Source organism: Streptomyces sp. NPDC006544, assembly GCF_040611715.1.
GTDB lineage: Bacteria > Actinomycetota > Actinomycetes > Streptomycetales > Streptomycetaceae > Streptomyces.
On record NZ_JBEXOV010000021.1, the window covers coordinates 1 to 57213 of the forward strand.

Consider the following 57213-nt stretch of genomic DNA (forward strand, 5'->3'; position numbering starts at 1 on the left):
GGCGTGGACGCCGTCTTCGACCACGTCGGAGGCCGCAGCGTCGTCGATTCCTGGCACCTGCTCGCGCCGGTCCGTCGGACCCGGGGGACGCACCGTCAGTCGCCGCCTCCCCCGCAGCCTCCGCCGCAACCGTGCCCTCCGCCTCCGCCGCCGCAGGACGAGTCGCCTCCCCCGCAGCCTCCCCCGCCGCCGTCACTCCACGAGCCCCTGCGCCGCCGCTTGCGGGACGACCCCCCGCCCTTGGTCCTCGCCCCCAGCACGATCAGCACGACGAGGCCGAATCCCACGATCACCAGGAATTCCATGTCCCCTGCCCCCGTTCCCCGTACGGTTCCGGTCCGGTCCGGTCCGGACCGGTCCGTGCCAAGGAGATCCCCCGTCCGTTCCCCGGAGCAACCCCACTTGAGGAACTCCAGAGCTTCGGTCGCCGACGCCGGCCGGGGGCCTCACCCACCACGCCCGGCGGCCTGCCCGGTAGGGGGCAAGGCCGTCTTCCCACAGACCCGCGTGTGCGAGGAGGATGGGACGGAGCGACGCCGACGAAGGAGAAGCTCATGAAGGCACGTACCGTGCGTTCCCTGCTCGTGGCCGGGACGGTCGTACTGGCCACGTTCGGCGCGCCGGCGTCGGCTCAGGCCCTGCCCGCGTGTCCGAGCAACGCCATCTGTCTGTGGCGGTATCAGGACGGTACCGGTGACGCGTACGTGTGGCGCGGCGGATACGTGAACCTCCCCGCCGCGTTCGTGGACCACGTCGGCTCGTTCCGGGCCAACAGGACCGGCGCCTTCATCGACTGGGCGACCGGCAAGGACTGCCGTCCGGTCCGGGTCGGCGACTACGCCTCCAACTACCAGGGGCGCTTCGGCGGGAAGATGGACGCGGTGGGCGACAACTGCTGACCGGCCGCGCTGCCGCCGGGAATTCCCCGCCAGGACGCTCCCCCACGGCGCACGGACGGAACACGAACGGGCGCCCGCTCACAGGAGCGGGCGCCCTGGGCCCTGGTCCCCCGGGTCTGGTGCGCGGGTCCCGGGTGCCGGGTCCCAAGTCGCCAGAAGACGCGCTAGTTGAGCGGTTCCAGCGTCATGAAGGCCTCTTGCGGGTTGCGGTGGAAGTCGGCGCCGCTGAGGCCTTCATGACGCCGGCCGGGATTCCACCCGTCTCGATGCCGTGACCGGGCGAGAGCGCTCGGAGCGGCGTGCCGTCGGGCCGGTTCTGGATCAGTCCGCCCCAGCCGGCAGAACGCAACTGGCCGTCCCGAGCTGTTGCGGAAAGCGGGGCAACGCCGCCCTGTACGGCATCGGGCAGGATGCACCCGTGGACAAGACGTGGGAACTGGTGACGAGGGCGGCCGCGCTGGCCGGACGCGACGGTCGGCGGATCCTCGGCATCGCCGGGCCACCGGGGGCCGGAAAGTCGACCCTGGCCGCCCGGCTCGCCGACGCGCTCGGGCCGCGCACCGCCGTGGTCGTCCCGATGGACGGCTTCCATCTCGCGCGGACCGAACTGGCCCGGCTGGGGCTGGCCGACCGCAAGGGCGCTCCGGACACCTTCGACGCCGCCGGATACGTCTCCCTGCTGCGCCGGCTTCGCGCACCCGGCGAAGCGACCGTGTACGCGCCCGCCTTCGACCGTTCCCTCGACGAACCGATCGCGGGCAGCGTTCCCGTCGCCCCGGCCGTGCCGCTGGTGATCACCGAGGGGAACTACCTGCTGCACGACGCGGGAGAGTGGGCGGCGGTACGGCCGCTGCTGGACGAGGCCTGGTACCTCGCCCCGGACGAGGCGCTGCGCGTCGCGCGCCTGGTCGACCGGCACGTACGCCACGGCAAGGACCCGGCGTACGCGCGTGCGTGGGTGGCGCGCTCGGACGAGGCCAACGCACGGCTCGTCGCCCCGGGCCGCGACAGGGCGGATCTCGTGATCGACACGGGCTGACCGCGCGCGGGACCGCCCCGGCGGGGCCGGGGCGGTATGACGTCTCCGGTCAGTACACCAGCTTGTAGCTCACGTCCTTGGGGACCGGGTGCGGCGCGGTGTCGGTGTAGAGCAGCCGGATCGTCGTGAAGCGCTGGACGTCGGGGTGCTCGGGCCAGGCCTGCGGGTGGCTCAAGGTCACCGTGACCGGGTAGGCGCGGAACCGGCCGGCCGCGCAGTACGGCACGCAGTCGTTCACCATGTCGGTTCCGGTGGCCGTGGCGGTCTTCGCGCCCCACGTGTTCCAGCGGAGTCCGACGAGCCGGTTGTTCCCGTCCCCGCAAGCCAGGATGTACTCCGCGGGGCGCATCTGCGCCTGGGAGGAGCAGTCGACGACCACGACCGGATCCGCGCTCGGGGCCGATGGCGTTGCGCCGGTCCGCCCGGTGTGCGCGGACGCCGGGATCACGGCGGCCGTCACGGCCACCGCCGTGCACAGAAGGGTGGTCAGTCGCGCCCGCGCCTTGCACTGCGATGTGCGTGCGGGGCGGCCAGCTGATGAAACGTCCACGAAGAACCCTCCTCGCCGCTCTGCCCGCGGCCGGCACAGCCGCCTCACCCAGCTTCCCCCATGTGTGTGGTCCTCGCACCCGCTGGGAACGGGAGCGAGGACCGGGGGGCGAGGGCGGGGGCCGGGGGGCGTACGCCGTTGCGCTCAGCGACAGGACTGACCGGCAGGCGCGGCCGCCGCGATCTCCGGGACCACCGGGACCACCGGGACCACCGGGACCACCGGAGTCACTTGCGCAGCAGGGCGCAGACGAAGTCCTCCTGGACGTCCCGGACCTGCGCGAGGAGGTCGGGGTTGCTGGTGAGAGCCGTCTGCGTGGTGATGGAGAAGGTCAGCGAGCGCCGGCCGTCCGCCGTGGCCGCCGCCAGCTGCGTGTAGCCCGGCGTGTTGCCCGTGTGGCCGTACACCACTCCGCAGCGCGTGGTGTAGCGGTAGATCCCCAGGCCCGCCTCGCTGCGACCGGGTCCCGGGGGCTGGGACAGGGCGCCGGGGATGAAGGTGAACTGCTGCCGCCTGGTGCGGTCCGAGACGAGCGCGCCGCCCGCGTATCCCCGGATGAACGCGGTCAGGTCCTTCGGCGTCGAGACGATGCCCCCGGCGGCCCAGGCTCCCGAGGCGCCCACGGCTTCACTGACGTCGACGGGCTCGGAGGGCGGATCGACCTGGTAGCCGTGGAGGAAGGGCACGGGCAGCCGGTATCCCTGGGGCAGGCTCGTGGCGTCCATGCCCAACGGCCCGTAGACGAGCTCGCGCAGCAGCGCCTCGTACCGGTGCCCGGTGGCGGCCTCGGCCATGAGCGCGACGGCGATGTTGTCGGAGTTGGAGTACTGGTAGCGGCTGCCCGGCCGGAACTCCAGGTCCTCGTCGGCGACGAACTCCAGCAGGCGCCGGGAATCGAAACGGTGGCGGGGGTCCTCGGAGATGATGTCGACGAACCCCGGGGAGGCGGAGTAGTCGGGCAGCCCGCTCGTGTGGTGGAGCAGTTGGCGCAACGTCACGTGGTGCCACGCGGCCGGCTGACCTGGCAGCACCTCGCCGATCGTGTCGTCCAGGTGAAGCCGGCCGCGGTCGACGAGCCGCAGGGCCACCGCTCCGCTGAAGGCCTTGGCGACACTGGCGATCCGCATGTGGTCGCTCACCTTCGGCGGACGGCCGCTCTCCACGTCGGCCACGCCCGCCCGGTAGACGTCCGTGCGGTCGCCGTCGCGCAGCACGGCGATGACCCCCGGGGGCCCGTCCGGCCTGGCCACCAGCTCCCGCAGCTCCTGGCGGAGGGAGGCGCCGGGCGGCGGAACGAAGTCCGCTCCGGCCTGTGCGGGCTGCACCGTGGCGCCGAGCACGGCGCCGCACGCCGCGGTGGCGGCCGCGAGGCGCAGCGACGAGCGGATCCGGCCGGTGCGGCCGTACGGGCTTCGGAACACGGTGGTACCTCCCGGGGAGACGGAGCGCGGTGGCCCACGATGGCAGGAGCCCCGCCGATGCCCACGGCGACACGGCCGCGCGCCGGTCGGCCGTGGCCCGTCCGGCCCCGGTCGCCGCAGGCGTTCCCGGGCGCGTGGAGGCTACGCAAAGGTGACCCCGGAGGCCTTGACGGCACAGTTGTGAGCGTTAACACTCGTGTCACACCAGGCCGGAGCAATGCGGTCCGGCCGTGCACCCCGGGCGGCCGGCGCCAGCCCCCGCCGCCCGGGAACCGTCCCTGGGAACCCGCCCTGGGCCCCGCCCGGCCGCCCGGGCGGGGCCCCTCATCGCGCCGTGCCCCGGCGCCCCACTGGAGGAAACGTGCGAAGGATCTCGACAGGCATGGTCGTGGCAGTGCTGGGGCTGACCCTCGCGGCCTGCGGGCAGAGCGCCAACGGCGTCGGGGACGACGCGGTCGCAGGCGACGCCAAGGGGGGCCTGGTCGGGATAGCCATGCCGACCAAGTCCTCCGAGCGCTGGATCAACGACGGCGCCAACATGGTCAAGCAGTTCCAGGCCAAGGGTTACAAGACGGACCTGCAGTTCGGCGACAACGTTGTCGAGAATCAGGTCGCCCAGGTCGAGAACATGATCACCAAGGGCGCCAAGCTGCTGGTGATCGCTCCCATCGACGGCTCCTCGCTCAGCGACGTGCTGCAGAAGGCGGCCGACGCGAAGATCCGGGTCATCTCCTACGACCGCCTGATCCGCGGCACCGGGAACGTCGACTACTACGCCACCTTCGACAACTACAAGGTCGGCGTCCTGCAGGCCACGTACATCGCCGACCGGCTCGGCCTCCAGGACGGCAAGGGCCCCTTCAACATCGAGCTCTTCGCCGGTTCACCGGACGACAACAACGCCGGGTTCTTCTACCAGGGCGCCATGAGCGTACTGAAGCCCCACATCGACGCCGGGCGGCTCGTCGTCAAGAGCGGCCAGACGGAATTCGCCCAGGCGGCCACCCTGCGCTGGGACGGCGGCGTGGCCCAGTCCCGGATGGACAACCTGCTCAGCAAGGCCTACTCGTCCGCCACCCTCGACGCGGTGCTCTCGCCCTACGACGGCATCTCGATCGGCGTCGTGTCGTCCCTCAAGGGAGTCGGCTACGGCAGCGCGGGCAAGCCGCTGCCCCTCGTCACCGGTCAGGACGCCGAGCTCGCCTCCGTGAAGTCCATCATCGCGGGCGAGCAGACGCAGACCGTGTACAAGGACACGCGCGAACTCGCCAAGGTGGCCGTGCAGATGGGCGACGCCGTACTCACCGGCCGGCAGCCCGAGGTCAACGACACCAAGCAGTACGACAACGGCGTGAAGATCGTGCCCGCCTACCTGCTGCAGCCGGTCAGCGTCGACAAGGAGAACTACCAGAAGCTGCTCGTCGACTCCGGGCAGTACACCGCCGACCAGCTGAAGTAGCCACCACCGGGCCCACCCACCGGGGCCGAAGAACCGGTGATGCGGCGCCGCCCGACCGGCCCGCCGCATCACCCCAGTCGAACGGACTCACCACCATGGCCGGACCCGTCCTCGAGATGCGTTCGATCAGCAAGTCCTTCCCGGGCGTCAAGGCACTGTCGGACGTCAACCTGACCGTCGCCGCCGGCGAGGTCCACGCCATCTGCGGCGAGAACGGGGCGGGCAAGTCCACCCTGATGAAGGTGCTCAGCGGCGTGCACCCGCACGGTTCCTACGATGGCGAGATCCGGTTCCAGGGCGAACCGTGCGCCTTCGGCGACATCCGGGCCAGCGAGCGCCGTGGCATCGTGATCATCCATCAGGAACTGGCGCTCATCCCCTACTTGTCGATCGCCGAGAACATCTTCCTCGGCAACGAGCACGCCACGCGCGGATTCATCAGCTGGCACCGGACGCTCACCCACGCACAGGCCCTGCTCGAACGCGTAGGGCTGCCCGACCCCCCGCAGACCCGGGTCGCGGACATAGGTGTGGGCAAGCAGCAGCTCGTCGAGATCGCCAAGGCCCTCGCCAAGGAGGTCAAGCTGCTGATCCTGGACGAGCCGACGGCCGCGCTCAACGACGAGGACAGCCGCAAACTGCTGGACCTCATCCTCGAGCTCAAGGCCCAGGGCATCGCCTGCATCATCATCTCCCACAAGCTGAACGAGATCGCCCGCGTCGCCGACGCCGTCACCATCCTGCGCGACGGCCGCACCATCGAGACCGTCTCCGTGAAGGCCGAGGGGATCTCCGAGGACCGCATCATCCGCGGGATGGTCGGCCGCGACCTGGAGCACCGCTATCCCGAGCGCACCCCGGACATCGGCGAGGTCGCGCTGACGATCGAGGACTGGACCGTCCTGCACCCCATCGACGTGCACCGCAAGGTGGTCGACGGAGCCTCGCTCACGGTCCGGCGCGGCGAGATCGTCGGCATGGCGGGCCTGATGGGTGCGGGCCGGACCGAGCTGGCGATGAGCGTCTTCGGCCGTTCCTACGGACGCCGCACCAGCGGCCGGGTGCTGCTCGACGGCAAGGAGATCCGTACGCGTACGGTCCCCGAGGCGATCGCCCACGGGCTCGCCTACGTCACGGAGGACCGCAAGCACTACGGACTCGACCTCGCCGACGACATCCGCCGCAACATCTCGCTGGCCGCGCTCGGCAAGGTCTCCCGCCGGGGCTGGGTGAACCACCACGAGGAGACCCGCGTCGCGGAGAGGTTCCGCGGCACCATGAACATCAAGGCGCCCTCGGTGTTCGCGGAGACCGGCAAGCTCAGCGGCGGAAACCAGCAGAAGGTCGTCCTCAGCAAGTGGATCTTCTCCGAGCCCGAGGTGCTCATCCTCGACGAACCCACCCGCGGCATCGACATCGGCGCGAAGGCCGAGATCTACGCGGTGATCGCCGAGCTCGCGTCCCAGGGCAAGGCCGTCCTGGTGATCTCCTCCGAACTGCCGGAGCTGCTCGGCCTGTGCGACCGCATCTACACCATGGCCGAAGGCCGCGTCACCGGTGAGACGCACCGGGCGGACGCGACCCAGGAATCCCTCATGCGCCTCATGACCGTGGGCGCGGCAACCCAGAACGAGCAGGTGTGAGCATGACCCAGATCCAGAGCCCCGTGAGCCGGGCCGGGGGCGGCGCCCCCGGCGGGGAGAAGGGCGACCGTGGGCCCGACGGCCCGCGCGGTCTCGTCGTACAGCTCCTGCGCGGCAACATCCGGCAGTACGGCATGCTGGTCGCCCTGGCGCTGATCATCGTGCTGTTCCAGATCTGGACCGACGGAACCCTGCTCAAGCCGCTCAACGTCACGAACCTGATTCAGCAGAACGGCTACATCCTCATCCTGGCCATCGGGATGATGATCGTCATCATCGCCGGCCACATCGACCTGTCGGTGGGGTCCCTGGCGGCCTTCGTCGGAGCCGCGGCCGCGGTGATGATGGTGCACCACGACGTCCCCTGGCCCGTGACCGCCGTCGCCGCGCTCCTCATCGGGGCCGCCGCCGGAGCCTGGCAGGGCTTCTGGATCGCCTACGTGGGCATCCCGTCGTTCATCGTGACCCTGGCGGGGATGCTGCTCTTCCGCGGCGGGACGCAGATCCTGCTCCAGGGCCAGTCGGTGGCCCCCTTCCCACAGGGCTTCCGTCAGATCAGCGGCGGCTTCCTGCCTGAGGCGGGCCCGCACACGAACTACCACAACCTCACCCTGCTGCTCGGCTTCGGCGTGCTCGCGCTGGCCGTCGTGCAGGAGGTCCGCGGCCGCCGCCAGGCCGCCTCCTACGGGCTGCGGCTGCTGCCCATGGGCTTCTTCCTCGCCAAGCTGGCGGCGATCACCACCGCGGTGACGGTCTTCACCCTGCTGCTCGCGAGCTACCACGGCTTCCCGATCGTGCTGCTCATCCTCGGCGTGCTGCTGGTCGCCTTCGGCTACGTGATGCGCAACTCCGTCCTGGGCCGCCACACGTACGCCATCGGCGGCAACGAGCCCGCCGCCCGGCTGTCGGGCGTCAAGAGCAAGCGGATCGTCTTCCTCGCCTTCGTCAACATGGGCGTCCTGGCGGCGCTGGCCGGCCTGGTCTTCGCCGCGCGCCTCAACGCGGGTACGCCCCAGGCGGGCATCAACTTCGAGTTGGAGGCGATCGCGGCGGCCTTCATCGGCGGCGCCTCGGCGTCCGGCGGGGTCGGCACCGTACTCGGCGCGATCATCGGCGGCCTCGTCCTGGGCGTGCTGAACAACGGCATGTCGCTCGTCGGCATAGGCACCGACTACCAGCAGGTCATCAAGGGCCTCGTGCTGCTGGCCGCGGTCGGCTTCGACGTGTGGAACAAGCGCAAGGCCGGCTCCTGAAGAACGCTCGCGGCGGCGGTGCGCGGCGCCCCGGCCGCCGCGCACACGCCGCGCGCGAGGTGTTCAATGAGATCGAGAGCGCCGTCGATCCCTGCCGGAGTGAGAAATCAGTGAGCGACAACGGCCCGGGAGAACCCGTCGCAGCAGCGGGCTTCCCCACGGCTGTTCTGGTGCTCGACGCCGGCGGCAGGATCCTGACCGGAACGCGGCAGGCGGCGGCCCTCCTGGGCGTTCCTGAGCTCGGCCGTGCCGGAACCGGTCAGCTCGGCGGGGAAGGGCTCTTCGAGGACGTCGGCCTGTGGGCCCGCCTCGTCTCCGGTGCCGTCGGTGGTCCCCGGCGCGGCGCCCGTGCGCGTCTGCGGCGGCCGGACGGCGGGCAGCTGGTGGCCGACGTCGACATCATCGCCCTCATGGAGGGCTCGTCGGCGCGGTTCCTGCTGCGCCTGCGGCCGGCGGATCCGGCCGATCGCGCACCGGTCACCGTCGCCGCAGACGTACGCCGCCCGCCACCGGCGCCGCCGGAGGACCAGCGCGCCGCGGAACGGCAGGCGCTGGTCAACGCGGCCACCGCGGGGATCGGCAGCTCCCTGGACATGGTGCGCGACGCCGAACAGCTGATGGACGTCCTCGTCCCCGCCTTCGCCGACCTCGCGGCCGTCGATCTCACCGAGCCCGTCCTGCTCGGCGACGAGCCGCAAGAGCTCGTCACCGAAGCGCCCATGCGGCGCGTCGCCGTGCGGGCCGCCGACGGGCGGTGGCCGCCCGAGAGCCACCCCGTGGGGGACACCATCCGGCTCGGCGACGTCGAGAGCGCCCACCTGCGCGAGGGCTCGGCGTTCTTCCTCCCCGACCTGACCGCTCTGCGCGCGGTGCTCGCCGGAGAGGAGGAGCGCGTACGGCTGATCCTTCCGTCCCGGGCCGCCTCCCTCATGCTGGTCCCCCTGAGCGCACGCGGCGCGGTGCTCGGCGCCCTGGTCCTGTGGCGTACGGCGGAGCGCCGCGCCTTCGACCAGGAGGACGCCGACCTCGCCGAGGTGATCGGCTCCCGGGCCTCGCTCAGCATGGACAACGCCCGGCGCTACACCCGTGAGCGCCGTACCACGGACGCCCTGCAGCGCAGCCTCCTGCCCAGGCCGGTCATGGACGTCACCGGCGCCGAGACCTCCGGTGTCCACGTACCCGCCGCCGCGTCCTCGGCCGGTGGGGGCAGTTGGTTCGACGTCATCCGGCTCCCCTCGGCTCGCCTCGCGTTCGTCATGGGCACGGTCGAGGGCCGTGGCCTCGACGCCACGGCCGCGATGGGGCGACTGCGATCGGCGGTGCAGACCCTGGCCGATCTCGACCTCGCTCCGGACGAGCTCCTGGCCCACCTCGACGACCTCGTCGTGCGTTTCATCGGGGACGACGACCGCCAGGAACCGGCGACGGACGCACCCAGCGCGCTGACCGGCGCCACGTGTCTCTACGCCACGTACGATCCGGTGTCCCGTACCTGCGTGCTCGCCGGCGCCGGCCACGCTCCGCCCGTGCTGGTCGCCGAGGAAGGCGCCGAGGCCGGCACGGTGTCCTACCGCCCGGGTCCCGTCCTGGGCACCGGCGGGCAGCCGTTCGCATCGGCGGAACTGCGCCTGGGGCCCGGCGACGTGCTCGTCTTCTGCGGCGGCGCGCTCGCCAAGGGAACCGACCGCTCCGAACGGCAGCGGGCGGTGATCGGGGAAGGGGCCCGGGAGGGCGTCGAGCGCGGGCTGCCGGTCACCGAGATCGCGCGCGGCATCCTGGACACCCTGGTGGGAGAGCCTTCGCACGAGGACCTCACGCTGCTCGTGGTGCGGGTCAGGGAGGTCCCGCCGGAGGCCACCGCCGCGTGGGAACTGGCCGCCGACCCCTCCCTCGTCGCACGGGCCCGCACGCTCGTCGCGGACCAGCTGACCGCGTGGGGGCTGGACGACCTCGTCTTCACGACGGAACTGATCGTCAGCGAGCTGGTCACGAACTCCATCCGGTACGCGGGCGGTCCGGTCGGCGTGCGGCTGATCAAGGACCGGGTACTGATCTGCGAGGTCTCCGACCCGAGCCAGATCCAGCCGCACCTGCGCCGGGCACAGCTCACCGACGAGGGCGGGCGCGGCCTGTTCCTCGTCGCGCAGCTCACCCGCCGCTGGGGCGGCCGGTACACGGCGGCCGGCAAGACCATCTGGACGGAACAGCCCCTGGACGGCGGGGGCTGACGGCCCACGACCGCGCCCACCACCACGGCGGGCGCGGTGCCGACGGGCGCGGTGCCGACGGGCCTCAGGCGTCGGCGGACCTCAGGCGTCGGCGGGCCTCGGGTGTCGGCGGGCCTCAGGTGTCGGGGGCCTCGGGTGTCGGGGGCCTCGGGTGTCGGGCGTCAGAAGCCCTGCGCCAGCCGGTGGTAGGCCTGGTTCCAGCGGATCTCCTGCGTGAACCGGCGGATGCCCGTGTCGCCGTCGATGACCAGCAGCTCCGTGCCGAGCATGTCGGCGAGGTCGTCCAGTTCCCCGGTGCCCACGGCGCTGGACAGCACGGTGTGGTGCGGCGCCCCGGCGATCAGCCAGGCTTCGGTGGAGGTCCGCAGGTCGGGCCGGGGCCGCCACACGGCGCGGGCCACGGGCAGGTTCGGCAGCGGCTCGGCGGGCCCGACCACGTCGATCTCGTTGGCGACCAGGCGGAAGCGGTCCCCCAGGTCGGCGAGCCCGACGACCACCGCGGGGCCGGTGTGCGCGTCGAAGACCAGGCGGACGGGATCCTCCCGGCCGCCGATCCCCAGCGGGTGGATCTCGCAGGAAGCGACCGCGGCGGCGATGGTCGGGCAGACCTCCAGCATGTGCGCGCCGAGGATCAGTTCCCTGCCCGGTTCCAGGTGGTAGGTGTAGTCCTCCATGAAGGACACCCCGCCCGGCAGCCCCTCGGACATCACCTTGAGCGTGCGCAGCAGGACCGAGGTCTTCCAGTCGCCCTCGCCTCCGAACCCGTACCCGTCGGCCATCAGCCGCTGCACGGCCAGTCCCGGCAGCTGCCGCAGTCCCCCGAGATCCTCGAAGTTCGTGGTGAAGGCGCGGAAGCCGCCCGCCGTCAGGAAGGCCCGCATGCCCAGCTCGATGCGCGCGGCGTAGCGGAGCGAGGCGTGGCGGTCCCCGTCGGCCCGCAGCTCGGGCGCCACCCGGTAGGTGTCCTCGTACTCCTTGACGAGCTCGGTGACATCCGCGTCCGAGGTGCCGTCGACGGCCTCGACGAGGTCGTTGACGCCGTAGGTGTTGACGGAGACGCCGAAGCGCAGCTGCGCCTCCACTTTGTCGCCCTCGGTGACGGCGACGTCCCGCATGTTGTCGCCGAAGCGGGCCAGCCTGAGGCCGCGCAGCTCGGCTCGTCCCGCGGCGGCGCGGGTCCAGGCGGCGATGCGGGCGGCCACGGTCGGGTCGCTGACGTGACCGGCGACGGTCTTGCGGGTGACGCCGATGCGGGACTGTATGTAGCCGAACTCCCTGTCTCCGTGGGCCGCTTGGTTGAGGTTCATGAAGTCCATGTCTATGGACGACCACGGCAGGGAAACGTTGGCCTGGGTGTGGAGGTGGAGGAGGGGCTTGCGCAGCGCGTCGAGGCCCGCGATCCACATCTTGGCCGGGGAGAACGTGTGCATCCAGGCGATGAGCCCGATGCAGGTGTCGTCGGAGTTCGCCTCCAGGCAGAGGCGGCGGATCGCCCCGGCGTCGGTGAGGACGGGCTTCCAGACGATCCGGACGGGGACGCCGGGGTCGCCCTGGAGGACCTCGGCGATCTGCTGGGACTGGCGGGCCACCTGGCGCAGGGTCTCGTCCCCGTAGAGGGACTGGCTGCCCGTCAGGAACCATACTTCGCGTTCTTCGAGTGATGTCACGGAGAGCTCCTCGCCGGTCAGCGCTGCTGGCCGTACACGTTCTGGTAGCGGTGGTTGAGCGCGTCGATGTCGCTCTGCGCGAGGGGCAGCGGCTCCCCGAGCTGTCGTGAGATGTGGACCGTGCGGGCGGCGTCCTCGCACATCACGGCGGCCTTGACCGCCGCCTCGGCGTCCTTGCCGACGGTGAAGACCCCGTGGCTCTTCATCAGGACGGCGGGTGACCGGTGTCCGCGCAGCGTCTCGACGATGCCCCTGCCTATGGAGTCGTCCCCGATCAGCGCGAAGGGGCCGACCGGGATCTCGGCCCCGAACTCGTCGGCCATGGCGGTCAGTACGCAGGGGACGGCCTCGCCGCGCGCCGCCCAGGCGCAGGCGTAGGTGGAATGGGTGTGCACCACCCCCGACACCTGCGGCATGTGCCGGTAGACGTAGGCGTGGGCGGCGGTGTCGGAGGAGGGGGCGTAGTCGCCTTCGACCACTTTCCCGTCCAGGTCGCAGACGATCATGCGCTCGGGGGTCAGGTCCTCGTAGGGGACGCCGCTGGGTTTGATCACCATCAGGTCCTCGCCCGGGACGCGGGCGGAGACGTTTCCGGCCGTCCAGACGACCAGGCCGTAGCGGACCAGTTCCTGGTGCAGGTCGCTGACCTCGCGGCGCAGCTGCTCGATCGGTGACGTCATGAGCGTTCAGGGCCTCTCGGTCGGGGAGGTCGAGGCAGTCGGGGAGGTCGGGGCGGTCGAGGCGGTCAGGGCCGCGTTGCGCAGGGCACGCAGCCGGTGCAGCTGCTTGTCGGGGCCGGTGCCGAAGTGGTCGTGAAGGGCGCGGTACTCCGCGTAGAGCGCGTCGTAGGCGTCGGCCCGCGCCGCGTCCGGCAGGTAGGCGGCCCGCTGGACCCGGCCCATGGCCGCGGAGGCGGTGCGGACGTCGGGGTGCGCGCCGGCGGCAACGGCGGCGTGGATGGCGGCGCCGAGGGCCGGGCCCTGGGCGGAGGCCGCGAGGGACACCGGCCTGCGCAGCACGTCGGCGTAGATCTGCATCAGCAGGGCGTTCTTCTTCAGGCCGCCGGTGACGATGAACTCGTGCACCGGGACCCCGCCCTGCTCCAGGGCGTCGACGATGGTGCGGGTGCCGAAGGCGGTGGCTTCCAGCAGGGCGCGGTAGATCTCCTCGGTCCGGGTCGCCAGGGTGAGGCCGACGATGACGCCGGAGAGGTGGTGGTCGACCAGGGTGGAGCGGTTGCCGTTCATCCAGTCGAGGGCGACCAGTCCGTGTCCGCCGACGGGCTGGTCGGCGCACTTGCGGGTCAGCAGTTGGTGCAGGTCCTCACCCCGGGCCTCGGCCTCGGCCTGGTAGCCGGCCGGGACGCCCTGGGCGAGCCACCAGGCGAAGATGTCGCCGACCGCGCTCTGTCCCGCCTCGTAGCCGTAGGCGCCTTCGACGATCCCGCCGTCCACGACGCCGCAGATCCCGGGCACGTCGGCGAGCACGGCGCCGTTCACCACGTGGCAGGTGGAGGTTCCCATGACCGCGAGCAGCCGGCCGTTCTCGACGGCCTGGGCCGCGGCGGCCGCGACGTGGGCGTCGACGTTGCCGACGGCGACCGCGATGCCCTCCGGCAGGCCCGTCCACGCGGCGGCACCGGCGGTCAGCGAGCCGGCCCGGGACCCCAGCGGGGAGAGCGGATGTTCCAGGCGGGTGCGGGCGAAGTCGCCGAAGTCCGGGTGCAGGGCGGCGAGGTACTCCTCGCTCGGGTACGTGCCGTCCTGGTGGATGCCCTTGTAGCCGGCGGTGCACGTGTTGCGGGTCTCGGAGCCGGTCAGCTGCCAGACGATCCAGTCGGCCGCCTCGATCCATCGCCCGGTCGCCGCGTACGTGTCCGGGTCCTCCTCCAGCACTTGCAGCGCCTTGGCGAACTGCCATTCGGCGGAGATCCTGCCGCCGTACCGGGCGATCCACGGCTCGGCGCGCAGGTGGGCGAGGCGGTTGATCCGGTCGGCCTGGTCCTGCGCGGCATGGTGCTTCCAGAGCTTGGGCCAGGCGTGGGGGCGGTGACCCAGCCCGGCCTCGCAGAGCGGCCTCCCGTCGCGGCGTACCGGCAGGACCGTGCAGGCGGTGAAGTCGGTCGCGATCCCGATGACGCGCGCAGGCTCGACGCCGGCGCGCGCGACGGCCTCCGGGACGGCGGTGCGGAGCACCTCGCGCCAGTCGTCCGGGTGCTGGAGCGCCCAGTCGGGCGGCAAGGGGGTCCCGCCGGCGGGCAGGTACCGGTCGATGACGCCGTGACGGTACGCGTGGACGGCGCTGGCGACCTCCTCGCCGTCGTTGCACGCGAACCACCACGGCGCGGCCGGACAGCGAGCCGAAGTCGACACCGACGACGTAGCGCACGGCGTCCTGGTCGACCGGGGAGCGGGACGAGGTCACGTTCACATCCTTCTGACGGGCCCTGCGCCCGGACTCACCGCCGGGCGACGGGAGCGACGGCCGGGCACGGTCGCCGCCGTGGGACTGATTGTTAACGCTCACAATCGGCCGGGGCAAGGGCTCGGGTCCACAGCGTTACCCAATCTTGACGTGGGGAGCCCGGGGTGCCGGAAGCAAGCAGGACGCCTCTGACCAGCGGCGATACGCGGAGACCGGGCGGTCCGTACCGGAGGCGGGCGGCGTCGCGGGAATCACAGCGGGAGCCGCGCGGAACGCGCTGCCCGGAGCGACCGGAGCGGCCCGAGCGCCCCGAGCGCCCCAAGCGCCCCGAGCGCCCCGAGCGCCCCGAGCGCCCGCAATGCTCGGCTCGGACCCGTGCGGGCTCAGCCGGCGGCCGCCGAGGACGCGGCCCGGGCCCGCACTCCGGGCTACCGCGGCGCGCGGCCCGAGCTGCGGCGCAGCACGATCTCCGTCGGCACCAGGACGTGCCTGCCCGGGGACTCCGGCGACCCCGCATGCTTCCCGTCGGCCGCACCACCCGTACGGCCGCTCCGGGTCACTTCGTCGACCAGCAGCTCCACCGCACGCCGGCCCAGTTCAGCGAAGTCCTGACGGACCGTCGTCAACGGCGGGGCGAAGTACCCGGCTTCGGATATGTCGTCGAAGCCGACCACGCTGATGTCCCCCGGGATGGCCCGGCCCGCTTCGTGGAGCGCGCGCAGCAGCCCCAGCGCCAGGTGGTCGTTGGCGCAGAACACCGCGGTGACGGCGAGGTCCGCGGCCAGCCGGAGGCCCGCCTGATAGCCGGCGCGGGCACTCCAGTCCCCCGGCTGGGCCTCGGGCACCGGGGCCCCGGCGTCCTCCAACGCCTTGCGCCACCCGGCCTGCCGGGTCGCGGTCTCGAGCCAGCCGGGCGGGCCGGCGATGTGGTGGACCGTGGTGTGCCCGAGGTCCAGCAGGTGGCGCGTGACGGCGTGGGCACCCGCCTCGTTGTCGACCGAGACCGTGGGCACGGGCGATCCGCCGCCGGCCCCCACCGCGACGACGGGCACCGCCGTGGACAGTTCGGCGACCGCGCTCACCGCCGGAGTCTGCGGCGCGATCACCACGATGCCTTCGACGCCCTGGTCCCGAAGCCGGTCCACGGCCTCCTGTACCGAGCGCGGGTCCAGTGACCGCAGGCTCGCCACGCTGACGAAGTACCCCGCGCCGCGCGCGGCCTGCTCGATGCCGTCCAGCATGGAGGCCGGTCCGTACAGGGCGCTGCCGAAACTGATCACGCCGAGCGTCTGGGACCGGCGGGTGACCAGGGCCCGCGCCGCCACGTTGGGGCGGTAGTCCAGCTCGCGAATGGCCGCGAGCACCCGCTCCCGCGTGCCGGGGCGCACGTGCGGCGCGCCGTTGAGGACCCGCGACACCGTCTGATGCGACACTCCGGCGACGCGCGCGACATCAGCCATCACAGGCTGGCGAGGCTCAGATTCTTCCGTACTTCCCGTTCCCACGGAGAGCCCTCTCGTCGACGAAGCCCGCGGCTGCTGACCCTGGGCGTGTGCGCGCACCGACACCACCGTGGCGCCCGCACCGGAGCACCACGAGCCCGAGTGTAATTGTTCGCGATCACAGGGCGCGGGCCCCGGTGGCGCGGCGAGATGGCCGCGATGGGCGCCCGCGCCGGCCCGGCGGCCCACCGCGGTGGCAGAACGCGGCTCAACCCTGCGGGGTGATGCGGAGGTTCCGCAGTTCGATCGTGGCGCCGTACCAGACCCGGACGAAAGCGCCCCCGTGCTCTTCGGCCTGTTGCGGCAGCGTGCCTTGTGCGACGGCTTGTCCGTCGGCGGTCAGGGCGTAGTGGGAGCCGCGCACGCTGACCGCGAGCCGGTGCCATCCGTTGTCGGTCGCCGCCAGGTACGTGGGTCCGGAATCCTTGGGGTAGTCCACATCCCGGTAGCCGTTGGGGTCGTACTGGATGCCGTGTCCTGTGACGGTGCCGTTCGCCACGACCGTGGTGCGTGCTGCCAGCCCCCAGCCTGATCCTGAGGCCAGTCTGCCGGCGCCCGAGGCCAGCCTGCCCTCCGCGGTCACCGTGTAGTCGGGTCCGGGAACCTGCGCGAAGTAGATGCCGCCCCAGTACAGGCCCCCGAAGCGGATGCAGACACCTCCGGGGTCCACGCCCGGACTGATGACGGTGCCGTTCAGTTCCGTCCAGCCGGCCGGCAGGTCGGCCGTGCCCTGTCCGGGGCACGGATTGGCGGACAGCGTGCTCGGGGCGGTGGCTCCTGCGGTTTCGCTCGGCGTGGCGGCGATGTGCGGGGAGCTCTGCTGCGCACCGGTGTGCCGGCTACCGGTGTTCAGCGTGACGAACGTGATGCCACCCGCGATGATCAGCAGCGCCAGCCCCGCCCCGGCCACCAGGAGTCTTACCCGTCGGCTCCGCTTCCCCGTGTCCTTCACCACCGCCGCTTCCGAACCCCCGGGCCGGGCCGGCGGCACCACCTGAGTGGGCGTGTACCGCATCCCGGTGGTGTGCCGCTCACCGGCCGCGACCCCCTCGAGCATGCGAAGCGTCTGATCAGCTGTCGGTCGGTCGTCCGGGTCCTTGCGCAGCAGTGCCTCGATCACCGGCGCGAGCGGGCCCGCGTTCCGTGGCTCGGGCAGCGGCTCGGCCACCACCGCCTGCAAGGTGCTCAGGGTCGAGGAACGACCGAACGGCGCCCTGCCCTCGACGGCGGCGTACAGCGTTGCGCCCAGCGCCCAGAGGTCGGATGCGGGACCGGGACGATGGCCCGAGGCCTGCTCCGGGGAGATGAAGTCGGGCGAACCGACGATGTCGCCCGTGCGGGTGAGGCCACTGCCGCCGTCGAAGAGCGCGATGCCGAAGTCGGTGAGCACCACGCGCCCGCCGCGCTCCAGCAGCACGTTGGCCGGCTTGACGTCACGGTGCAGCACTCCGAGCCGGTGGCTCTGCTCCAGGGCGGTCACCACCTGGATGCCCACCCTGGCCGCCTCGTGCGGCATCAGGGTGCCCTCGGTGGCGATGACGTCGGCCAGGGAGCCGCCGTCGACGAGTTCCATGACGATCCAGGGCCGGCCGTCCTCCTCCAGCACGTCGTGGACGACGACGACGCCGGGATGCTTGATCCGCGCCGCGGCTTGGGCCTCCTGCTTCATCCGGGAGTGCAGCGTGCTGCGCTCCCGGTCACTCACGCCGCTGATGCTCAGCTCCTTCACCGCCACCTCGCGGCCGAGGAGCTGGTCCCGTGCCCGCCAGACCGCACCCATACCGCCACGGCCGATGAGCTCGACCAGCAGATAGCGTCCGGCAAGGATCCGTTCCCGGCTCTCCCGGTCTCCGGTGTCCTTGCGGACCGGAGCGGGATCCGAACCTTCCGGCTCGGCACGAGCGTCAGGATGTGGACCATCAGGCGTGGTCACGATGCTCCCTCGTTGCTGTACTCCACACCGACCGCGTCCCCCGGCCGCCCCGCCTCCCTCCGGCCACGACGTGGCACGGTATCGGGGCGGCCCGCTGCGCTCGGTGCGTACGGAGTGCTGGTCGACGGACTGCGGCGATCAGGGAGTACGTCCAGTAGCGGCATCCCCGAAAGATCACGTCCGCACGGACCGGACGGGCTCGCTCTTCCTCTCCAATGTCCCTCCGACCACCGTCCGCCACCACTCGGGTCGGCTTCTCGAAGACACGGTCGCGTCACCCCGTACTCCTCGGGACTCGGCGGCATCGACGGGGTCGCCGTGACTCCCGACGGGACACAGGTCTACGTCGTCCAGACCACCATCGCCCCGGGTTGTACCGCATACCCGTCGCGGCCCCGGCGCACCCGCAGCGCTGGATCTGCGCCGACGCCCTCTCCCTGCTCGACCGACTGACCCTCGACAGCCGAGGCCGCCCGCTGATCGCTCACGCGATGCTCGGTGTCGGACACGGGTGGGGGCCGCACCGAGCCGAACCGGCTCGGCCGGACGGCGGGCCGGTCGACCACCCAGCGGGCACACCCCCCTGGAGACGGCGGCCATGACGGCACGTCATCGACCGTTCGCCACGGCGGCGTTGTCAGTGGTGGCCGATAGCGTCGGGGTGTTGGAAGGGCCGTTTCCCGACAGGAGTGGACGATGACCGAGAACCGTGAGCAGCCCGCGCTCCGGGTAGTACTGACCGATGTCGACACGCGCGTGGTGGAGGCCTGGCGGGCGGCGTTCGCGGACACTCCCGGCATCGAGATCCGCGAGGGCTCGATCCTCGACGAGGACGTCGACGCCTGGGTCACCCCGACCAACTCCCAGGGCCGCATGGACGGCGGGGTCGACGCCGTCATCAAAAGACACCTCGGAGCCGGCATCCAGCTGCGCGTGCAGCGGGCCATCCGCGACCGGTTCGCCGGAACCCTCCCGGTGGGCAGCGCCGTCTGCGTCCCGTCGGGTGCGACCGTCCCCCGGTACCTCATATCGACGCCGACCATGGTGCGGTCCTCGCAGGACGTCAGGGACACGCTGAACGTGGCCCTGGCGTGCGCCGCCGCGTTCCAGGCCGTCCACCGCCGGAATCGTCAGGTGCCGGGCAGCATCCGCTCCGTGGCGCTGGTCGGGATGGGCGCGCAGACCGGCCGGTTGCCGGCCCGGGTCTGCGCCAATTTGATGTGGACCGGCTACACGCTCTTCAACGAGCACCGGTTCGAGGACGACGACCAGCTGCGCGCCACGATCACGGCGCAGCTCGACGGCATCGCGAACGCGCCGGCCGCGGAGCGGGTGCGCGTCGTGCCGCCCAAAGGGCATTCCTCTCGCCGCTGATCCCGTCCACGCCGTCGGCCGTCTCGCCACCGGCCCTGTCGATCCCTCAGGTACGACGACCGGGAGCCCTTCCCCCATGAGTGACGCCACCACGCCGGCCCAGCCCGACGCGAACGACCCGCTGGCCCTCACCGAACTCTTCCAGGGTGGCGGTGAACCCTGGCTTCCGCTGCTGCGGCCCGTCATCGAGGCGCAGCCGGATGCCACCCGGTTCATCGGTCCGGGCCGCGGCCCGGAGATCGTCCCGGTCCGTGAGCTGACCTTCCAGGCGCTCAAGCCGAACCTGCCGCACCAGTGGAAGGTCGTGGTCTTCGGTCAGAATCCGTACCCGCGGCCGGAGAGCGCCACCGGCATAGCCATGTTCGACAACACCTTCAACGACTGGAAGGACAGCCAGTTCGGCAGGGTCGTCAGCATGCGCTGCGTCATCAAGGCGGCCGCGATGTGGAAGTACGGCATCGCCAGGAAGACGCCCATCGCCGACGTCCGCGCCCTGCTGGAGGAGCGGGACACGGTCCAGCCCCCGGAGTGGTTCCAGGCGATGCTCGCGCAGGGCGTGCTGCTGCTGAACGCCTCGCTCACGGCCAGCGGCGACGGGGCGATGGGCACCGACCGGCACACCGCCTTCTGGCGGCCCGTCGCCGAAGGGATCGTCGAGGGGATCCTCAAGGCCAAGCAGGACGCCGACGAGGAGGACCGCGGGGTCGTGTTCGCCTGGTGGGGGGCCCACGCCCGCAGCCTGAAGAAGGTGGTCCTGCGACTCCAGGAGAAGTACCCGGACGTCGAGGTCCGGCACATCGACCACGTCAACCCCGCCGCCCAGGGCGACGTCTTCTGCGAGGGCGACCACTTCGCCACGGTGAACGCGGCCCTCGCGTCGCTGGGCGTCGAGGGGATCGACTGGCTGCCCAGCAAGGGGTGGAACGAGGGGGCGGCGGGCGGCGGCAGCGTGGACGGGGACGTCGCGGCACGCATGGGGGCCTTCATCGCGTCGACCATGGAACTGCACCAGCTGTACCTGGAGCGGCTCACCAGCGTCAAGGACGAGGGCCTCGTCCTCCCGGCGATCACCGGCGTGTTCGACACACCGCTGATGGACTTCCGGAACGCCGTCGCCCCGGTCGCCGAGGTGCTGTCCGGGCTCGGCCGGCACATCGACCGGTCCCACGAGTTCGGCAAGCGCCGGGCGGACGAGGCCTCCGACGACGGGACGGCCGGCCGCGTGTCCGCCGACGCCATCGCCGCGCTGTACCTCTACACCTGCGAGTCCGCCTTCTACCGCGAGATCAACGCCGTCCTGCGCTCCCCGGACCGAACCAAGGTCGTGCCCTACCTCCCGTACCTGCGGCTGCTGTTCTCGGCGGTCTCGGCACTGCCCGCCCACACCCGGCCGCTCTGGCGCGGTGTGTCGCTGGACCTGCGGGCGCAGTACCCGCTCGGGCAGACGGTGGCCTGGTGGGGCGTGTCCTCGTGCACCTCCGAGCTGAGCGTGGCCCGGTCCTTCCTGGGGAGCCGCGGCAAGCGGACGCTCTTCGAGGTGACGCCCGCCAGGGCGGTGGGCATCCGGAGCTTCTCCGCCTTCACCGGCGAGGAGGAATACATCCTCGCGCCGGGCACCCAGTTCAAGGTGACGGACGTGAGGACCGAGCGCGGCGGCCTGTGCACGGTCAAGCTGACCGAAGAGGATGCCACCTCCCTGGTCTCCTGACCGCCCGCCGGGCCGCTTCGGCCGGCCGTCAGAGGGCGGCGGCCCGGCGCCTGCCCCGTTGGCGGCGCGGGTACGGGAAGAGGCGCGGCGAGCGTTTGGCCGCCACGTCCTCGACCCACCCGAAGGCGAGCACCAGCAGGCCGAGCAGCAGGACGGCCACCAGCAGGGTGAACCAGGGGCTGGCCAGCAGCCACTGGAAGTGCGCGTAGAAGAAGTGGACGGTCCAGAGGGGGTCGATCAGCGGGACGGCGACCACCAGCGCGGCCTCGTGCCACAGGTAGACGCTGACCGCGCGTCCGTTGAGCAGACTGACCAGTCCGTTCCAGCGTTCCAGTGGCTTGGGCCACCGCTCCCAGGACGGGCTGACGTGCAGCAGGACGGCGACGAAGCCGAGGGACCACAGGGCCTGGGCGATCGGCCAGGACTCGATGTCGGTGGCCTCGCTCGGATCGACCGGCCGGGTCTGCAGGTACCAGAGGCCGGCCACCATGATCAGGGGCGCGATGGACGGCAGTACGTACTGCGGGATCTTCTTGAGCAGCCCCTCCTGATGGGCCATGCCGAGGATCCAGCAGGCGCCGAAGGTGGCGAAGTCGTTGGCGGTCTCCCAGACCCGGCTGTAGATGAACTCCTGGTCGGCGAAGAACGCGTTCATGACGATCACCATCACCAGGGGCGCGGCCAGCGTCACCTTCGGAAGTCGTCGCAGCGCCCGCAGCATCAGCGGCGAGAGCAGGACGTACCACAGATAGGCGCGGAGGTACCAGAGCGGGACGGTGATCTGCGCGGCCCAGGTGTGTTCCACATGGTGGTGGAAGCCGGGCAGTTCGTCCGCGTACGGCGGGGTGCTCAGCGGGAGGACCCACAACGCCAGCTTGGCCCACCACCAGGTGGGGTGGCCCTCGGAGTCGGGGCCCCAGCCGTCGAGGATCTGGAGGGTGATCATGATGGCGCCGAACAGCCACATCGGCGGGAGCAGCCGGCGCAGTCGGCCGCGGATCACGCCGGGAGCGGGACGGCTGAGCGAGCGGGTCATCAGCGAGCCGGCCAGCGCGAACATCACGCCCATCGACGGGAAGGCGAGGGGAAGCCAGAACCAGCCGAAGTTGTGGTAGAGCACCACGCGGACCAGCGCCAGCGCGCGCAGCAGGTCGAGATAGCGGTCCCGGCCGCCCTTGCGCGCGGACGGTGCCCCCGGCTCCGGCTCCGGTTCCGGCTCGCGCCCGGGCACCTGCTCCTGGCGCAGCGCGGCGGGGATTCTCAGCTGGACGGTGTCGTGACCGCGCCCGAGGTCGATGGATGCGGTCACGGTCAGGCCTCCACGGGTACGGCGACTTCGCCGGTGCGCCGGAGCTTCTGCCAGCGCAGCCGGCCGCCGGTCATCGCGGTGATCGCGGACTGCAACAGGACGATGTACATCAGCTGCCGGTAGACCAGTTGCTGGATCGGAAGGCTGATCAGGTGCCAGGGCTTCTCGCGGTCGAGCCGGAAGGCGTACCAGGACAGTGCGCCCTGGAGCAGGATGAAGCCGCCCCAGCTGGTGAGGGTGACCGGGGCGTCGCCGAACAGCACGCCGTACAGCAGGAACATGTCGACCAGCGGCGCCAGCATCGGGGCGACCACGCCGAACAGCACGACGAGCGGCAGCCCGATCCGGCCGAAGCGTCCGGCAGGGCCGCGGGAGGTCACGGCGCCGCGGTGCTTCCACATCGCCTGCATGCTGCCGTAGCTCCAGCGGTACCGCTGGGACCAGAGCTGCTGAAGGCTGGCGGGAGCCTCGGTCCAGGCGCGGGCGTGCTCGGCGTAGACGATCCGCCAGCCGTCGCGGAGCACCGCGATGGTGATGTCGGTGTCCTCGGCGAGGGTGTCGTCACTCATCCCGCCGACGCGCTGCAGGGCCTCCTTGCGAAAGGCGCCGACCGCGCCGGGGATGGTCGGGATGACGCCCAGCACGTCGTACATCCGGCGGTCCAGATTGTGCCCGAGGACGTACTCGATGTGCTGCCAGGCACCGATCAGGCTGTCGCGGTTGCCCACCTTGGCATTGCCCGCGACCGCGCCCATCGCCGGGTCGCCGAAGGGCTGGACCAGCTCGCGGACGGTGGACGGTTCGAAGACGGTGTCGCCGTCCATCATCACGACGATGTCGTGCGAGGCGGCCGCGATGCCGGTGTTGAGCGCGCTGGACTTGCCGCCGTTGACCTTGCGGATCAATCGTACGAACGGCAGGTCCATCTCCTCGACGATGTCCGCGGTGCCGTCCGTGGAGCCGTCGTCGATGACGATCGCCTCGATCGGGTAGTCGCAGGCGGCCAGGGAGTTGAGGGTGTTGGCGATGCACTCGCGCTCGTTGTAGGCCGGGACCAGTACGGTGACGGGCTCGGTGACGGGCGCCCCCCAGGCGTCCCGCCGCTTGGAGCGGCGGGCGTGGACCGGTGCGAGAGCGAGCATCAGCGCGAACCGGCCGAAGTTGAGGAAGCCGACGAGGGCCAGCAGCCAGACCAGCACCGGCAGGGTGAGTACGGCGACGTGGGTGGCCCAGATGAATCCCTTGCCCGCCCACAGCTGGAACCCGTGCACCGGCACGGTGGCGCTGGAGGCGCCCATGGCCTCGGAGATGGTGGTGAAGCGGTAGCCCTGGGCCTGCAGCTTGTCGATGATCTGCCCGAGCGCGGCGATGGTCTGGGTGCGGTCGCCTCCCGCGTCGTGCAGCAGGATCAGCTCGCCCGCACCGGGCTTGGACGGCATCGCCGCCTTGACGATCTCCTCGACGCCGGGACGCTTCCAGTCGTCGGTGTCGCGGTCGATGAACGCGGTGAGGTAGCCGCGCGCGCCCACGTACTTGATCACCGGGTAGTTCCAGTCGTCCATCGCGGAGGCGTCGGAGGAGTAGGGCGGCCGGAACAGCGCGCTGTGGACACCGGCGACGCCGGCCAGCGCCAGCTGCGTCTGCGCCAGCTCCCAGCTGATCCGGGCGTGGGACTGGTACACGAGATCGGGGTGGGTGAAGGTGTGCACGCCGAGTTCGTGGCCGCCCGCGACGATCTGCCGGATCAGCTCCGGGTTGCGCGTGGTCATCGCGCCGGTCACGAAGAAGTCCGCCCGGATGTCGCGGTCCGCGAGCACCTTGAGGATCTTCGGGGTCCACTCCGGCGAGGGACCGTCGTCGAAGCTCAGCACCACGGTGCGGTCGGGGATGTGATAGCTCACGGGGTGCGCGTTCTTGCTGCCCCGCGCGTCGATGACCGGGCCGCCCTTGAGCAGGTCCTGCGGCACGGTGTCCTTGTCGACCGAGATCGCGATCCGGGAGTCGTGGAACGCCTCGTTGGTCGCGAGGCCGCGCAGCACGAGGAGCGCGAGCAGGCAGGCCAGCAGTGACAGCGGCATGAAGAAGCGCAGCGGCGGGGCGGCCAGTCGGCGCGGCCTCGACAGAGACTGCCGGCGGCGCTGGTGGCGGGACAATGACGCTCCTGGAGATGGGTGGTGCGGAAGTTCAGCGGCGCTTGGCCGGTTGGCCCGAAGGGGTAGCCCCGCGCGGCGTGGTGGTCGCGGGCTTCGACGTCGTGGTCGCCGGCTTCGACGCACCGGCCGCCGGTTTCGACGCGGCGGCTGCGGACTTCGACGCGGCCGCCGGCTTCGACGCGGCGGCCGAGTTCTTGGCCTGGGGCGCCGCGGACCGCGCGGCCGTCCGGGGTGAGGACGACGAGGACGGCGGCGCGGGCGACGGGGCGGCCGGCCACGAAGGCTGCGCGGGTACGCCCATCGCCGGGGCGTCCGCCTGCACACCGATCAGGCTGCTGCCCATGGCGACGGCCAGGATCGCGCCGACCACGGAAACCGGCCAGCCGAAGCCTCGCAGCAGGCGCCCGCGCAGACCCGACTCGTCGACGAACACCGGGGCCGGAGCAGGTTCCTCGAAGTCCGATTCCGATTCGGGCATTTCGGGCGGCTCATGGTGTGCCGAGCGGCGGGGAGGATTGATGACTGGGCGCACCTTGCGAGGCCTTTCAGTGCACGGCACGAAGACCGGGGGGCAGCACGGCGTACGCTAATGCATTGGCTTGAATCAACCTGGCCCCGATGTCTGGATTTAGGCGTTCCGCGCAGATGTTGTTCATCGGATCGAGACCCAGATCCGCAGTACCGGCCAGTAGACGCGCCGGTACGGTCGCGGGGGGCGCGAAGGCCGCCTCGGCGTTCGGGGAGGTCAGGCGGCACCCTAGGATGACCCCCTCGTCCGACCAGTCGTCGATCCCCGTGCAAGGCGTGTGCAGGCACCGCCTCTACGCCCCCAGGAGCCCGTGTGAGCCAGCCCCGCCGCACCTCTCGTCGCCGCGCGTGGACCGCGCTCACCCTGCCCGTCCTCCTGTGCGTACTCGCCGCGTGCTCAGGCGGCCCTGGTGACGATGCCGCCGCGCCCGCGCCGAGCGCGTCGCCGACCCCGTCGGGACCGCCGGGAACCCTGTTCGACACCTTCCACTACAGCGGCCCCGACGACCCCGCGCTCGCCGCCCACGGCTGGGAGGTCCGCACGGGCGGGGGCGGCCCGGGGATCAAGGACACCTGGTCCGCCGGCGGCGTCGGCTTCCCCGCCGACGCGACCGCCCAGGGGGGCGGCGTCCTGCAACTGCACTCCTCCACCGACGGCACGAAGCAGGGCACCCAGCAGGTCGAGGTGCAGAGCACCGGCAAGAACCTCTTCACGGGGACCTTCGCCGCCCGGGTCCATTTCAGCGACAAGCCCACGACCGGCCGCAACGGCGACCACGTCGTCCAGACCTTCTTCCCGATTTCCCCCTCGGACTCCTCGCCCGACTACAGCGAACTCGACTACGAGTACCTGCCGAACGGCGGCTGGGGCTCGGTGGGGCCGCGGCTCGACACCGTCACCTGGTACAAGGCCGATCCGCCGGACCGGGTCAGCCACACGCTCAAGCAACACCTCGAGGGCTGGCACGTCCTGCTGGTCACCGCCGTGAACGGGAAGGTCACTTACTCCCTGGACGGCAAGGAGGTGTTCACGAGCTCCGGCAAGTACGTCCCGCGCGAGAAGATGGACGTCCACTTCAGCAACTGGTTCATCGACCTCCCCTTCGCCGGTGGTCCGCGCGCATGGGACATGAAGGTCAACTGGTTCTACTACAAGGCCGATGAGGCCCTGACCCAGGCCGACGTCCAGAAGACGGTGGACGGCTTCTACGGCGCCGGCACCCACTACGTCAACACCCTGCCGCAATCCTGACTCAGGTCCGGTTTCCGGCCCGGTCCGGGGTCCGTCCGGCGGACGCCTCCCCCGTCCCGAAGACGGGGCCCCTCACTCGACGATCGCGATCGTGATCCCCGCACCGTCGTGCCGGAGGGGGCCCGCGTCCGCCGGACCGCCCGCCGTGTGCTCCCAGACGCGGACGTACGCGGCCTTCGTGGCCCAGGCCCCCAGATCCGCGGTGTCGGCGCTGTAGTCCTGCCAGGTCCTGCCCCGCTCGCCGCGGAAGCTGTCCGGCCTGGACCGCCACACGGTGACGGTCGTGACCCAGCGCAGTTCTTGCCTGAACAGGTCGTCGGGGTCGGCCGGCAAGCTCGGGGCCCGCAGAGATCCGAGTCGGCTCAGGCCCAGGTGGGCGAGCGCGTACGCGACGGCCCCTCCGCCCTGGTCGCCCGTGTCGGGCCGCAACGTGACGGCGTTCCCCGCGTAGTGCGGCGCCTCGTACAGCGTCGCCTCGGCCATCGGCCCGGCGTTGTCTGCCATGACCCCATTGTCCGCCTCTCCCGGCGGGTCGCCCGTGTCGCTCGCTCGCCGCGGCGGGCAGGGACATGGTGCGCGGGTCACTGGGAGCCGGGCACTGGGAGCGGGTCACCGGGAGCCGGGCACTGGGCGCAGGTCACCGGGCGCGGGCCGTGCGAGCGGCCGGTTCACACGGTGCGGGTGACGGTGACCAGGACGGTGACGGGAACGGTCGCGCCGCGCCGGGTCAGGCAGGCGGTGACCGCCGTCCGCACGTCCTCGCGAACCTGTCGGGCGACGTCGACGAGGCGCCGGTCGGCGTGCAGGACGCAGCGGACCTCCACGTGCCATCCGCCTTGCGGGGTGTGCTCGCAGCGGATGGCGCCCGCCGCGCGGTGCGGGGTCGTCCCCGGCGTCGTGGCGCGGGAGGCAGCGAGAGCCAGCCGGTCGGCGAGCGCGGGCTGGAGCTCGGCCACGCCGGAAGCCCCGAGGGCTGCTGCGGCTGCCGCCTCCTGGATGGACTCGCGAGGTGCGGCGCTCATCGTTCGCTCCACCCGAACCGCTCGGCGCGCGGACCACGGAGGGGTTCCAGCACGGCGTTGATTTCCAGGTCGACGGCCGTGACGGTGAGACCGAGGGAGTGCTCGGCCGCGTAGAAGACGGCTTGGCGCACCTTTTCGGCCCGCTCCCGCAACGGCCGGTCGAGCGCGGCCGCCACCGTGAGGGCGACGACGTGGACGGGCAGGCCGTCGCGCACCGGGGTCAGGCGGCAGCTCGCAGCGCGGGCGCCGGGGACGGTGTCGGCGGCCCGGCGCAGCACTTTCGCGGCGGCGCTCTCGGCGATGCGCAGACTGCGCTCGGGATCGTCGAGCCAGAGCATGGCCCCCAGGCGCACCTCGGCCCGGACGGCGTTGATGACCCGGTTGGCGAGGCTGTGGCCGTCGGGCTGGTCCTCGGCGCGCAGAGCCCGAGTGGCCCGTTCCAGGGCTGCCAGCCCTCGGACGGCCTCCCGGCAGTACGGGCAGCCGACGCCGTGCGGGTCCGGCGCACGGGCGGGGTCGCGGACCTGGTCCCAGGCGTGGCCGAGGGAGCGACCGCAGGGCAGCAGCTCCGCGGCGGCCGGCAGCTCGGCGTCAGGGGCCGGCGCCGCCTCGGCCCTCCTGGTGCCCACGGTGCCGGGCTCGTGGTGGAAGGTGGGGTGCGGGTCGTCTAGCGCCATGGGCGCATCGCCTCCATCAGAGCGCGTCGTGCGCGGAAGAGTCTGCCGCGCACCGCCTGTTCGCTGCTGCCCACCACATGGGCGATCTCTTCGTAGTGCAGGCCGTGGAGCTCCCGCAGGACCCAGCACACGCGCAAATCGGGGCGCAGTTCCAAGAGCGCTCGCGCCAGCGCGGCTGCCGTCGCGTCGGACTCGGCCACGCGGGGCGGTGAGCTGCCCGCGTCCGCGGCAGCGGGTTCGGGGACGACGTCCAGGGGCAAGGGGCGGGGCCGCTGACGCAGCGTGTTGAGGCAGCGGTTCGTGACGATGCGGTACATCCAGGTGCCGAACGACGCGCCGTGGTGGAATTCCGGCAGCCGTCTCCAGGCGCTGAGGAAGGAGTCCTGGACGGCGTCCTCGGCGTCCGCCCGGTTGCCGAGCAGGCGCTGGGCGAGGGCGAGCAGACGGCTTCCGTGCCGCCGGACCAGGATGGCGAAGGCTTCTTCGTCCCCCTCGGAAGCCCGTACCGCAAGGACACCGTCGTCCAGGTGGCCGGCCGTGTACCGGTCCGTGGCGACATCGGGGATCGGCCGCGGCGCCGGCCGCAGCGGGAGGGCTGCGCCGTACGGGGGCGGGGCGGGTCTGGTCCGATTGCGCATCCGCCGCTCGCTTTCTGCCGGAGACGGTCGTCGCGGCCTGCGTACGCACTCCTCGATGGTATGCGGCGTGCGTCACACGAGCCCGGTGAGGAATTCCGCCGCGGTGTGTCTAAAGCACGTGGGCACCGCACCGGCGCCCGAACGGACACCCTGGGGAGGTCCTCATGTCGGACACCATCAACCCCGTCGCGGGCGGGAGCGGCCCGCGCCCCGCGGGCAAGGCCCTCACGGGCCACACCGGCGCCGGGACGGACCCCGAGACGCGGGGCCGGACGACCATCGCCGACAGCGTCGTCGAAAAGATCGTGGGAATGGCCACCCGCGAGGTGCCGGGCATCCACAGCCTCGGCTCGGGCATGGCCCGCACGCTCGGCGCGGTGACGGACAAGGTCCCCGGCGGGCGGACCAACGTGAGTCGCGGCGTGAAGGTCGAGGTGGGCGAGCGGCAGGCCGCCGTCGATCTCGACGTGGTCGTGGAGTACGGCGTTGCCATCGTGGACATCGCCGCCGACGTCCGCACCAGCGTCATCACGGCCGTGGAACGCATGACGGGCCTGGAAGTCGTCGAAGTGAACATCACCGTCGACGACGTCCACCTGCCCGACGAGGAGGACGCCGACGAGGGCGAGGGCCGCGTGCGGTGACCCCTCCCGGACCCCTCCCAGCCCACGGCGTCCCGCCGTCGGGCCGAGAAGCGATCGACGTGAAATCAAGGTGAGTGACATGAGCGCAGCAACGACGGGCCTGCTCGCCGGCATGGCCCTGGGCTTCGCCGCATTCTTCGGCGGCTTCTGGGCGTTCCTGCTCGTGGCCTTCCTGGGCCTGGTGGGCCTGATCATCGGCCGCATGCTGCAGGGTGACCTCGACCTCTCCGACCTCACGCGCTCCCGGAACCGGCAGTGACCTCGCAGCCTGCCGCTGCCTCCCCCGGCGGAGCGACAGCCACCCGGCCGGTCCTGCCGGCCGCGGAGCGCGGCGCCACGGTGATCCCGGTCAAGGTGGTGGCCCGCATCGCGGCCCGCGCCGCGCGGGAGGCCCTGGCGGCGCACCCGGACACCTCGGCCGTTCACACGAAGCTGGGCGCTCCGAACGCCTCGGTCACCATCGGGAGCGGCACGGCCCGTCTGGCACTGACTCTGGACCTGCCCTACCCGATCGACCTCGCCCGTGCCTCCCGCCAGGTGCAGGAGTACGTCAGCGAGCGGGTCGCCCATTTGACCGGGATGCGCGTCACCGAAGTCACCCTCGCCATCGAGCACCTGGTTCCCTCCGGCGGCCTCGAGGGCCGACGCGTGCAGTGAACCGGCCCGCAGGCACACCGGGAAGGAGAGCCGGTATGAAACGGGACGAAGACTCCCCGGCCGAGACGGAGCAGGCCGGCACGACGAACGAGGCCGCCTCCCCCACGGCGGCGGGGCAGCCGGCGCAGCAGCCCTCGGCCGGTCCACGGCCGTCCGTCGGGCGCCCGTGGTCCGCCCGCCGTACACCGGCCGCACTGACCGCCCTGGTCATCGGGGCTGTGGCCGGGATCTTCCTGTTCGACGTCGTCAGGGCCCGTACGGGCCGGGCCGCCGCGGCCTGGCGCACGGACCTGGCCGACGAACTGGCCACCCGCCCGCTGGATGACACCTGGATACGGGTCGGCGCGGCCGTCATGGCCCTCCTCGGCCTCTGGCTGGTCGTCCTGGCCCTCACCCCCGGCCTGCGTCACCAGCTGCCCCTCACGTCCCCCGACGCGCGGATGCGCGGCGTGCTGGACCGCGACGCCGCGGAACTCCGTCTGCGGGATGCCGCCATGCGCGTCCCCGGGGTGAGTGCGGCCAAGATCCGGGTCTCCCGGCACCGGACCCGGGCACGGGCGGACGTGCGCTTCCGGCCCCCCGCCGACGTCAAGGCCGATCTCCTGGTCGCCCTGCGGGAGGAAATCGACCGGCTGGCCCTCGCCCGCCCGCCTGGGCTCGCCGTCCGGGTACGCACGGGCCGGAAGTGACCCTCTCCGAATGAGCACGGCCGAGCAGTGAAAGACAGCCGAGCAGCGAAAGACAGGAGACGGATCCCATGAAGAGGCAATCCGCGCTCAACCGAGTCCTCCTGGCCCTGGCAGGCATCGTCCTGCTCGGCGCAGGCGTCATGATCCTGGCGGGCGGCTTCGACCTGTACCGGCGCTGGCAGGTGACTCCTCCCGACGGCTGGCGCCTGAGTACTCCCGAGGCCGTCCTGCTCTCCGACGTCGACCGCACCCGCTGGACGGACGAAGGATGGTGGGGGCCCACCGTCATCGCCGTTCTGGCCGTCGTCGTGCTGCTCGCCCTGTGGTGGCTGCTGGCGCAACTGCGCCGCACGCACCCCGGCCACATACCCGTGGGGGGTCCCCCCGCCGTGGAGGGTGTGGAACTGCGCGAGCGCGTCCTCAGCGACGCTCTGGCCGCCGACGCCCTACAGCAGCCCGGCGTCCACAAGGCCCGGGCCCGGATGGACGGCTCGGTCAAGCATCCCCAAGCCCATCTCGACCTCACCCTCACCCCCGACGGCGAGCCCGGCCCGATCCTCCGGGCGCTGGGAGACGGCCCGCTGGAGCGCGCCCGCCGATCCACCGGCCGGGCCGGGCTCCCAGCGACGGTGCTGCTCCGGGCGACCCCCCACAAGGCCCACCGCGCCGACTGAGTCACCCTCCCGACCGCGTCTCGCAGACCCCAGGTAAACCTGCCTCTTATGGGTAGACCATTCGATGAGGGAGGCTTGCGCACGGACCGTGCCACGCAGTGGCGTGGGAGGTGAAGGAAATGGCGGCAGGCAAGAAGGCCAAGAACGCGGCCAAGAAGACCAAAGGCAAGATGAAGGAAACCACCGGGCGCGTCGTCGGCAACGAAAGCCTGGAAACGAAGGGGGCCCGCGAGCAGATGGCGGGCGACGCAAAGCAGACCGTCCAGAAGGCCAAGGACACGCTGAAGCATTGACCCCCACTGCGGGATCCCCGCGGAAGACCGTCGAGAGGGGCCGACGTCCACGTCGGCCCCTCTCGGCATCGGCCCCTCTCGACGAACGAGTCCCTACTGGCGGCGCCGGCGGCGCGGGCGGCTCGATTCCTCGGCCTCGGCCTCGTCGTCCTCTTCGCCCTCGTCGTCTTCGACGCCCTCGTCGTTCTCGTCATCCTCTTCCGGGACCTCTTCGTCCGCGTAGTCTTCCTCGCCGTCGGCGTAACCCCCTTCGGGCTCCTCCTCTTCCTCCTCGGACTCCTCCTCGGGCTCTCCCTCCTCGTCGGACTCGTCACCCTCTCCGTCTTCTTCGTACTCGCCTTCCGCCTCACCCGTGTCTTCGTATTCCTCGTCGCCCTCCTCGCCCTCGTCGCCCTCTTCGCCCTCCTGTTCCAGGGCCTCTTCGTGTGTGCGGACCACCTCGCCGTCCCGAATCTCACCGCGCCAGCCTTCCGGCTCGTCGGTGGACAGGGACACGTGCCGGAGGAAGTGCTTGAGGTCCAGGCGCAGGCGACGGCCCTGAGCGCGCCACAGGTTGCCGGTCTTCTCGAAGAATCCGGAGGGGTAGTACTCCACGACCAGGACGATGCGGGTCAGTGACGGAGCGAGCTCGTGGAAGCTGACGCAGCCGCGGGTGGTTCCCTTGGCGCCGTCGGAGGTCCATACGATCCGCTCGTCGGGTACCTGCTCCTGCACGGTGGCCTTCCATCCGCGCGTCGAAGGCCCGACCTTGACCTTCCAGTCGCTGGTGGTGTCATCGTTGCGCGAGACGTCGCGAACACCCTTGGCGAAGCCGCTGAAGTCCTCGTACTGCGTCCAGTGGTCGTACACGGTACGAAGCGGCAGGCCGACGTCGATGAACTCGACGATGTTCATGACCTTGCCGCCGCTCTTACGGCCCTTCTTGCCCTTGCCGAAGACCTCGGAGGCGGCATCGGTCACCTTGTCCTTGAGACCGCTGAAGCCCTGGCCCATCATCGCCTTCACGGGCGAGTCGCCTTGCAGCATCCGCCCCCCGATACCGGCGACATCGGAGAGGTTGCCGTTGCCGGACGCCACGTCCTGGAGCTGATCGGTCACTTCCCCCAGCTTGTCCGACGCCTTGTCCGCGAGCTGCCCGGCCTGGGCTCCCAGGAAAGAGGTCAGCTCCCCGAGCAGCTGGTCGAGCCCCGACTTCTGTTCTTGCGCGCTGGCGCGTTCTGACTGTGCCATGACCTACCTCCGCGTGGACGGCTTGCGGCCCGGCGTCTTCTTCGCCGTCGTCTTCCTGGCCGCCGTCTTACGTGCGGGAGCGCGCGCCGCGGTCTTCTTGGCCGGCGTCGCCTTACGTGCGGGAGCGCGCGTCGCGGCCTTCTTCGCCGGCGCCTTCTTCGCCGCCGCCTTGGACGGGGCGGACTTCTTGGCCGACGCGGCCTTACGTGCGGGAGCGCGCGTCGCGGCCTTCTTCGCCGGCGCCTTCTTCGCCGCCGCCTTGGACGGGGCGGACTTCTTGGCGGGCGCGGATCGCGGTGGGGCCTTGTCCGCTGAGCCCCTCTCCGCCGATCCCTTCTTCGCCGTGGCCCTCTTCGCCGCCGCCTTCTTGGCGGGCGCAGCGGGCCTGGAGGCGCGCGGTCGCCTCGTGGCCGGACGGGCGGGAGCTTCGGAGCCCGCACGGGTGCGGGTCGACGGCCGAGCGCGCCTGCGGGGCGGGGGTTCTTCCTGAGGCTCTTCTTCCTCCTCGTCCTCCGGCTCGTACGCTTCTTCCGCTTCCTCCTCCCCCTCTTCCTCCTCCGGCTCCTCTTCCTCCTCCTCCGGCTCTTCCTCTTCCTCTTCCTCGTCCTCTTCCTCGTCCTCTTCGGCTTCGGCCTCCGGCTCCGCGTAGCCCTCCTCGTCCTCGCCCTCGCCCTCTTCCTCGTCCTCCTCCTCGCCCTCTTCCTCGCCCTCTTCCTCGGCTTCGTACTCGTCCTCGTCCTCGTAGGGCTCTTCCTCGTCCTCCCTCGCGCGGCCCGCGCCGCTCAGTTCGAGGGTCCGGTGGTGCAGCGTGTCGGCGAGTTCGCCGAGCTTGCGGTCCGCCGCGGCTCCCAGTGCCTTCTTGCCCGCGTCCAGGGCCTCGCCCCGCAGCTGGTCGCTGATTTCGGCGAACTGGGGCATCTCCTTGAGCTTGCCGAGGCCCTGCGCCATGAGCTGACCCGGCTCGAGGCCGAAGCGGCGGCCGGCGAGGTACGTGGCTACCGTGAATGCGAGACGGCCCTTCTTGGCACGTCCGAGCACATAGCCCCCGGCCACGGCCGCCGCGAGCGTGATCTTGGTTGTGTCCTGCATGAGCTGTATCCCTTCACCAGGGCGCTTGCGGGCTCTACGTCGCCGCCCGGGAATGCCCTCCGGGCCTGCGGACTGCGCCGGCTGGCGTTCTGCGTCGGCAGCCGGAAGAACGGCCCCACTCAGGCGGTCAGTACACCGCCTACCCCCAATGCGAGACATATGTCCCTATATGATGATTGTAGTTTCAGTGAGCGGTGTTCCCCCAGTGGAGTGACCACATGGCCGCAGCAGAGCCGACACGTCCGAGGAGAGTCCGCCCCCGCCCGGCCGAGGACGCCGAGGAACGGGAGCGGCCGCCCGCCCGCCGTGCTGCTGCCAAACGGCGTACCGGTGCTCCCGACGCGTCCGCGGCGATGCGTTCCGCAGCAGGGCAACTGGCCCAACTGCTCGGAAGGCCCCCTGACTCCGTCTCGTCGCTCAAGCCGACCGAGGACGGCTGGGAGGCGCAGGTGGAAGTGGTGGAACTGGAACGCATCCCCGACACGACCAGCGTGATGGCCAGCTACAAGGTCGCCCTGGACTCCGAAGGGCAGCTGGTCTCCTACGAACGGACCCGCCGGTACAGCCGAGGCATGATCGACCGGCCGACCTGAGGACGGGCCGCCCGGGGAAGGAGACGTCATGACCATGGTGCCGCAGAGCGGCAGCAGCGTAAGCAGGGGCGGAAGCAGCCCAGGCGGTAGCAGCAGCCTCTATGACGTGTTGGAGCTCATCCTCGACCGCGGTCTGGTCATCGACGTCTTCGTCCGCATCTCGGTGGTGGGAATCGAACTCATCAAGATCGACGCCCGCATCGTGGTGGCCAGCGTCGACACCTACCTGCGGTTCGCCGAAGCGTGCAACCGCCTCGATCTGGAAGCGGGCCGGAAGGCTCCCGCCCAGCTCCCGGAGGTCGTCGGAACGATGATGGAGGGCGGCGCCCGCGGCAAGTCCAAGGGCGCGCTCGGCGGGGCAGTCGACGCCGTGACCGATACCCTCACCGGCCGCACCGCGAAGCGGGACGAACCGGAGGAGGAAGAAGAGGTCGAAGAGGAAGCCGCCCCCAGGAAGCGGCGTCCCGCCCGGCGCCCGGTCCGCCGGGAGAAGGAGTAGGCGATGGCGCTCTACGTGTACGCGATCACCGGCAAGGACCATCCCCACCGCCTTGACGGCCTGACCGGCGTGGGTTCCGACCCCTCACCCGTGCGTACGGTGACCGCCGGACCCCTGTGCGCGGTGGTCAGCGACATCTCCGAAGAAGTCCGGCCGAAGCGCAGGGACCTCCAGGCGCATCAAGAGGTGCTGCAGTCACTCATGGCCGACGCCGTGATCCTGCCGTTGCAGTTCGGCTACTTCGCCTCCGACGATCAGGCCGTCCAGCAGGCCCTGGAAGACAACGCCGAGAGCTACACGGCCAACCTCGCGCGACTCGACGGCTGCGCCGAATACCACGTGCGGGCGACCCAGGCGGACGAGGACGAGCTGCTGCGCCAGATCCTTCGGGATTCACCCGAGGCCGCGGCACTCAACGAGCAGATCCGGGCCGGCGCGCCGGACCCGCAGCTGCCCCTCGCGCTGGGAGAACTGATCGCTCGCGAAGTGCGGGAACGCCAGGATGCGTTGGCGGCGGGACTCGTGCAGGCGCTGATTCCCTACGGTCGCGAGCACGCCAGCCATCCGCCCTCCAGCCCCGACTTCCTGAATCTGTCGCTGCTGGTGGCCCAGGACCGCGTCGAAGACCTGCTGGCGGCGCAGGCCGGGCTCGCCCGGCAGATCGAGGGCGGCGTCGATTTCCGGCTCACCGGCCCGTTGCCCCCGTACAGCTTCGTCCAGTGAGCCCGTGACACCGGGACCCGGAACCCGGGCCCGGAAGCCGGGAAGGAGGACACGGACATGGGACTGTTGACACAGCTGCTCACCCTTCCCGTCGCGCCGGTGCGGGCCGTCCTGTGGGCGGCCCAGCGCGTCGCGGACAAGGCCGAGGACGAGTACTACGACCCGGCGCCGGTGTGGCGCGAGCTCGCCGACCTGGAGCAGCGCCTGCTGAGGGGCGAGATCGACCAGGACGCATTCGACCTCCGGGAGGACGAGCTGATCGACCGGCTCACAGAGATCGCAGAGTTCCGGCGGCAAGTGTCCTGACGGGGAAGCGAGGTCGTCATCGTGTCTGAGCCACTACCCGGCCGACTCGGATCCTTCCCGTCCCGAGCCGCCCCGATGCCGTACGGGCAGAGCACCTCCAGCCTGGCCGACATCCTGGAGAGAGTCCTGGACAAAGGCATCGTCATCGCCGGGGACATCCGCATCAACCTCCTCGACATCGAACTGTTGACGATCAAACTCCGCATCCTGGTCGCCTCCGTGGACAAGGCCAAGGAGATGGGCATCGACTGGTGGGAGCACGACCCCTCGCTCTCCTCGCGCCATACCGGAAGCCCCCTGGAACAGGAGAACCGCCGGCTGCGCGCCGAGCTGGAAGCCCTGCGCCGCGAACGCGTCGACGGCGAGGAGTTCCCGCTGCGGACCACCGATGAGGAACCCGGCCGGGACACGCGCGGTGGGACCGCCCGGGGGCGCCGGCCATGACCACGTCCGACGACGCCCTCACCTACGTCTACGCCGCAGCACCCCTCACGGCCGGCCTGCGCGAGGCCCTGAAGGGGCTGCGCGGAATCTACGGATCCCCGGTCCTGTTCGTCACCGCCGCGCCATTCGCCTCCGACAGTGCCGACGGTGCCGACGGTGCCGACGGGCCACCGGTGACCCTTGCCTTCGCCACCAGTCACGTACCACGGGGTGACTTCGACGAGCGCGCACTGAAGAACCACTTCGAGGACCTGGAGTGGCTCGAGGACGTGGCCCGAGCCCACCACGACGTCGTACAGGCACTCTCCACCCGCACCACGGTCCTCCCCCTGCGCATGGCCACCGTCTACCAGGACGACGACCGCGCCGGCCAGGCACTCGGCGAGCAGCACGACGCCTTCGCCGAAAGACTCTCCCAGCTCACCGCGCACACCGAATTCGGCGTGAAGATCTACCTCGCGCCCTCCGCGGCCCCCGCCGGTACCGGACCCGGTGCCGACACCGGTGCCGGCACCGGCGCTGCCACCACTCCGGGCAAGGCGTATCTCCAGCGCCGCAGGGCCCAGCACAACGCCCAGGAAGCCGTGTACGGCCAGGCGCAGGAGGCCGCCGAGATCGTCGAAGCCATCGCCTCCCGGTACGCCTCCCAGCACGCCCGGCACCCCACCCAGCGCGGCGCCCTGACCGGGCCCGGCGAAAACGTGGTCAACGACGCCTACCTCGTGCCGGACGCGTACGCGGAGTCGTTCCGTGCCGCCATAGAGGATGCCGTCGACGTCTTCGACGGCATCCGTGTCGAAGTGACCGGCCCCTGGGCGCCGTACTCCTTCGCCATGCCGCCGGCCGAGCCCCGGCGATCGGCGGGCGGGGAGGAGCACGGCCCATGACCCTCGCGGAGCACGGAGCGCCGCTGCCCGGGCGCCAAGTCGCGCTGGTGGACCTCCTGGACCGGCTGCTCAGCGGCGGCGTGGTCATCACCGGCGACATCGTTCTGGCCATCGCCGACATCGATCTCGTCCGCATCTCCCTGCGCGCTCTCATCGTGTCCGTCAGTTCCGAGAACCGCCCGCCCGCGGACGGCCCGGGAGGGCGGCCGGAATGAGCGGACAGCACCCCGAGCACCCCACGCGCCACGAGCAACACTCCGAGCGCCGTGAGCGACACCCCGAGCGCCACGACCCGCCACCGCCGCCCGCCGATGCCGGCCTCGAGGAGGTCGGTGACTCGATGTCGCGAGCCTTCCGCCTCATCCAGGCTCCCCCCACGCCGCGCGACGCACCCCCGCGCGCAGCACACCGTATGCACACCGACCCCGACACGGTGGGAGAGGACCTCCTCAAACTCGTCCTCACCCTGGTCGAGCTCCTGCGCCAGCTCATCGAGCGCCAGGCCTTGCGGCGCGTGGACGCGGGAGACCTCACGGACGAACAGGAGGAGGAACTGGGAGCCACGCTCCTGGCGCTCCACGACCGGCTGGCGGATCTTTGCGCCGAGCACGGCTACGCGCTGGAGGACCTCAATCTCGACCTCGGCCCCCTGGGACCTCTCCTTCCGCCCCGAAACTGAACTGAACTGAACCCCCCGTGCGTCTTGCTGCGCCCGAGTGGAGTAGGGCGCCAGCTCGGCGTCGGGAATCCGGCCGCTCGCCGCGCGATCATCACAGCAGGGGCGGGCACGCCGATGTGTCCGAGCGCACCAGCACCGAAGCCGCGGCCGCCACGGCCGGGATGGAGAAGTACACCGATGACCAGCCAGCACGACGGTAACGAGTCCTCTTCCCCCTCCGGAGAGTCGCCGGAGGGGGAGCGCACGCAGGGCCGGCCCGGCCAGGCCGACGAGTCATCGGCCGGAGCCGACGGCAAGACCACGCCCCAGGAGAAGGCCGCCGCGGTCAAGGAACACGCGATCGCCAGGGCCAGACAGGCCACCGCCCAGGTCCGCGAAAAAGCCGGCCACGCGACCGAGCTGGCGAAGAGCAAGACGCCCGAGCCGCTCCTCAGCACAGCAACCCACACTGCGGCGCACGTCCGCGACACCGCGTCCCGCGCCGGCCACCGCGCAGCCGACAAGACCCCCGACGCCGTCCGCGAAAAGGCCGCTCAGGCGGCGCACGCGGCAGGATCCAAGTGGACCCCCGTGATCTCGGCGGGGCTCGCCCTCCTCGTCTTCCTCCTCGTGCGCCGCAGCCGCCGGAACTGCTGAAGACCCCGGGGGGATGGCGCAGGCGTGCCGCTCGTGGCGGGCGTCGCTCCCCCACACGCCGGGCGCGTCGGCGGGAGCCGCCCAGGAGGCGAGCGCCCCGCCTTCATGGATCCGGATGCTGATGTCCTCGCCTTCGAGGAGGTGGTACACCGGCCGGACGGCGGGCAGCGCGTGCTCCGTGAAGACGATGCGTCCCAGCGACACCATGGCGAGGAGCCCGAGGGCCTCCGCCCCGGTGGGACCGGCGCCGAACGGTCCTCTTCCGTGCCGTGGAACCGCTCGGCTCGGCGCTCACGAGACCACGAACGTCAGGTCGCGGGCGGCGGCGAGCACCCGGATGGACTGGACCACCCGGGGCGGCACGTCGCACAGGAGGAGCCGCGTCCCCGCCGCACGGCAGTGACCGCCCAGCCGGCTCAGGAGGTCGATACCCGCACTGTCGCAGAAGGAGAGGCCGCGCAGGTCCAGGACGATGTTCCGGTGCCCGGATCCCGCGAGTTCGCGCAGGCGCGGCTCCACTTGCCCGGCAGTGCAGAAGTCGAGCTCTCCGGTCAGGGCGACGCGCAGACCGCGGTCGTCCCGGGCCACGGTCCTCAGGTCGATCAAAGCGGTCGTCATGACGGCCTCCGCGCTGTGCGCGGCTCCGTGGAGTCGCGCCCTTCCCCGTGCGCCATCAGTCCATCCGGTGCCGCGCCCGTCCGGGAAGGTCCGGCAGGCCCTCCGGACGGGGCCGAAGGTCCCTTCCCGGGGGGCCCGGCCGGTACCCGCCGCCGGGAGCCGCGGCCCGACGGGGGCCGATCGGCCCCGGGCCGGGGTGCGCCGAGCCCTCGCACGGAACGGCGGAGCCACCTCACGACGTCACGTCCGTCACGTCCGTCACGTCACCAGGTGCAGCGACGTGTCCGCGATGCCCAGCCGTACGCTCTGCCCCCAGGTCATCTCCAGGGCGTCGCTCTCCATCCCGTCGCCGAAGACCACGATCCGGTCCGACTCCACGGTCAGTCGCAGCTCCTCCCCCCGCCCCAGCTCTCCGGCGACCTTCGTCGTCCCGGTCGTGGGCGAGGGCCAGGCCTCGCGCACGAACCACAGGAGCCGCCGGTCGCGGGGTGCGGGCAGGCCCGCGCGGCTGCCGCGCTCCAGCCACAGGGAACGCAGCCAGCCGGTGGCTCCCGTGCCGGTGCCCACCAGGACCCCGGAGGACGCCTGGACCTCGCCCGGTCCCGTCTCGCCGTCGGAGCCCAGGCGGTAGCGGGCCGTCTGGTGACCGGGCGACCCCAGGTAGATCTCGTTCAGCGCCAGGAGGCGCTGGGTGTCGTCGGCGACGGCCTCGACCATGGTCAGCTCCTCCGCCCGGCTCCCGGCCGAGGTCGCCGCCCGCAGCAACGCGGCCGTGTCGGCGCAGCGGTGACGGACCAGGACCCCGGGGTTGCGCCCCGGGTCGGTGTCGATGCCCACCACCGGCTGTCCGCGCAGATACTTCGCGGTGTTGGCGACCAGACCGTCCTGGCCGACCACCACCACCACGTCCTCCGGGGCGAACGGGAAGCGGTCCAGGTCCGCCCGCTCCACCCGGGCGCTGCGCCAGGTGAGCGGCACCGCCGCCGCCACCTCCCGCAGCGCCTGCCGGGTGCGGTCGTGGCGGCGGGCCACCTCGTCGATCGACCGGCCCCGGCTGGACAGGAAGAACGCGGCCTGCCCGTGCGTCCCGTGCCGGGCGAGCAGCTCCTCGTACTCGGTCCTGCGGTGCACGAGCACCGCCCGCGGGGCCAGGCTCACGCGCCCGCGCCGCCTTCCGGACGTCCGAGCCTGGTGATGAGTCCGGTGAGGACGTCAGGTGAGAGCGTGATGCTCTCGATCCGCGGGAGGTTCTCCGCCAGCCGGGTCGCCGCCAGGGCGTGCAGCGTGCCCGGGCCGGCTTCGTCGTGCACGCGCAGCCAGGCGGCCTGAACCTCGGCGCGCGCCGCGCCGGTCTCGCGCGCCGCCTCGGCGTCCGCGCGGGCCAGGCTGACCTTGCGGGCCGCCTCGGTCTCGGTCCGTACGCCGTCCGCCACCGCCTTCTCCTCGGCCTCGCGTCGGGCGTTGGTGCCGCGCTGATCGATCAACTGCTCCTCGCGCCGGGCCAGTTCGATCTGACTGGCCAGCTCGTTCTCGGCGATGGCACGCTCACGCTCGACCGCGACGGCCCGCCGCTCGTAGGTGGCCCGGTCGGCCTCCTGCTGGATCTGCTCGCGGGCCGGGGTGCGCAGGGCACGCTCCACCTCGGCCTCGGGGCGGATCGCCACGACCCGCACGGCCACCACCTCGATGCCGGTGGCCGGGAGTCTGGTCTCGGCGGCGAGACCCGCGGCGACCCGCTCCCGCACGGAGGCGACGCCGTCCACCAGGGCGGCGGCCAGCGGGGTGCGGGCCAGTACGTCCAGCGTGTGCTGCTGCGCGGTCTCGGTGAGGAGCGTGGCGATCTGCTCCAGGGGTGCGCCGCGCCAGCTTCCGGTGTCCGGGTCGACGGAGAAGTCGAGCCGGTCCGCGGCCTCGGCCGGGTCGCTGATCCGGTAGGTGACGGTGGCCTGGACGGCGACGTCCTGGAAGTCGGACGTAGGGGCGTGGAACGCCATGGCCAGCTCCCGGTCGTCGACCGGCACTTCGGAAAGCGCCGCCGACAGCGACCGGTACCAGAAGCTGAGCCCCCGCCCGTCGTGGACGAGCCGGCCGCGCTCGTGGTGGCGGATGTGGACGGTGGGCGCGGAGCGCAGATGACGCCAGCCGAAGCGCCGGGTGATGTCGGCCATGGCGAACCCCCTTCATTTCGTCAATGCGACGATAACGAGCCCCGCTCCATATCGTCAAGAGGACGAAAAGGGATACCCGCTCCCGCCCCCGTCGGCCGGCACCCCGCCGCCGCACGCGGAGGTCCTCGCCCTCCCGGTCGACGCCGACCCCCGCGCCGACCCCCGCATCGGCCCGGCCTGCGGGTGCGGCCTGCCCGGCACCGCGACCGGCGCCCTCCTGGGCCGGGCCGCAGCAGCGTGGCCGGCCTCGACGGATCCGAGCGTCGCCCATAGCGGACGGAATGAAACCTTCCGCAGAAACATGATCATGAGTGAATCTTTTCGGTCAGGATGGAACCCGTCACCCAGGGTGAGGGAGGGCGCTCGGCCTACCCCTGGACTCTCTTAGGCCCGACTGACCCCCCTTGGCCCGCCCGCCCCACGCTACGGACGCAACAGACAGGAATTCACGCGGTCGTACCCCGGGTAGAGCCAAGGATTTCCTGATCTGCGCCCACTACCCCGCAAAACAAGTCCGGAAATGACAGGTTTGCTTTGACTCTTGAGTGATCTATCCGTGAATGTCGTTCACATGTCCGACACATCCAGAGCCGCCGCCGGGGGCCCTCTTCGCTTACGCGACTTCCGACTGTTACTCGCAGGAGCTGCCACCGGACAGCTCGGTGCACAAGTGACACTGGTGGCACTGCCCCTCGTCGCCGTCCTCGAACTCGACGCTCCCGCCTTCCAAGTGGGCCTCCTGACCGCCGCGGAGACCGCCGCCTTCCTGCTCGTCGGGCTGCCCGCCGGAGCGCTCACCGACCGGATGCGCAAGCGGCCCTTGATGATCCGCACCGATCTGCTGCGCGCCCTTGCCATGATCAGCATCCCCGCTGCCGCGCTCGCCGACGTCCTCACCATGGCCCAGCTCTATGCCGTCGCGCTCGTGACCGGCGTGGCGACCGTGTTCTTCGACGTCGCCCATCAGAGTTACCTGCCGCAGATCCTGCCCCGGGATCAGCTCATGGCCGGCAACGGCGCCCTGGAGACCGTGCGTTCCACCGCCCACGTGGCCGGGCCCGGTATCGGCGGCGGACTGGTACAGCTCGTCGGGGCGCAGTTCGCCGTCATCGTCGACGCCATCGGCTACCTGCTCTCCGCCCTCTTCCTCCGACGCGTCGAGCAGACCGAGGAGGCGCCCGAGCCCACAGCCGCCGGGGGTTCCCTGCGCAAGGAGATCGGCGAGGGTGTGCGCTTCGTCTACGGCCATCCGCTGCTCCGCGTCATCGCCGTCACCACCGGCCTGGCCAACTTCTGTACGGCCGTCCTCATGGCGACGCAGACCGTGCATCTCGTCCGTGTCGTCGGGCTGGAGGCCGGCGGGCTCGGGCTGGTGCTGTCCGCGTCGGCCGTGGGAGGGCTCCTGGGCGCGCTGTGCGCCGGGCGTCTCGCGGCCGTCGTGGGGCAGGCCCGGGTCATGCTCCTGTCCGTCCTCGTGACCGGTCCGTTCGCGCTGCTGTGGCCCCTGTCCGGGCACGGTCTGCCCGGGGCGGTCCTGTTCGCCGCCGGATCGGCGGTCGTCTCCTTCGGCGCCGTCGTCTACAACGTCGCCCAGGTCAGCTTCCGCCAAGGCGCGTGCCCACCACGACTGCTCGGCCGGATGAACGCCACGCTGCGCTTCCTCATGTGGGGCACGTTGCCCCTGGGCGCGCTCCTCGGCGGAACACTCGCCCAGTCCTACGGGTCGCGCACGGCTCTCGCCTGGTGCGCCGTCGGCATCCTCGCCGTACCTCTGCCGCTGCTCCTCTCCCCGCTGCGCCGGATGCGGGACCTGCCCGGTCCGCAGGACGACGGTGGCACCGACACCGACACCGACACCGAGGCCACCGTGGCCGACGCCGTGACCGACGCCGGTGCCGGTGCCGACCGCGGGACACAGCGGCACGCCGCCTCCGCCGACGGCGACGAACGGGCGTCCCCCGCACCCACCGCCTGACCACGGGCGGACCGCCGCCCGGCCACCCTCTGGCTGCCGGGGACGACGACCGCCGCGCGGGGCGGGACAGCACGCCGCCGCCGACCCGACAACACCGCCCTGCCCGCAGGGGCCGCGCCGGCCTTCGGCGCGACCGCGGCCACGACGAAGAGGACCACGTGCGCAGCATCACGAGTCAGTACCTGGACCGCTACCGGCGTCTCACCGGCGACCGGTCCGACAGCGTGCTGCCGGTCACCGGAGCACAGCGCCGCTTCCTGCTGGTGCGTTCGCTGGACCCGTCGGGACGCCCCGACGTGGTGCCGATGTTCTTCGCGTTCCCTCACGGAACCATCGACCCCGAACGCCTGCGGGCGGCGGCGTCCAGGCTCGCCGCACGGCACACGGCCCTGCGCTCACGGCCCGCCGTCGTCCGCGGCACTCCCGTCCTGTGCGTCGCCGGTCCGGACATAGGCCTGACCCGGCCGGCCCTCGTACCGGGAGAGTCGCCCGCCGACGCCCTCGGTCGAGCTCTGGAGTCCTGGGATGCCCAGGGTCCCCCCTTGCGGCTCTTCCTCGTACGCGACGAAGAGCACGAGGAGGAGATCCTCGCCGTCGCCCTGGACCACGCCGTCTGCGACGGCCGTTCGCTGGCGCGGATCGTCGACGAACTCGGCGCCGCCTACAGCGAGGAGGCCACCGATTCCCCCACGGCACCGGGGGCGGCCGAAGGCGAACTCGCCGTGTACCGGGACGCGGTCCTGGGTCAGCTCGCGGCCGAGGAGAGGGCGGAGACGGCCGAAGCGGCCGGGTACTGGGCCGACCGGCTGCGTACGCTGCACGCCCACGCTCCGGCGCCCGGTGCGGCCCGCGTGTCCGAGGGCACACGGCCCAGCGGGGCGGCCCAGGCACGGCTGCCCGCGTACGACGGCGGCATGTCCTTCCCCGGACTGCTCGATGCCTGCCGCTCCGCGGCCCGCGAGCTGTACGGACCCGGCCTCACGGTCCCGCTCGGCTACCCGTGGGGCGGCCGTCCCCCCGGAGCGGAGCCGGTCGTCGGCTGCTTCCTCAACACCCTCGTCTTCCCGGCCGACACCGGCGACGGAACCGGCAACGAGCCCGGCACCGTACCCGGCTCGGGGGCGACGGCCGAAGCGTGGTGGGACGACCTCGACCGGGCCGACGTGCCGTTCGACGCGGTCGTGGCGGCCGCGCGGGCCGCCGGCTCGGGCTGGACCGGAGGCCTCGACGGACTGCTCACCGTGGACGACGACAGCCGTCGCCCGCCGCTCGTGCTGGCCGGTGTGGAGGGCCGGGAGGTCCACGTCGACGGCCGCCCGGTCCGCGGTCCCTTCGCCGTCTCCATCACCCGGGGAACGGAGATCCACCTGCGGATGGTGTGGGACCGGGCGGTGCTCGACGACGGGACCGCGCAGCGGGCGTTCGACGCGCTCACCCACGCGCTGCGCCCTTCGGAGCCCGCCGTGCACTGACCCCACCGCCAGCGCCCACCGCCAGCGCCCACCGCCCTCCGCGGCAGGTACCCGCATCCCCCGGGGGCGCCCCCGCACGCCCGACCCCGGCGCCCCGGGCGCGTCACGGCCCCTCGGCCACCCCGCAGCGCAGCGCGGCCCCACGTCGCCGCGCACCCCGAGCTCCCCCCACGGCACCCCCACGCAGAATGCGGCACCGCGCGACCCGCGAAGCCGCCCGCACGACCACCGGACACGATCGTGACCGGCACCGGAGTCCGACCCGACAACCTCAGGGATCGCCCATGCTTCCCCTCTCCTCCTCGCAGGAGATCGTCTGGCTGCACGAGCAGATGCAGCCCGGCAGTCGCGCCTACAACTTCACCGCCTCGCTGGACCTGTGGGGCACGCTCGACACCGAGGCGCTGCGCCGGGGGCTCGACGCCACCTTGGCGCGCCACCCCGGTCTGCGGCTCGAACTCGTCACCTCCACCGGGTCCGTACCGGCGCAGCGGGTCGCGCCGCGGTGCGCCCCGAGACTGCGCACGGTCGACCTCGGCACGGAGGAGGACCCCGAGGCGGCATTCGCCCGTCTCCTGCGCACCGAGGCCGAGACACCGCTCGACACGTTCGAGGCACCGCTGATCCGCTGGACGCTCGTACGACTGGCCGAGCGCCACCACCGGTTGATCCACGTCGAGCACCACCTGATCCACGACGGGCACTCCTTCGCGATCCTGCTCGACGACGTGTTCCGCGTGTACCGCGCCCACGTCCTCGGCGAGCCCCTCGAACTCCCGCCCGCCCCGTCGTACGCGGACCACGTCCTGGAACGGACCGAGGCGGCGTACGTACCCGAGTCGCTCGACTTCTGGCGGGCCGAACTGCGCGACCAGCAGCACGACCTGCCGCTCCCGGGCCTGACCCGCCCCGGGGCCCGCCGCGAGCACCGCGGCGGGCAGCTGCGCCAGACGATCGGCGCCGATCTCGCCGAACGCCTGCACGGGCACGCCCGTACGCGCGGCCTCACCCCCTTCTCCACGCTCCTGGGGCTGTTCGCCGAACTCCTGCGCCGGCACAGCGGCCGCTCCCGGATGGTCATCGGCACCGCCGTCGGCAATCGCCCCCTCGGCTACGAGGGCACCGTCGGCATGTTCGTCAACACCATCCCGCTGCCGCTCGTCCTGGACGGCGCCGCCCCGGCCCAGGACACCATGGACGAGGTCACCGACACCTTGATCCGGGCACTGCCCCACCAGGACGTGCCGGTCCAGGAGCTGACCCGGGCGCTCGGCATGCACACCTCCGGCGCCGACAACCCCCTCTTCTCCGTCATGTTCAGCGCCCACGACGCGCCGCTGCCCGAGATCGACGTACCCGGTCTCGACATCACCCTCTTCGAGGGCTTCAACACCGGCACCACCCGTTTCGACCTCGACGTGGTCCTGCTCCCGGACGACCGGCGCGGCGTCACCCCGCGCCACGGCTCGCCCGGTATGACGTTGGTCTGGGACTACGACATGGACCTGTTCGGCGAAGACGTCGCCCGGTTGCTCTCCGGCCGCTTCCTGGACCTGCTGCGCGCCTATCTCGACAGCCCCGAGACCCCGCTGGCCGATCTGGATCCGACCGCCGTGGAGCCGGCCGCGGAGCCCGTGCCCGTCCCGGCCGACCGCGATCCGCTGGATCCCGTGGCCGCGCGGCACCCGTCGCTGCCGGCCCTGCTGTGCGGCGCCCGCCGTCTCACCTACGGCGAACTCGACGACCGCGTCGGCTCGCTGGCCGAGCGACTGCGCGCCGCCGGTGTGACGGCCGGCCGGCCGGTGGCCGTGGTCCTGCCCCGGGGGGCCGACTCGCTCGTCGCCCTGCTCGCATGCCTGCGGACCGGCGCCGTCTACTGCCCGATGTCCCCGTCCGATCCGCCGACCCGGCTGGGTCTGCTGCTGGAGCGGCTCGCCCCCGCGCTGGTCCTCACCGGCGACGGCACTCCGGCCCTGCCGGAAACACTGCCGACCGCCCGGATCGACGCGCCGGTGCTGCCTCCCGCGCGAGGGAGCAGCGAACTTCCCGGCACCGCCTACGTCATCCACACCTCCGGCTCCACGGGGACGCCGAAGCCGGTCGCCGTCGGCCACGCGGCGCTGGTGCACCATCTGACGGCGGCCGCCGACCGGTTCGGCCTCACCACCTCGGACCGGGTCCTGATGTTCGCCCAACCGTCCTTCGACGTGGCGCTCGAGGAGGTGCTGCCGGCCCTGCACGCCGGTGCGTGCCTGGTCCTGCCCGAGTACGAGGTGCCCACGGGCGCGGAGCTCACCGAACTGCTGGTGTCCGCCCGGGTCACCGTCGCGAACCTGCCCACCAGCTACTTCCTGGCCACCCGCGAGGACCTGCGCCCCGCACTGCGTGACGAGAGCTGGGCGCCCAGGCTCCTGGTCCTCGGCGGCGAGCGCCTGCCCGTGGAGGCACTGCGCGGCGTCCTCGCCGACACCGACGCCACCGTGCTCAACGTGTACGGCGTCACGGAGGCGGCCATCAGCTCGACCGTCCACGAGATCTCCCGCGACGCCCTCTCCGAGGGCGCGGAGGTCCCCCTGGGCACCGAGCTGCCGGGCGAGCGGGTCCACGTCCTGGACGCCCACCGCAGGCCGCTGCCGTCCGGCGCGGTCGGTGAACTCGCCGTAGCCGGGCCCGGTCTCGCCGAGGGCTATGCGGGCAACGCGGAGGTGACGGCCGCCCGGTTCGTCACCGTCGACGCACTCGACGGGCAGCGCGTCTACCTGACCGGCGACCTCGGCTACCGCGGCCTGGACGGTCTGCTGTACTTCCTCGGGCGGCGCGACAACCAGATCAAGTTGCGCGGTCACCGCATCGAGCTGGAGGAGATCGAGGCAGCGGCGTCCGCGGTGCTGGGCGGCCGGTCCTGCGCCGTCGTACTGGATCGGGAGGGCCCCGGCGGGCCCAGGCTCGTCGGCTTCCTGGAAGGCGGAGCCGACGGCACGGCCTTCGACGAGAAGGCGCTGCACGCCGAGCTGAGCCGCCGCCTGCCCGGCCCCCTCGTGCCCGCCCGGTGGGCCGAACTGGACATCATGCCGACCCTCGCCGGCGGCAAGCCCGACCGTACGGCCCTGTCGCGCCGAGCCGCCGCGCTCGACCCCGACGACGCCGCGGTGCCCGAGCCCGGAGCCGGCGCCGAGCCCGGGCCCACGGCCACCGACGTGTCCGGCGTGTCCGACGATCCGATGACGGCTCTGCTCACGGAAGGCTGGCGCGAGGTCCTCGGCCACGGTCGCTTCGACGCCCGCTCCCACTTCTTCCACAGCGGGGGCCATTCCCTGCTGGCCGCCGAGCTCGCCGCCTGGCTGGAGCCCCGGCTGGGCACGCGCCCGCCGTTGAAGGTGCTCTTCCGTCATCCCGTGCTCGCCGACCTGGCCGAAGCCCTCGCCGCCACCACCCCCTCCACGGAGTCGTGATGACCCAGTCCCCGACCGCTCCCGCCGTCCCCGCCATGCCCTTCGACACCGGCCTCGACACCGACACCGAGACCGCGCTGAGCGTCGCCCATGGCCCCTCCGCCGAACCGACCCGGGTGCTAGCCCACTTCGAGGACTGGGCCCGGCGCACCCCGCAGGCCCCTGCCGTGATCGACCGCGCCCAGATCTGGACGTACCAGGACCTCGACGCGGCGGCCGCGCTGGTCGCCGCCGATCTGGCCGGCCGCGTCCGGCCCGGTGACCTGGTGGGCGTCTGCCTCGACCGGTCCACCGCCCTGGTGGTGACCGCCGTCGCGCTCGCCCGGCTCAGCGCCGTCTACCTGCCGCTCGGCCCCCGCCCCGGCGAACGGCGCGTCCGGGCCGTCACCGAGGACCTCGACATCGCCTGCCTCATCGGCGACCCCGACGTCCTGCCCGCGGAACACCGCGGCGGGGAGCACCTCCCCCTGCTGCTGCCCACTGACGGTGTCAACGCCCCGGCCGCCGCGGTGGCGGCCTTCGCCGCCTCCGTCCGCGGCACCCGGCGCGCACCCGGAGGCGCCCTGTACGCCGTCCTCACCTCCGGATCCACCGGCCGCCCCAAGGCGGTCGCCGTGGCCGAGCCCTCGCTCTCCGTCGCCCTCGATTGGTACCGGGCCGAGACCGGCCTCGCACCGGGCGACCGCCAGTCCCTGCTCATCGGTGTCGCGTTCGACCCGCACCTGCTGGAACTGTGGGCCGCCCTGACCTCCGGCGCCGCCCTCGTCCCGGCCCCGGACGACACCCGCTGGGACTCGCACGTACTCACCGACTGGTGGCGCGAGACCGCCCTCACCCACGCCGTGGCGGCCACCCCCACCGTGGAACCGCTCCTGGACCGGCCGTGGCCGCGGGACCTGAAGCTACGTCACCTCGTGGTCGGCGGCGACCGCATGCGCCGCCGCCCCGGCGCCGACGTCACCGCCACCGTCCACAACGCCTACGGTCCCGCGGAAGCCACCGTCGTCACCACCACCCACACCATGCGCGGCACCGATCCGCAGGCCGGCGACCAGACCCCGCCCCCCATCGGCACCGCCCTGCCGGGCGTCACCCTCGTCGTCACGGACACCGCAGGACGCCCCGTCGCCCGCGGGAAGGAGGGTGAACTGCGCGTCGGCGGCCACTGCCTGGCGCTCGGCTACCTCGACCCCGACCTCACCGCACGCCGGTTCACCGCACCTCCGCGAGAACTGGCGCTGCCCGCGGTCGACCGCCTCTACCGCACCGGCGACCGGGTACGGATGAACGCCGACGGCAGCCTGGACTTCCTCGGCCGTCTCGACGACCAGGTGAAGATCAGCGGGGTGCGGATCGAACCGGCCGAGGTGGAAGCCGCCCTCGAGCAGGACCCCCGGGTGCGCACCGCCGTCGTCACCGTGCTGCGCGACGGCTCCGGCCACGGTCGTCTCGTCGCGCACGTACGGCCCGCCGACGGCGCCGAACCCCCTGCCGGGGACCTCCTCGCGGCGGTCCGGGCCTGGCTCCCCGAGCAGGCCGTCCCCACCGCCCTACGGATCGTCGACGGCTTCCCGCTCGACGCCAACGGCAAGGTGGACCGCCCCGCCCTGGCAGCACGTGCGCAGGCCGAGTCCCAGGCCGCGGTGCCGCCCAGGAGCACCACCACGGACCGCCTCTCCGACGGCCCCTCCGACGGCCTCGCCGCCGCCACCGCCACCGAGCGGCTGGTGCTGACGACCGTGCGCGACCTCCTCGGCCGGCCCGGAACCGGCCTCGGCGACCACTTCAGCGACGCCGGCGGCACCTCCGTGGTCGCCGCACGGCTGCTGGCGACCGTCGAACGCGAGACCGGAATACGCGTGCGCGCCCCCGAACTGCTGCGCAGCACCGACCTGCGGGCCTTCGCCGCCCTCCTCGACCAGCGCCGGACCCCGCGCCCGGAAGGAGCCTGACATGACGCCCACCGCCCTGCCGGCCCTCGTCGCACGGCACGCCGAACTCACCCCCGACGCCCTCGCCGTCGTGGACGGCGACACCACCCTCACCTACGGCCGTCTCCTGCAGGCGGGCCGCGCCCTCGCGGCACACCTGCGCGGACACCGAGTGACGCGCGGCGACCGGGTTGCGCTCCTGACGACCCGATCGTCCCGCACGATCGTGGCGCAGCTCGGCCTGTGGCTGGCGGGAGCCGTATGCGTGCCGCTCGATCCCGCCCAGCCCCGTCCGCGCACCGAGGCGATGATCGCGGACGCGGAGGTGAAGCTCACCGTCGGCGACGCCAAGCTGCTGGACGCGGCCACGTTCCCCGGCCCCGTGCTCACCCTGCCCGAGGAGCCGCTCACGAGCGGCCGGCCGGTCGACGAGGCCGACCCCGAAAGCCCGGCGTTCATCATGTTCACCTCCGGTTCCACCGGCCGTCCCAAGGGCGTCCTCGTGCCGCACCGGGCCATCGCCGAGCTGGTCACCGCACCCGGCTACGTCACCCTCACCGCCCGCGACCGCGTCCTGTTCCACTCCCCCATGACCTTCGACGCCTCGACGTTCGAAGTCTGGGGCGCGCTCGCCAACGGCGCCGCGGTCGTCGTCTGCACCGAGCAGCGGCCCTCCCTGGAGGACCTGGCCCGGCACGTCGAGCGGCACGGCGTGACGGTGGCGTTCTTCACCACGGCCCTCTTCCACCAGCTCGCCGCACGCCGCTCCCGCGTCTTCACCCAGCTCCGCTCGGTCGTCGTGGGCGGCGAGGCGATGGCCGCGGCGCAGGCCCGTGAGGTGCTCAGCGCCTTCCCCTGGCTGGAGCTCGTCAACGGCTACGGGCCGACCGAGACGACCACCTTCGCGACCGCCCACCGGGTCACCCTGCAGGACTGCGAGGGCCCCGTACCGATCGGCAGGCCCGTCGCCGGGGCCACGGCGCACGTCCTGGACGCCGACGGTCAGCCGGTGGCGGACGGTGCCCGGGGCGAACTGTGGATCGGCGGCAGCAGGCTCGCCCACGGGTACACGGGCCTGCCCGCACTCACCGCCGAACGGTTCGTCGAGCACGCCGCGGCCGAGGGGCGGCTCTACCGTACGGGTGACATCGTCTCCCTCCGGCCCGACGGCATCATCCAGTTCCACGGCCGCAACGACGACCAGGTGAAGGTGCGCGGCTTCCGCATCGAACCCGCGGAGGTCGAACACGCCCTGCGCCAGCTGCCGGACGTGGACGACGCCGCCGTCACCGTCGACGGCGCCGGCTCCCCCGAGGCACGTCTCGTCGCGTTCGTCGTCGCCGCCCCCGGCCCCGTGCCCCACGGCGCGGCGCTGCGCGAGCGGCTCACCGCGGTCCTGCCGGCCCACCTGGTTCCCGACGCGGTGACCGTGCTGGAGCGGCTTCCCCTCACCCCGGCGGGCAAGGTCGACCGGCGCGCGCTCACCGGACGCGCGCACGCCGCCGGCCACCGGCCAGCCGACGAGCCGGCGGCGCGGATGACACCGCTGGAACGGGCCGTCGCCGCGGTGTGGAGCCGGGCACTGGGGATCGAGGTCACCTGCGCCGAGGACGAGTTCCTCCTCGTCGGCGGTCATTCCCTCCTCGCCCTCGCCGTCACCGAGGACCTGCGCGAGGAAATCGGCGTGGAGCTCTCCCTCGCCGACTTCTTCGCCGCCCCCACCGTGGCCGCGCAGGCCGCGCTGGTCGAACGCGCCCTCCTGGCCGCCCACGCCGACCTCCACCCCGAGACCCCGGAGCACAGCGATGTCCACTGACACCGACTCCGCGGCCCGCGACCGCAAGGAGCGGCTCCAGCAGGAGCTGCTGCGCCGGGCCCGCGCCGGAACCGCCCGGCGCACGACGGCCGGGCCCGCCCCCGGTGCGAGCGCCATTGCGGACGGCCACGCACCGAAGGCCACCGACCACCTCGGCACCGCCACCGCACCACCCGGCACCACCACCGCACCGCCCGGAAGCGTCCCCCTCTCCCGCGCTCAGCGGCGCATGTGGCTGATGGAACGGCTCGGCGGCGCGGGCGACTCGTACCACGTGCCCTTCGCCACCCGTGTGCGCGGTCCGTTCGACGCGGCCGCGTTCGCCACCGCCCTCACCCAGCTGGTGGCCCGGCACGCCATCCTCCGCACCCGCTACACGGAGCACGAGGGCGAGCCCTGCCAGGAGGTGCTCCCGACGCCCCGGACGGTCCCCGTACACGTCGTCGACAGCGACGTGACGGACGCCCCGGCGCTGCTGCGGCGCGAGACGGCCCGGCCGTTCGACCTCGCGGCCGGCGACGCCGTACGGGCGCTCGTTCTGCGCCACGGCCCGCAGGACCACACCTTGCTGCTGACTTTCCATCACATCGCCGTGGACGCGGCCTCACTGGAGACCGTGGCCACCGAACTCGCCGTTCTCTACACGGCGGCCACCGACGGAACGGGCCGGCACACACTGGCCGCACCGCCGCGGTACGCCGACCACGCGCGCCGCGAGCACGACGGCCTGCCCGGTCTCGAGGCCGAACTGCGCCGCTGCACCGGCCTGCTGGCCGACGCCGCCCCGCCGCGTCTGCCCCGGCCTGTGGCGGCAGCGCCGCGGACGGCCGTGCGTCCGGGGGCCGTGTGCAGCGTGCCTCTGGCGCCCGCCGTGCCCGACGCCCTGCGGGCGCTGGGTGCACAGCGGCAGGCCACGCTCTTCGCGGTGTCGCTCGCCGCGGCCTTCGCCGCACTGCACCGCCTCACCGGTGACGACGACCTCGTCATCGGCGTGGCGAGCACCCACCGCAGCGGAACCGGCATGCGCGGGCTGGTCGGCCTGTGCGTCAACACCCTGCCCGTACGGGTGGACGTCTCCGGCGACCCGTCCTTCGCCCGGCTGCTGCGCCGCGTGAGCGACGCGCTCATCGAAGCCCAGCATCACCGGCACATCCCCTTCGACCTGGTCCTCGAACGCCTCGGCGCCGGGGCACGCGGCGCCGACGGCACCGCACTGGTCCGCGTCACCTCCGACCTCCTCGGCGAACCGACGGTACTGCGGCTGCCGGGTACGTCGGCCGAGTACGTCGACGTCCCCACCGACGGCGCGAAGTTCACCCTGTCCTTCGGCCTGGTGCCGGGCGCCGGCGCCGCACAGCCCCTGGCACTCGTCCAGTACGACGCGAACGCGTTGGACGACACCGTCGCGGAGGCGGCCGTACGGGACTACGCGGCCCTGCTCCACGCGGTCGCGGCCGACCCGGAACGAGCCCTGAGCGAGCTGCCCCTCCCCGGACCGGACGACGGCTCCGGGCCCCGGGACGCCCCCGACGCGGAAGGCGACGGTCACCCTGCCGCGCGGGCCCTGCGCGCCCACCCGAGCGTCGCCGACGCCGCGGTGGTCCGGCCCGAACAGGGACCGCCCGTGGCCTATGCCGTCCTGCGCGACAGCCTGGGCCCGTCCGGTCACGAACTGCTGGGCCTGCTGCGCAGGTCCCTCGCGCCCGAGGACGTGCCCGCCACGGTCACGGTGCTCGACGCGCTGCCGCGCTCGGCCGCCGGGCCGCTCGACCACGCCCGGCTGCCCGGGTCGTCCACGCCGGGCGTCCCGTCCGGCCCCCGGGCGGAAGCGGTCGAGGAGGCCTTCGCGGCCGTGCTCGGTGCCCGCCCGTCGCCGGACGACGACTTCTTCGCCCTCGGCGGCCACTCGCTGAAAGCCGTGCAGCTCGCCGAACGGCTGCGCACGACCCTCGGACTGCCGCTCACGGGCCTCGACGTGCTCCAGGCCCGTACGCCCCGGGCGCTGACCGCGCTGCTCGACGAACGGGAGGCACGGCAGAGCGCCGCGAGGGCCGCGCGCCCCGCGAGCAGGCCGGCCCCCCGCTCCCGGGACATCCGCCCGGGCACGGTGCTGGTCACCGGCGCGACGGGCGGCGTGGGCGCGTTCGTCGTACGTGAGCTCGCCGCACAGGGCCGCCCCGTGCTGGCTCTGGTCCGGCCCGAATCGGCCCATCTGATCGCCACCGAGGGCGTCGACGTCATCGAGGGCGACCTCGGCGACCTGGCCGGGCTGCGGGACGCCGTCGCGCAGGCGGACGCGGTCGTCCACGCCGCCTGCACCTTCACCCGGCACGACGTGGACCGGGCGGCGACGGAGGCGATGGTCGACGCCTGGCGGCGCGGACCGTTCGTCTTCGTCAGCAGCGTCGACGCCTACGGGCACCCCGGGACGGAGCGGGTCGCCGAGGAGTCGGCGCCCCACGGGCCCGTGAGCCCGTACGGGAGGGCGAAGCTCGACTGCGAGGCGATGGTGCTGCGCGCCGCGGGGACCGAGGGACGCGGGGGCGCGAGCGCCGTGCGGTCACCGATCGTCTGGGGCGCGCACGACCGGCTGCGCGAACAGCTGCGCTGGGGCGCCATCGGCACCCTGTACCAGTCTGCCCGCCAGGGCATGCCGATCGACCTGCCACGGCCCGGTACGGGTGGACACGGCTGGTACGGGGCCGCCTGGGTGCATGCGGCCGCCTTGGCCCGCGCGGTCGCCGCATGCCTCGACCGGCCCGTGCACGGAGTCGCCAACGCGTGCAACGGCCACGTTTCCTGGCGCGACCTGGCACAGGACCTGACGGAACTCCTCGGCACCCGCGCGGACTTCCGCACGACCGAGGCGGTACCCCAGGACCTCGACCACCGCTGGCGCTACGACAGCGCCCGCCTGGCCCGGCCCCTGCGCCCCCGCGCGGGAGAGGACCGGCGGACCGTGCTGGCAGAGATGATCGGCGCCACGACACCCGACACGGCCTGACACACCGCTGCGCCCGGAGCACCCACCGGGAGCTCCGGGCGCAGCCCTGACGGCCTCCAGCCCGGTGCCTTCTCACCGCCATCGACGGCCAGTCCACCCCGGACACGGGTTCCTCCCGCCGTGACCCCGCCCCGCAGGACCCGGTCACGGCGTTCGTGCCGGTACCGGGTGGGGATCAGGCGCAGGGGGCGCAGCAGGAGGGGGCTCGTTCGACGCAGACGGTGACGGCGTCGGTGTTGTCGGCGGGATCGAGGTCCTTCTCCTCGGCCCGGGCGCTGGCGGTGTTGGTGACGGAGCCGGCCGCGGTGGCCTTGGCGCGCAAGGTGAGGGTGGCGGTGGCGCCGTTGGCGAGGTCGCCGAGGGCCCAGAGGCCGGTGGCGGGGTCGTAGGTGCCCGTGGAGGCGGTGGCGGACAGGAAGGCGAGGGGGTCGGGGAGCAGGTCGGTGACGGTGACCCCGGTGGCGTCGTTCGGACCGGCGTTGGCGACGGTGATGCGGTAGGTCACGGTCTGGCCTACGGTCACGGTGGTGGCGTCGGCGGACTTCACCACGCTCAGGTCGACGGCCGGCAGGACGTCGGTGACGGCCGCGTCGGAGGTGGCGGTCAGCGGCTCGGGAGTGGCACCGAGGCGGTTTTCGTAGGTGGCGGTGGCGGTGTTGGTGATCTGCCCGTCGGCACTCGCTTCGTCGATGGTGACCCGGTACTCCACCGTGGTCCCCGCCGGCATGGTCGCGGTGCTGGGCAGGCTGCCCGGCTGCCCGCCGGTGGCGCCGTTGCCCAGACGGAAGACGACCTGGTTGCCCTGGGCGTCGAAGTACGCCTGGTCGTCCCCGTTCCGGTCGCTCTTGACTCCGGCATTGGGACCCTCGACGATGCGCAGGGACCCGGGAAGGTAGGTCGTGCCGACGGGGATGGCGTCGCTCAGTGTGAGAGCTTCCGCCTCGCCACCGCCTTCGTTCTTGGCGGTGACGCGGTAGGTGATGACGTCGCCCACCTCCAGCGGCCCCTGGGGGACGGCGGTCTTGGTGAGCACCACCAGAGGGGCGGTGCCGAAGAACACCCCGTCCAGGAAGTTGCCGATCGTGGGGGCCCCGCCGGCGGCGGCCACCGAGCGGAAAGCGAACCGGGTCGTGGTCTGGCCCGCCGGCACGATGTAGGTACCGGTGTGGTAGCCCCAGGCGGTGGTGCCGTCGGTGAACCGGCGCTGCTCGACGACCGCGCCCGGCGCGCCGATGTCCAGCGCCATGGTGTCCTGGCCGAGGCGGCCCCGGTGGTGCAGGCGCCAGTACAGCTTGGTGCCGGGCGTGGTCGTCAGGTCCTGGTAGAGGGTGGAGACCTCGTTGGCGTTGAGCTCGGCGAACTGCGCCCCCTCGGCTGCCGGGACGCCCTGGAAGCCCGAGCGCCACAGCTCGATCATGTGATCGGTTGCCGTGGTGCGCCAGCCGGGGACCCGCTTGGCCGCTTGTGTCTGCGAGGAGTCCGGCAGAATTTCGACATTGGTCATCACGGGCTCTTCGAAGCTTCCGTTGACCAGCGCTACACGCAGCGGAATGGGTGTGCTCACAGTCGTCCCCTTCGTTCGGCCATGCCTGGCTGTGCGCCCGAACGGACCCCACCTGCGCAGAGGCAGCGGCCGCCGAGACACCGGAAGCACACCGCACGCGGCGACACACGGAAAGGGACCACGATTCCCTCCCGGCCAAAGCCGCGAAGCACGTTTGCCGGGCATATCCCCGGGACAACCCACGGCGTGTCACCGCCCCCGCTCGTCCGCCCCCGGCTGCCGGGGCCCCTCGCGTCCGACCACCACCAGCCACCCCATCCCGAACGGCCGAAACGAAGCCGCAACCAGTCCCGCACGGTAACCGGCGTGGGTGAATGGCGTCGCAGCACGTTGACGCTCGCGCCGGCCCCTGCCAGGCACGGAGGAGCGGACGGTCCGGCAGAAGGGTGGAGAGGCGTGAGCCCCCGGAGCCGCGTGTGGCGAGCCGTCAGCTCATCGGGGCCGGAGCGCCGCGGTAGTGAGGTTCACCGAACGCGCTGCTCGACGCCGAC

At 72.3% G+C, this 57213-nt stretch carries 49 protein-coding genes and 2 pseudogenes; 30 read left to right on the forward strand and 21 right to left on the reverse strand.

Annotation, left to right across the window (positions count from 1 at the left end):
- Positions 1-554: 554 nt before the first annotated feature.
- Both ABZY44_RS12740 and ABZY44_RS12745 read left to right on the forward strand, forming a co-directional pair.
- On the forward strand, positions 555-899 hold the full coding sequence (locus ABZY44_RS12740; RefSeq protein WP_356652853.1) for a peptidase inhibitor family I36 protein: 345 nt from the start codon (positions 555-557) through the stop codon (positions 897-899).
- Between the two features lie 418 nt (positions 900-1317).
- Positions 1318-1938 carry a nucleoside/nucleotide kinase family protein gene (locus ABZY44_RS12745; protein ID WP_356652855.1) on the forward strand — a complete coding sequence of 207 codons (621 nt, stop codon included), beginning with the start codon at positions 1318-1320 and terminating at the stop codon, positions 1936-1938.
- Between the two features lie 49 nt (positions 1939-1987).
- On the opposite strand, the gene ABZY44_RS12750 is transcribed toward ABZY44_RS12745, so the two are convergent.
- Both ABZY44_RS12750 and ABZY44_RS12755 read right to left on the reverse strand, forming a co-directional pair.
- Positions 1988-2488: a hypothetical protein gene (locus ABZY44_RS12750; protein WP_356652857.1), complete on the reverse strand. Its 501-nt coding sequence runs from the start codon at positions 2486-2488 to the stop codon at positions 1988-1990.
- Positions 2489-2715: 227 nt separating this feature from the next.
- A complete protein-coding gene (locus tag ABZY44_RS12755) occupies positions 2716-3813 on the reverse strand; it encodes a serine hydrolase domain-containing protein (RefSeq protein WP_356653001.1) in 1098 nt (365 codons plus the stop codon).
- Between the two features lie 478 nt (positions 3814-4291).
- Between ABZY44_RS12755 and chvE the strand changes: the two genes are divergently transcribed.
- The 4 genes from chvE to ABZY44_RS12775 all read left to right on the forward strand — a co-directional run bounded on the left by chvE (position 4292) and on the right by ABZY44_RS12775 (position 10492).
- Entirely contained in the window at positions 4292-5368 is a 1077-nt protein-coding gene (gene chvE / locus ABZY44_RS12760; protein WP_356652859.1) for a multiple monosaccharide ABC transporter substrate-binding protein, read from the forward strand.
- Positions 5369-5463: 95 nt separating this feature from the next.
- The gene (gene mmsA, locus ABZY44_RS12765; RefSeq protein ID WP_356652861.1) at positions 5464-7011 is read left to right on the forward strand and encodes a multiple monosaccharide ABC transporter ATP-binding protein; all 1548 of its coding nucleotides are present in this window, start codon (positions 5464-5466) and stop codon (positions 7009-7011) included.
- A 2-nt stretch (positions 7012-7013) separates the two neighbouring features.
- A complete protein-coding gene (gene mmsB, locus ABZY44_RS12770) occupies positions 7014-8264 on the forward strand; it encodes a multiple monosaccharide ABC transporter permease (RefSeq protein WP_356652863.1) in 1251 nt (416 codons plus the stop codon).
- A gap of 110 nt (positions 8265-8374) precedes the next feature.
- Entirely contained in the window at positions 8375-10492 is a 2118-nt protein-coding gene (locus ABZY44_RS12775) for a SpoIIE family protein phosphatase (protein ID WP_356652865.1), read from the forward strand.
- Between the two features lie 161 nt (positions 10493-10653).
- Here ABZY44_RS12775 and araA read toward each other — a convergent pair whose 3' ends face one another.
- The 5 genes and pseudogenes from araA to ABZY44_RS12800 form a co-directional block, all read right to left on the reverse strand.
- Positions 10654-12159 (reverse strand): L-arabinose isomerase, encoded by a 1506-nt coding sequence (gene araA, locus ABZY44_RS12780; RefSeq protein WP_356652867.1) that lies wholly within the window; start codon positions 12157-12159, stop codon positions 10654-10656.
- A gap of 17 nt (positions 12160-12176) precedes the next feature.
- Positions 12177-12839 carry an L-ribulose-5-phosphate 4-epimerase gene (locus ABZY44_RS12785; protein ID WP_356652869.1) on the reverse strand — a complete coding sequence of 221 codons (663 nt, stop codon included), beginning with the start codon at positions 12837-12839 and terminating at the stop codon, positions 12177-12179.
- Between the two features lie 6 nt (positions 12840-12845).
- Positions 12846-14589, reverse strand: a pseudogene (locus ABZY44_RS12790) (ribulokinase).
- 422 nt (positions 14590-15011) lie between these two features.
- Positions 15012-16043 (reverse strand): LacI family DNA-binding transcriptional regulator, encoded by a 1032-nt coding sequence (locus tag ABZY44_RS12795; RefSeq protein ID WP_356652871.1) that lies wholly within the window; start codon positions 16041-16043, stop codon positions 15012-15014.
- 250 nt (positions 16044-16293) lie between these two features.
- On the reverse strand, positions 16294-17865 hold the full coding sequence (locus ABZY44_RS12800) for a serine/threonine-protein kinase (RefSeq protein ID WP_356653003.1): 1572 nt from the start codon (positions 17863-17865) through the stop codon (positions 16294-16296).
- Positions 17866-18714: 849 nt separating this feature from the next.
- Between ABZY44_RS12800 and ABZY44_RS12805 the strand changes: the two genes are divergently transcribed.
- Both ABZY44_RS12805 and ABZY44_RS12810 read left to right on the forward strand, forming a co-directional pair.
- Positions 18715-19392, forward strand: coding sequence for a macro domain-containing protein (locus ABZY44_RS12805; protein WP_356652873.1), 678 nt, complete (start codon positions 18715-18717; stop codon positions 19390-19392).
- A 76-nt stretch (positions 19393-19468) separates the two neighbouring features.
- Positions 19469-21100: an ADP-ribosyltransferase domain-containing protein gene (locus tag ABZY44_RS12810; protein WP_356652875.1), complete on the forward strand. Its 1632-nt coding sequence runs from the start codon at positions 19469-19471 to the stop codon at positions 21098-21100.
- Between the two features lie 28 nt (positions 21101-21128).
- Here ABZY44_RS12810 and ABZY44_RS12815 read toward each other — a convergent pair whose 3' ends face one another.
- The 3 genes from ABZY44_RS12815 to ABZY44_RS12825 form a co-directional block, all read right to left on the reverse strand.
- Positions 21129-22409 carry an acyltransferase gene (locus ABZY44_RS12815; protein ID WP_356652877.1) on the reverse strand — a complete coding sequence of 427 codons (1281 nt, stop codon included), beginning with the start codon at positions 22407-22409 and terminating at the stop codon, positions 21129-21131.
- 2 nt (positions 22410-22411) lie between these two features.
- Positions 22412-24487, reverse strand: coding sequence for a bifunctional polysaccharide deacetylase/glycosyltransferase family 2 protein (locus tag ABZY44_RS12820; RefSeq protein WP_356653005.1), 2076 nt, complete (start codon positions 24485-24487; stop codon positions 22412-22414).
- A gap of 106 nt (positions 24488-24593) precedes the next feature.
- The gene (locus tag ABZY44_RS12825) at positions 24594-25040 is read right to left on the reverse strand and encodes a hypothetical protein (RefSeq protein WP_356652879.1); all 447 of its coding nucleotides are present in this window, start codon (positions 25038-25040) and stop codon (positions 24594-24596) included.
- A 363-nt stretch (positions 25041-25403) separates the two neighbouring features.
- Here ABZY44_RS12825 and ABZY44_RS12830 point away from each other — a divergent pair, with 363 nt between their 5' ends.
- Entirely contained in the window at positions 25404-26342 is a 939-nt protein-coding gene (locus tag ABZY44_RS12830; RefSeq protein WP_356652881.1) for a glycoside hydrolase family 16 protein, read from the forward strand.
- 72 nt (positions 26343-26414) lie between these two features.
- Here ABZY44_RS12830 and ABZY44_RS12835 read toward each other — a convergent pair whose 3' ends face one another.
- The 4 genes from ABZY44_RS12835 to ABZY44_RS12850 form a co-directional block, all read right to left on the reverse strand.
- Positions 26415-26846, reverse strand: a complete 432-nt coding sequence (locus ABZY44_RS12835; RefSeq protein ID WP_356652883.1) for a hypothetical protein — start codon at positions 26844-26846, stop codon at positions 26415-26417.
- Between the two features lie 164 nt (positions 26847-27010).
- Positions 27011-27364 carry a hypothetical protein gene (locus ABZY44_RS12840; RefSeq protein ID WP_356652885.1) on the reverse strand — a complete coding sequence of 118 codons (354 nt, stop codon included), beginning with the start codon at positions 27362-27364 and terminating at the stop codon, positions 27011-27013.
- Entirely contained in the window at positions 27361-28041 is a 681-nt protein-coding gene (locus tag ABZY44_RS12845; protein ID WP_356652887.1) for a hypothetical protein, read from the reverse strand. Before ABZY44_RS12845 ends, ABZY44_RS12840 begins: the two co-directional genes overlap by 4 nt.
- Complete coding sequence (locus tag ABZY44_RS12850) at positions 28032-28679, reverse strand: sigma-70 family RNA polymerase sigma factor (protein WP_356652889.1); 648 nt, start codon at positions 28677-28679, stop codon at positions 28032-28034. Before ABZY44_RS12850 ends, ABZY44_RS12845 begins: the two co-directional genes overlap by 10 nt.
- 164 nt (positions 28680-28843) lie before the next feature.
- Between ABZY44_RS12850 and ABZY44_RS12855 the strand changes: the two genes are divergently transcribed.
- The 6 genes from ABZY44_RS12855 (at position 28844) to ABZY44_RS12880 (ending at position 31636) form a co-directional block, all read left to right on the forward strand.
- Positions 28844-29323, forward strand: coding sequence for an Asp23/Gls24 family envelope stress response protein (locus ABZY44_RS12855; RefSeq protein ID WP_356652891.1), 480 nt, complete (start codon positions 28844-28846; stop codon positions 29321-29323).
- A gap of 79 nt (positions 29324-29402) precedes the next feature.
- Positions 29403-29582: a hypothetical protein gene (locus tag ABZY44_RS12860; RefSeq protein WP_356652893.1), complete on the forward strand. Its 180-nt coding sequence runs from the start codon at positions 29403-29405 to the stop codon at positions 29580-29582.
- On the forward strand, positions 29579-29980 hold the full coding sequence (locus ABZY44_RS12865; RefSeq protein WP_356652895.1) for an Asp23/Gls24 family envelope stress response protein: 402 nt from the start codon (positions 29579-29581) through the stop codon (positions 29978-29980). Before ABZY44_RS12860 ends, ABZY44_RS12865 begins: the two co-directional genes overlap by 4 nt.
- A 35-nt stretch (positions 29981-30015) precedes the next feature.
- The gene (locus tag ABZY44_RS12870) at positions 30016-30669 is read left to right on the forward strand and encodes a DUF6286 domain-containing protein (protein WP_356652897.1); all 654 of its coding nucleotides are present in this window, start codon (positions 30016-30018) and stop codon (positions 30667-30669) included.
- Between the two features lie 68 nt (positions 30670-30737).
- Positions 30738-31343, forward strand: a complete 606-nt coding sequence (locus tag ABZY44_RS12875; RefSeq protein ID WP_356652899.1) for an alkaline shock response membrane anchor protein AmaP — start codon at positions 30738-30740, stop codon at positions 31341-31343.
- A gap of 119 nt (positions 31344-31462) precedes the next feature.
- Positions 31463-31636 (forward strand): CsbD family protein, encoded by a 174-nt coding sequence (locus tag ABZY44_RS12880; protein ID WP_356652901.1) that lies wholly within the window; start codon positions 31463-31465, stop codon positions 31634-31636.
- Positions 31637-31729: 93 nt separating this feature from the next.
- Here ABZY44_RS12880 and ABZY44_RS12885 read toward each other — a convergent pair whose 3' ends face one another.
- Both ABZY44_RS12885 and ABZY44_RS12890 read right to left on the reverse strand, forming a co-directional pair.
- Positions 31730-32866, reverse strand: a complete 1137-nt coding sequence (locus ABZY44_RS12885; RefSeq protein ID WP_356652903.1) for an SRPBCC family protein — start codon at positions 32864-32866, stop codon at positions 31730-31732.
- A 3-nt stretch (positions 32867-32869) separates the two neighbouring features.
- Positions 32870-33955, reverse strand: coding sequence for a histone protein (locus tag ABZY44_RS12890; RefSeq protein WP_356652905.1), 1086 nt, complete (start codon positions 33953-33955; stop codon positions 32870-32872).
- Between the two features lie 218 nt (positions 33956-34173).
- Here ABZY44_RS12890 and ABZY44_RS12895 point away from each other — a divergent pair, with 218 nt between their 5' ends.
- The 9 genes from ABZY44_RS12895 (at position 34174) to ABZY44_RS12935 (ending at position 38722) form a co-directional block, all read left to right on the forward strand.
- On the forward strand, positions 34174-34548 hold the full coding sequence (locus tag ABZY44_RS12895; RefSeq protein WP_356652907.1) for a gas vesicle protein: 375 nt from the start codon (positions 34174-34176) through the stop codon (positions 34546-34548).
- Positions 34549-34576: 28 nt separating this feature from the next.
- The gene (gene gvpJ / locus ABZY44_RS12900; RefSeq protein ID WP_356652909.1) at positions 34577-35047 is read left to right on the forward strand and encodes a gas vesicle protein GvpJ; all 471 of its coding nucleotides are present in this window, start codon (positions 34577-34579) and stop codon (positions 35045-35047) included.
- A gap of 3 nt (positions 35048-35050) precedes the next feature.
- The gene (locus ABZY44_RS12905) at positions 35051-35770 is read left to right on the forward strand and encodes a GvpL/GvpF family gas vesicle protein (RefSeq protein ID WP_356652911.1); all 720 of its coding nucleotides are present in this window, start codon (positions 35051-35053) and stop codon (positions 35768-35770) included.
- 57 nt (positions 35771-35827) lie between these two features.
- Positions 35828-36076: a gas vesicle protein GvpG gene (locus ABZY44_RS12910; RefSeq protein WP_356652913.1), complete on the forward strand. Its 249-nt coding sequence runs from the start codon at positions 35828-35830 to the stop codon at positions 36074-36076.
- Between the two features lie 75 nt (positions 36077-36151).
- Positions 36152-36520, forward strand: coding sequence for a gas vesicle protein (locus tag ABZY44_RS12915; protein WP_356653007.1), 369 nt, complete (start codon positions 36152-36154; stop codon positions 36518-36520).
- A complete protein-coding gene (locus ABZY44_RS12920) occupies positions 36517-37407 on the forward strand; it encodes a GvpL/GvpF family gas vesicle protein (protein ID WP_356652915.1) in 891 nt (296 codons plus the stop codon). The genes ABZY44_RS12915 and ABZY44_RS12920 overlap by 4 nt, the downstream gene beginning before the upstream one ends.
- The gene (locus ABZY44_RS12925; RefSeq protein ID WP_356652917.1) at positions 37404-37622 is read left to right on the forward strand and encodes a gas vesicle protein; all 219 of its coding nucleotides are present in this window, start codon (positions 37404-37406) and stop codon (positions 37620-37622) included. The genes ABZY44_RS12920 and ABZY44_RS12925 overlap by 4 nt, the downstream gene beginning before the upstream one ends.
- Positions 37623-37747: 125 nt before the next feature.
- On the forward strand, positions 37748-38086 hold the full coding sequence (locus ABZY44_RS12930) for a gas vesicle protein K (RefSeq protein ID WP_356653009.1): 339 nt from the start codon (positions 37748-37750) through the stop codon (positions 38084-38086).
- A gap of 177 nt (positions 38087-38263) precedes the next feature.
- Positions 38264-38722 (forward strand): hypothetical protein, encoded by a 459-nt coding sequence (locus ABZY44_RS12935; RefSeq protein ID WP_356652919.1) that lies wholly within the window; start codon positions 38264-38266, stop codon positions 38720-38722.
- A gap of 54 nt (positions 38723-38776) precedes the next feature.
- On the opposite strand, the pseudogene ABZY44_RS12940 reads toward ABZY44_RS12935, so the two are convergent.
- The 4 genes and pseudogenes from ABZY44_RS12940 to ABZY44_RS12955 form a co-directional block, all read right to left on the reverse strand.
- Positions 38777-38950 (reverse strand): annotated as a pseudogene (locus tag ABZY44_RS12940) (pyridoxamine 5'-phosphate oxidase family protein); the annotation flags it as partial.
- A gap of 63 nt (positions 38951-39013) precedes the next feature.
- Positions 39014-39340: an STAS domain-containing protein gene (locus tag ABZY44_RS12945; protein WP_356652921.1), complete on the reverse strand. Its 327-nt coding sequence runs from the start codon at positions 39338-39340 to the stop codon at positions 39014-39016.
- Positions 39341-39598: 258 nt separating this feature from the next.
- Positions 39599-40498, reverse strand: coding sequence for a hypothetical protein (locus ABZY44_RS12950; protein ID WP_356652923.1), 900 nt, complete (start codon positions 40496-40498; stop codon positions 39599-39601).
- Positions 40495-41508 (reverse strand): SPFH domain-containing protein, encoded by a 1014-nt coding sequence (locus tag ABZY44_RS12955; protein WP_356652925.1) that lies wholly within the window; start codon positions 41506-41508, stop codon positions 40495-40497. Before ABZY44_RS12955 ends, ABZY44_RS12950 begins: the two co-directional genes overlap by 4 nt.
- A 571-nt stretch (positions 41509-42079) precedes the next feature.
- On the opposite strand from ABZY44_RS12955, the gene ABZY44_RS12960 reads away from it, so the two are divergent.
- From ABZY44_RS12960 to ABZY44_RS12985, 6 genes are all read left to right on the forward strand, one after another.
- On the forward strand, positions 42080-43483 hold the full coding sequence (locus ABZY44_RS12960) for an MFS transporter (protein ID WP_356652927.1): 1404 nt from the start codon (positions 42080-42082) through the stop codon (positions 43481-43483).
- Positions 43484-43641: 158 nt separating this feature from the next.
- On the forward strand, positions 43642-44955 hold the full coding sequence (locus ABZY44_RS12965) for a condensation domain-containing protein (protein ID WP_356652929.1): 1314 nt from the start codon (positions 43642-43644) through the stop codon (positions 44953-44955).
- Positions 44956-45239: 284 nt separating this feature from the next.
- Positions 45240-48407, forward strand: a complete 3168-nt coding sequence (locus ABZY44_RS12970; protein WP_356652931.1) for an amino acid adenylation domain-containing protein — start codon at positions 45240-45242, stop codon at positions 48405-48407.
- On the forward strand, positions 48407-50359 hold the full coding sequence (locus tag ABZY44_RS12975; RefSeq protein ID WP_356652933.1) for a non-ribosomal peptide synthetase: 1953 nt from the start codon (positions 48407-48409) through the stop codon (positions 50357-50359). Before ABZY44_RS12970 ends, ABZY44_RS12975 begins: the two co-directional genes overlap by 1 nt.
- Position 50360: 1 nt before the next feature.
- Positions 50361-52154 (forward strand): non-ribosomal peptide synthetase, encoded by a 1794-nt coding sequence (locus ABZY44_RS12980; protein WP_356652935.1) that lies wholly within the window; start codon positions 50361-50363, stop codon positions 52152-52154.
- A complete protein-coding gene (locus tag ABZY44_RS12985; protein WP_356652937.1) occupies positions 52144-55158 on the forward strand; it encodes a condensation domain-containing protein in 3015 nt (1004 codons plus the stop codon). Before ABZY44_RS12980 ends, ABZY44_RS12985 begins: the two co-directional genes overlap by 11 nt.
- Positions 55159-55333: 175 nt before the next feature.
- Here ABZY44_RS12985 and ABZY44_RS12990 read toward each other — a convergent pair whose 3' ends face one another.
- Positions 55334-56722: a hypothetical protein gene (locus tag ABZY44_RS12990; protein ID WP_356652939.1), complete on the reverse strand. Its 1389-nt coding sequence runs from the start codon at positions 56720-56722 to the stop codon at positions 55334-55336.
- Positions 56723-57213: the final 491 nt, after the last annotated feature.

Coding starts and splice junctions, on each gene's coding strand:
- ABZY44_RS12740 (WP_356652853.1), top strand. CDS start 555: ATGAAGGCACGTACCGTGCGTTCCCTGCTCGTGGCCGGGACGGTCGTA.
- chvE (WP_356652859.1), top strand. CDS start 4,292: ATGGTCGTGGCAGTGCTGGGGCTGACCCTCGCGGCCTGCGGGCAGAGC.
- mmsA (WP_356652861.1), top strand. CDS start 5,464: ATGGCCGGACCCGTCCTCGAGATGCGTTCGATCAGCAAGTCCTTCCCG.
- mmsB (WP_356652863.1), top strand. CDS start 7,014: ATGACCCAGATCCAGAGCCCCGTGAGCCGGGCCGGGGGCGGCGCCCCC.
- ABZY44_RS12785 (WP_356652869.1), bottom strand. CDS start 12,839: ATGACGTCACCGATCGAGCAGCTGCGCCGCGAGGTCAGCGACCTGCAC.
- ABZY44_RS12795 (WP_356652871.1), bottom strand. CDS start 16,043: ATGGCTGATGTCGCGCGCGTCGCCGGAGTGTCGCATCAGACGGTGTCG.
- ABZY44_RS12800 (WP_356653003.1), bottom strand. CDS start 17,865: ATGGGTGCGGTCTGGCGGGCACGGGACCAGCTCCTCGGCCGCGAGGTG.
- ABZY44_RS12805 (WP_356652873.1), top strand. CDS start 18,715: ATGACCGAGAACCGTGAGCAGCCCGCGCTCCGGGTAGTACTGACCGAT.
- ABZY44_RS12810 (WP_356652875.1), top strand. CDS start 19,469: ATGAGTGACGCCACCACGCCGGCCCAGCCCGACGCGAACGACCCGCTG.
- ABZY44_RS12820 (WP_356653005.1), bottom strand. CDS start 24,487: ATGCCGCTGTCACTGCTGGCCTGCCTGCTCGCGCTCCTCGTGCTGCGC.
- ABZY44_RS12825 (WP_356652879.1), bottom strand. CDS start 25,040: ATGCCCGAATCGGAATCGGACTTCGAGGAACCTGCTCCGGCCCCGGTG.
- ABZY44_RS12835 (WP_356652883.1), bottom strand. CDS start 26,846: ATGGCAGACAACGCCGGGCCGATGGCCGAGGCGACGCTGTACGAGGCG.
- ABZY44_RS12840 (WP_356652885.1), bottom strand. CDS start 27,364: ATGAGCGCCGCACCTCGCGAGTCCATCCAGGAGGCGGCAGCCGCAGCA.
- ABZY44_RS12845 (WP_356652887.1), bottom strand. CDS start 28,041: ATGGCGCTAGACGACCCGCACCCCACCTTCCACCACGAGCCCGGCACC.
- ABZY44_RS12850 (WP_356652889.1), bottom strand. CDS start 28,679: ATGCGCAATCGGACCAGACCCGCCCCGCCCCCGTACGGCGCAGCCCTC.
- ABZY44_RS12855 (WP_356652891.1), top strand. CDS start 28,844: ATGTCGGACACCATCAACCCCGTCGCGGGCGGGAGCGGCCCGCGCCCC.
- ABZY44_RS12860 (WP_356652893.1), top strand. CDS start 29,403: ATGAGCGCAGCAACGACGGGCCTGCTCGCCGGCATGGCCCTGGGCTTC.
- ABZY44_RS12870 (WP_356652897.1), top strand. CDS start 30,016: ATGAAACGGGACGAAGACTCCCCGGCCGAGACGGAGCAGGCCGGCACG.
- ABZY44_RS12875 (WP_356652899.1), top strand. CDS start 30,738: ATGAAGAGGCAATCCGCGCTCAACCGAGTCCTCCTGGCCCTGGCAGGC.
- ABZY44_RS12880 (WP_356652901.1), top strand. CDS start 31,463: ATGGCGGCAGGCAAGAAGGCCAAGAACGCGGCCAAGAAGACCAAAGGC.
- ABZY44_RS12885 (WP_356652903.1), bottom strand. CDS start 32,866: ATGGCACAGTCAGAACGCGCCAGCGCGCAAGAACAGAAGTCGGGGCTC.
- ABZY44_RS12890 (WP_356652905.1), bottom strand. CDS start 33,955: ATGCAGGACACAACCAAGATCACGCTCGCGGCGGCCGTGGCCGGGGGC.
- ABZY44_RS12895 (WP_356652907.1), top strand. CDS start 34,174: ATGGCCGCAGCAGAGCCGACACGTCCGAGGAGAGTCCGCCCCCGCCCG.
- gvpJ (WP_356652909.1), top strand. CDS start 34,577: ATGACCATGGTGCCGCAGAGCGGCAGCAGCGTAAGCAGGGGCGGAAGC.
- ABZY44_RS12905 (WP_356652911.1), top strand. CDS start 35,051: ATGGCGCTCTACGTGTACGCGATCACCGGCAAGGACCATCCCCACCGC.
- ABZY44_RS12910 (WP_356652913.1), top strand. CDS start 35,828: ATGGGACTGTTGACACAGCTGCTCACCCTTCCCGTCGCGCCGGTGCGG.
- ABZY44_RS12915 (WP_356653007.1), top strand. CDS start 36,152: ATGCCGTACGGGCAGAGCACCTCCAGCCTGGCCGACATCCTGGAGAGA.
- ABZY44_RS12920 (WP_356652915.1), top strand. CDS start 36,517: ATGACCACGTCCGACGACGCCCTCACCTACGTCTACGCCGCAGCACCC.
- ABZY44_RS12925 (WP_356652917.1), top strand. CDS start 37,404: ATGACCCTCGCGGAGCACGGAGCGCCGCTGCCCGGGCGCCAAGTCGCG.
- ABZY44_RS12930 (WP_356653009.1), top strand. CDS start 37,748: ATGTCGCGAGCCTTCCGCCTCATCCAGGCTCCCCCCACGCCGCGCGAC.
- ABZY44_RS12935 (WP_356652919.1), top strand. CDS start 38,264: ATGACCAGCCAGCACGACGGTAACGAGTCCTCTTCCCCCTCCGGAGAG.
- ABZY44_RS12945 (WP_356652921.1), bottom strand. CDS start 39,340: ATGACGACCGCTTTGATCGACCTGAGGACCGTGGCCCGGGACGACCGC.
- ABZY44_RS12955 (WP_356652925.1), bottom strand. CDS start 41,508: ATGGCCGACATCACCCGGCGCTTCGGCTGGCGTCATCTGCGCTCCGCG.
- ABZY44_RS12960 (WP_356652927.1), top strand. CDS start 42,080: ATGTCCGACACATCCAGAGCCGCCGCCGGGGGCCCTCTTCGCTTACGC.
- ABZY44_RS12970 (WP_356652931.1), top strand. CDS start 45,240: ATGCTTCCCCTCTCCTCCTCGCAGGAGATCGTCTGGCTGCACGAGCAG.
- ABZY44_RS12975 (WP_356652933.1), top strand. CDS start 48,407: ATGACCCAGTCCCCGACCGCTCCCGCCGTCCCCGCCATGCCCTTCGAC.
- ABZY44_RS12980 (WP_356652935.1), top strand. CDS start 50,361: ATGACGCCCACCGCCCTGCCGGCCCTCGTCGCACGGCACGCCGAACTC.
- ABZY44_RS12985 (WP_356652937.1), top strand. CDS start 52,144: ATGTCCACTGACACCGACTCCGCGGCCCGCGACCGCAAGGAGCGGCTC.